This window comes from Sagittula sp. SSi028, from assembly GCF_048553715.1.
Taxonomy (GTDB): domain Bacteria; phylum Pseudomonadota; class Alphaproteobacteria; order Rhodobacterales; family Rhodobacteraceae; genus Sagittula.
In genome coordinates, this window is record NZ_JBLZNC010000004.1 from 281,546 (window position 1) to 335,907 (window position 54,362).

The 54,362-nt window shown below is 62.1% G+C and carries 60 protein-coding genes (2 of these 60 running past the window's edge); 30 read left to right on the forward strand and 30 right to left on the reverse strand.

Features of this window, described 5'->3' with window-relative positions; all coding sequences use genetic code 11:
* The 3 genes in view from rnr to dapE are tightly spaced (at most 43 nt apart) and all read right to left on the reverse strand, a layout consistent with a single transcriptional unit that may run on beyond the window.
* On the reverse strand, positions 1 to 143 hold the 5' portion of the coding sequence (gene rnr / locus ACN5AZ_RS09955; RefSeq protein ID WP_419428720.1) for a ribonuclease R. The gene continues 2,158 nt to the left of window position 1, outside the view; 143 of the gene's 2,301 nt are visible here — the first part of the coding sequence; its start codon is at positions 141 to 143; its stop codon lies off the left edge, out of view.
* 43 nt (positions 144 to 186) lie between these two features.
* Positions 187 to 609 carry a GNAT family N-acetyltransferase gene (locus ACN5AZ_RS09960; RefSeq protein ID WP_419428721.1) on the reverse strand — a complete coding sequence of 141 codons (423 nt, stop codon included), beginning with the start codon at positions 607 to 609 and terminating at the stop codon, positions 187 to 189.
* On the reverse strand, positions 606 to 1,748 hold the full coding sequence (gene dapE / locus ACN5AZ_RS09965) for a succinyl-diaminopimelate desuccinylase (RefSeq protein WP_419428722.1): 1,143 nt from the start codon (positions 1,746 to 1,748) through the stop codon (positions 606 to 608). The genes ACN5AZ_RS09960 and dapE overlap by 4 nt, the downstream gene beginning before the upstream one ends.
* Positions 1,749 to 2,056: 308 nt before the next feature.
* On the opposite strand from dapE, the gene ACN5AZ_RS09970 reads away from it, so the two are divergent.
* Positions 2,057 to 3,589, forward strand: a complete 1,533-nt coding sequence (locus ACN5AZ_RS09970; RefSeq protein ID WP_419428723.1) for a Hint domain-containing protein — start codon at positions 2,057 to 2,059, stop codon at positions 3,587 to 3,589.
* Positions 3,586 to 4,659 carry a Hint domain-containing protein gene (locus ACN5AZ_RS09975; protein WP_419428724.1) on the forward strand — a complete coding sequence of 358 codons (1,074 nt, stop codon included), beginning with the start codon at positions 3,586 to 3,588 and terminating at the stop codon, positions 4,657 to 4,659. The genes ACN5AZ_RS09970 and ACN5AZ_RS09975 overlap by 4 nt, the downstream gene beginning before the upstream one ends.
* Before the next feature lie 3 nt (positions 4,660 to 4,662).
* On the opposite strand, the gene ACN5AZ_RS09980 is transcribed toward ACN5AZ_RS09975, so the two are convergent.
* From ACN5AZ_RS09980 to ACN5AZ_RS09990, 3 genes are all read right to left on the reverse strand, one after another.
* Positions 4,663 to 4,986, reverse strand: coding sequence for a hypothetical protein (locus ACN5AZ_RS09980; protein ID WP_419428725.1), 324 nt, complete (start codon positions 4,984 to 4,986; stop codon positions 4,663 to 4,665).
* A gap of 100 nt (positions 4,987 to 5,086) precedes the next feature.
* The gene (dapD, locus tag ACN5AZ_RS09985) at positions 5,087 to 5,914 is read right to left on the reverse strand and encodes a 2,3,4,5-tetrahydropyridine-2,6-dicarboxylate N-succinyltransferase (RefSeq protein WP_419428726.1); all 828 of its coding nucleotides are present in this window, start codon (positions 5,912 to 5,914) and stop codon (positions 5,087 to 5,089) included.
* Between the two features lie 105 nt (positions 5,915 to 6,019).
* A complete protein-coding gene (locus ACN5AZ_RS09990) occupies positions 6,020 to 6,595 on the reverse strand; it encodes a TetR/AcrR family transcriptional regulator (protein ID WP_419428727.1) in 576 nt (191 codons plus the stop codon).
* A 103-nt stretch (positions 6,596 to 6,698) separates the two neighbouring features.
* Between ACN5AZ_RS09990 and ACN5AZ_RS09995 the strand changes: the two genes are divergently transcribed.
* Both ACN5AZ_RS09995 and ACN5AZ_RS10000 read left to right on the forward strand, forming a co-directional pair.
* The gene (locus ACN5AZ_RS09995; protein WP_419428728.1) at positions 6,699 to 7,901 is read left to right on the forward strand and encodes a multidrug effflux MFS transporter; all 1,203 of its coding nucleotides are present in this window, start codon (positions 6,699 to 6,701) and stop codon (positions 7,899 to 7,901) included.
* A 130-nt stretch (positions 7,902 to 8,031) separates the two neighbouring features.
* Complete coding sequence (locus ACN5AZ_RS10000) at positions 8,032 to 8,874, forward strand: TIGR00730 family Rossman fold protein (RefSeq protein ID WP_419428729.1); 843 nt, start codon at positions 8,032 to 8,034, stop codon at positions 8,872 to 8,874.
* Here the strand turns inward: ACN5AZ_RS10000 and ACN5AZ_RS10005 are convergent.
* On the reverse strand, positions 8,871 to 10,742 hold the full coding sequence (locus ACN5AZ_RS10005; RefSeq protein WP_419428730.1) for a polysaccharide biosynthesis protein: 1,872 nt from the start codon (positions 10,740 to 10,742) through the stop codon (positions 8,871 to 8,873). The two genes, ACN5AZ_RS10000 and ACN5AZ_RS10005, sit on opposite strands and share 4 nt — an antisense overlap.
* 273 nt (positions 10,743 to 11,015) lie before the next feature.
* Here ACN5AZ_RS10005 and ACN5AZ_RS10010 point away from each other — a divergent pair, with 273 nt between their 5' ends.
* Positions 11,016 to 12,035, forward strand: a complete 1,020-nt coding sequence (locus tag ACN5AZ_RS10010; RefSeq protein WP_419428731.1) for an aspartate-semialdehyde dehydrogenase — start codon at positions 11,016 to 11,018, stop codon at positions 12,033 to 12,035.
* A 74-nt stretch (positions 12,036 to 12,109) separates the two neighbouring features.
* Here the strand turns inward: ACN5AZ_RS10010 and ACN5AZ_RS10015 are convergent, their stop codons facing one another.
* Positions 12,110 to 12,748, reverse strand: a complete 639-nt coding sequence (locus ACN5AZ_RS10015) for a carbonic anhydrase (protein ID WP_419428732.1) — start codon at positions 12,746 to 12,748, stop codon at positions 12,110 to 12,112.
* Positions 12,749 to 12,903: 155 nt separating this feature from the next.
* On the opposite strand from ACN5AZ_RS10015, the gene ACN5AZ_RS10020 reads away from it, so the two are divergent.
* The 3 genes from ACN5AZ_RS10020 (at position 12,904) to ACN5AZ_RS10030 (ending at position 15,579) form a co-directional block, all read left to right on the forward strand.
* On the forward strand, positions 12,904 to 13,284 hold the full coding sequence (locus ACN5AZ_RS10020) for a hypothetical protein (RefSeq protein ID WP_419428733.1): 381 nt from the start codon (positions 12,904 to 12,906) through the stop codon (positions 13,282 to 13,284).
* An 82-nt stretch (positions 13,285 to 13,366) separates the two neighbouring features.
* Positions 13,367 to 14,749, forward strand: coding sequence for a leucyl aminopeptidase family protein (locus ACN5AZ_RS10025; protein ID WP_419428734.1), 1,383 nt, complete (start codon positions 13,367 to 13,369; stop codon positions 14,747 to 14,749).
* Positions 14,749 to 15,579: an NlpC/P60 family protein gene (locus ACN5AZ_RS10030; protein ID WP_419428735.1), complete on the forward strand. Its 831-nt coding sequence runs from the start codon at positions 14,749 to 14,751 to the stop codon at positions 15,577 to 15,579. The genes ACN5AZ_RS10025 and ACN5AZ_RS10030 overlap by 1 nt, the downstream gene beginning before the upstream one ends.
* 3 nt (positions 15,580 to 15,582) lie before the next feature.
* Here the strand turns inward: ACN5AZ_RS10030 and ACN5AZ_RS10035 are convergent, their stop codons facing one another.
* Complete coding sequence (locus tag ACN5AZ_RS10035; RefSeq protein ID WP_419428736.1) at positions 15,583 to 15,927, reverse strand: DUF2794 domain-containing protein; 345 nt, start codon at positions 15,925 to 15,927, stop codon at positions 15,583 to 15,585.
* A gap of 154 nt (positions 15,928 to 16,081) precedes the next feature.
* Here ACN5AZ_RS10035 and pcaF point away from each other — a divergent pair, with 154 nt between their 5' ends.
* The 5 genes from pcaF to ACN5AZ_RS10060 all read left to right on the forward strand — a co-directional run bounded on the left by pcaF (position 16,082) and on the right by ACN5AZ_RS10060 (position 21,697).
* Positions 16,082 to 17,266: a 3-oxoadipyl-CoA thiolase gene (gene pcaF / locus ACN5AZ_RS10040; RefSeq protein ID WP_419428737.1), complete on the forward strand. Its 1,185-nt coding sequence runs from the start codon at positions 16,082 to 16,084 to the stop codon at positions 17,264 to 17,266.
* A gap of 1 nt (position 17,267) precedes the next feature.
* Positions 17,268 to 17,837, forward strand: coding sequence for a TetR/AcrR family transcriptional regulator (locus tag ACN5AZ_RS10045; RefSeq protein WP_419428738.1), 570 nt, complete (start codon positions 17,268 to 17,270; stop codon positions 17,835 to 17,837).
* 183 nt (positions 17,838 to 18,020) lie between these two features.
* Positions 18,021 to 19,163, forward strand: coding sequence for a phosphoserine transaminase (locus ACN5AZ_RS10050; RefSeq protein ID WP_419428739.1), 1,143 nt, complete (start codon positions 18,021 to 18,023; stop codon positions 19,161 to 19,163).
* A 102-nt stretch (positions 19,164 to 19,265) separates the two neighbouring features.
* Positions 19,266 to 20,864, forward strand: coding sequence for a phosphoglycerate dehydrogenase (gene serA / locus ACN5AZ_RS10055; RefSeq protein ID WP_419428740.1), 1,599 nt, complete (start codon positions 19,266 to 19,268; stop codon positions 20,862 to 20,864).
* Positions 20,865 to 20,968: 104 nt separating this feature from the next.
* Positions 20,969 to 21,697 (forward strand): metallophosphoesterase family protein, encoded by a 729-nt coding sequence (locus tag ACN5AZ_RS10060; RefSeq protein WP_419428741.1) that lies wholly within the window; start codon positions 20,969 to 20,971, stop codon positions 21,695 to 21,697.
* Here ACN5AZ_RS10060 and ACN5AZ_RS10065 read toward each other — a convergent pair.
* The gene (locus tag ACN5AZ_RS10065) at positions 21,674 to 23,425 is read right to left on the reverse strand and encodes a SulP family inorganic anion transporter (RefSeq protein WP_419428742.1); all 1,752 of its coding nucleotides are present in this window, start codon (positions 23,423 to 23,425) and stop codon (positions 21,674 to 21,676) included. The genes ACN5AZ_RS10060 and ACN5AZ_RS10065 overlap by 24 nt on opposite strands.
* A 260-nt stretch (positions 23,426 to 23,685) precedes the next feature.
* Here ACN5AZ_RS10065 and ACN5AZ_RS10070 point away from each other — a divergent pair, with 260 nt between their 5' ends.
* From ACN5AZ_RS10070 to ACN5AZ_RS10080, 3 genes are all read left to right on the forward strand, one after another.
* Positions 23,686 to 24,120, forward strand: a complete 435-nt coding sequence (locus ACN5AZ_RS10070; RefSeq protein WP_419428743.1) for a universal stress protein — start codon at positions 23,686 to 23,688, stop codon at positions 24,118 to 24,120.
* A gap of 17 nt (positions 24,121 to 24,137) precedes the next feature.
* The gene (locus ACN5AZ_RS10075; protein ID WP_419428744.1) at positions 24,138 to 25,694 is read left to right on the forward strand and encodes an alanine/glycine:cation symporter family protein; all 1,557 of its coding nucleotides are present in this window, start codon (positions 24,138 to 24,140) and stop codon (positions 25,692 to 25,694) included.
* Between the two features lie 245 nt (positions 25,695 to 25,939).
* Positions 25,940 to 27,259, forward strand: coding sequence for a sensor histidine kinase (locus ACN5AZ_RS10080; protein WP_419428745.1), 1,320 nt, complete (start codon positions 25,940 to 25,942; stop codon positions 27,257 to 27,259).
* 55 nt (positions 27,260 to 27,314) lie between these two features.
* On the opposite strand, the gene rpmE is transcribed toward ACN5AZ_RS10080, so the two are convergent.
* The 14 genes from rpmE to ffh all read right to left on the reverse strand — a co-directional run bounded on the left by rpmE (position 27,315) and on the right by ffh (position 36,805).
* Entirely contained in the window at positions 27,315 to 27,536 is a 222-nt protein-coding gene (rpmE, locus tag ACN5AZ_RS10085) for a 50S ribosomal protein L31 (RefSeq protein WP_419428746.1), read from the reverse strand.
* A gap of 12 nt (positions 27,537 to 27,548) precedes the next feature.
* Complete coding sequence (rplS, locus tag ACN5AZ_RS10090; RefSeq protein ID WP_419428747.1) at positions 27,549 to 27,932, reverse strand: 50S ribosomal protein L19; 384 nt, start codon at positions 27,930 to 27,932, stop codon at positions 27,549 to 27,551.
* A 192-nt stretch (positions 27,933 to 28,124) separates the two neighbouring features.
* Positions 28,125 to 29,219, reverse strand: a complete 1,095-nt coding sequence (locus ACN5AZ_RS10095) for a Hint domain-containing protein (RefSeq protein ID WP_419428748.1) — start codon at positions 29,217 to 29,219, stop codon at positions 28,125 to 28,127.
* Between the two features lie 86 nt (positions 29,220 to 29,305).
* Positions 29,306 to 30,100 (reverse strand): tRNA (guanosine(37)-N1)-methyltransferase TrmD, encoded by a 795-nt coding sequence (gene trmD / locus ACN5AZ_RS10100; protein ID WP_419428749.1) that lies wholly within the window; start codon positions 30,098 to 30,100, stop codon positions 29,306 to 29,308.
* 41 nt (positions 30,101 to 30,141) lie between these two features.
* Positions 30,142 to 30,624 (reverse strand): hypothetical protein, encoded by a 483-nt coding sequence (locus ACN5AZ_RS10105; protein ID WP_419428750.1) that lies wholly within the window; start codon positions 30,622 to 30,624, stop codon positions 30,142 to 30,144.
* A gap of 172 nt (positions 30,625 to 30,796) precedes the next feature.
* Positions 30,797 to 31,318, reverse strand: a complete 522-nt coding sequence (gene rimM, locus ACN5AZ_RS10110) for a ribosome maturation factor RimM (RefSeq protein ID WP_419428751.1) — start codon at positions 31,316 to 31,318, stop codon at positions 30,797 to 30,799.
* 302 nt (positions 31,319 to 31,620) lie between these two features.
* Positions 31,621 to 31,995, reverse strand: a complete 375-nt coding sequence (gene rpsP / locus ACN5AZ_RS10115; RefSeq protein WP_419428752.1) for a 30S ribosomal protein S16 — start codon at positions 31,993 to 31,995, stop codon at positions 31,621 to 31,623.
* Positions 31,996 to 32,042: 47 nt separating this feature from the next.
* Positions 32,043 to 32,348 carry a chorismate mutase gene (locus ACN5AZ_RS10120; RefSeq protein ID WP_419428753.1) on the reverse strand — a complete coding sequence of 102 codons (306 nt, stop codon included), beginning with the start codon at positions 32,346 to 32,348 and terminating at the stop codon, positions 32,043 to 32,045.
* On the reverse strand, positions 32,341 to 32,943 hold the full coding sequence (locus ACN5AZ_RS10125) for a GNAT family N-acetyltransferase (RefSeq protein ID WP_419428754.1): 603 nt from the start codon (positions 32,941 to 32,943) through the stop codon (positions 32,341 to 32,343). The genes ACN5AZ_RS10120 and ACN5AZ_RS10125 overlap by 8 nt, the downstream gene beginning before the upstream one ends.
* Entirely contained in the window at positions 32,940 to 33,539 is a 600-nt protein-coding gene (locus ACN5AZ_RS10130; protein ID WP_419428755.1) for a GNAT family N-acetyltransferase, read from the reverse strand. The genes ACN5AZ_RS10125 and ACN5AZ_RS10130 overlap by 4 nt, the downstream gene beginning before the upstream one ends.
* A complete protein-coding gene (locus tag ACN5AZ_RS10135; RefSeq protein WP_419428756.1) occupies positions 33,536 to 34,045 on the reverse strand; it encodes a GNAT family N-acetyltransferase in 510 nt (169 codons plus the stop codon). Before ACN5AZ_RS10135 ends, ACN5AZ_RS10130 begins: the two co-directional genes overlap by 4 nt.
* On the reverse strand, positions 34,042 to 34,572 hold the full coding sequence (locus tag ACN5AZ_RS10140; protein WP_419428757.1) for a GNAT family N-acetyltransferase: 531 nt from the start codon (positions 34,570 to 34,572) through the stop codon (positions 34,042 to 34,044). Before ACN5AZ_RS10140 ends, ACN5AZ_RS10135 begins: the two co-directional genes overlap by 4 nt.
* The gene (locus ACN5AZ_RS10145) at positions 34,569 to 35,102 is read right to left on the reverse strand and encodes a GNAT family N-acetyltransferase (RefSeq protein ID WP_419428758.1); all 534 of its coding nucleotides are present in this window, start codon (positions 35,100 to 35,102) and stop codon (positions 34,569 to 34,571) included. The genes ACN5AZ_RS10140 and ACN5AZ_RS10145 overlap by 4 nt, the downstream gene beginning before the upstream one ends.
* 194 nt (positions 35,103 to 35,296) lie before the next feature.
* Positions 35,297 to 36,805, reverse strand: coding sequence for a signal recognition particle protein (gene ffh / locus ACN5AZ_RS10150; protein WP_419428759.1), 1,509 nt, complete (start codon positions 36,803 to 36,805; stop codon positions 35,297 to 35,299).
* Positions 36,806 to 37,115: 310 nt separating this feature from the next.
* Between ffh and ACN5AZ_RS10155 the strand changes: the two genes are divergently transcribed.
* The gene (locus ACN5AZ_RS10155; RefSeq protein ID WP_419428760.1) at positions 37,116 to 37,559 is read left to right on the forward strand and encodes a hypothetical protein; all 444 of its coding nucleotides are present in this window, start codon (positions 37,116 to 37,118) and stop codon (positions 37,557 to 37,559) included.
* Between the two features lie 9 nt (positions 37,560 to 37,568).
* Here ACN5AZ_RS10155 and ACN5AZ_RS10160 read toward each other — a convergent pair whose 3' ends face one another.
* On the reverse strand, positions 37,569 to 38,153 hold the full coding sequence (locus ACN5AZ_RS10160; RefSeq protein ID WP_419428761.1) for an FMN-dependent NADH-azoreductase: 585 nt from the start codon (positions 38,151 to 38,153) through the stop codon (positions 37,569 to 37,571).
* 117 nt (positions 38,154 to 38,270) lie between these two features.
* Between ACN5AZ_RS10160 and ACN5AZ_RS10165 the strand changes: the two genes are divergently transcribed.
* Both ACN5AZ_RS10165 and ACN5AZ_RS10170 read left to right on the forward strand, forming a co-directional pair.
* Positions 38,271 to 39,152, forward strand: a complete 882-nt coding sequence (locus ACN5AZ_RS10165; RefSeq protein ID WP_419428762.1) for a LysR family transcriptional regulator — start codon at positions 38,271 to 38,273, stop codon at positions 39,150 to 39,152.
* Positions 39,152 to 40,045, forward strand: coding sequence for a DMT family transporter (locus ACN5AZ_RS10170; protein ID WP_419428867.1), 894 nt, complete (start codon positions 39,152 to 39,154; stop codon positions 40,043 to 40,045). The genes ACN5AZ_RS10165 and ACN5AZ_RS10170 overlap by 1 nt, the downstream gene beginning before the upstream one ends.
* Here ACN5AZ_RS10170 and ACN5AZ_RS10175 read toward each other — a convergent pair.
* Entirely contained in the window at positions 40,042 to 40,383 is a 342-nt protein-coding gene (locus tag ACN5AZ_RS10175; RefSeq protein WP_419428763.1) for an ArsR/SmtB family transcription factor, read from the reverse strand. The two genes, ACN5AZ_RS10170 and ACN5AZ_RS10175, sit on opposite strands and share 4 nt — an antisense overlap.
* Before the next feature lie 263 nt (positions 40,384 to 40,646).
* On the opposite strand from ACN5AZ_RS10175, the gene ACN5AZ_RS10180 reads away from it, so the two are divergent.
* From ACN5AZ_RS10180 to ACN5AZ_RS10225, 10 genes are all read left to right on the forward strand, one after another.
* On the forward strand, positions 40,647 to 41,051 hold the full coding sequence (locus ACN5AZ_RS10180) for an AtpZ/AtpI family protein (protein ID WP_419428764.1): 405 nt from the start codon (positions 40,647 to 40,649) through the stop codon (positions 41,049 to 41,051).
* The gene (locus ACN5AZ_RS10185) at positions 41,041 to 41,811 is read left to right on the forward strand and encodes a F0F1 ATP synthase subunit A (RefSeq protein WP_419428765.1); all 771 of its coding nucleotides are present in this window, start codon (positions 41,041 to 41,043) and stop codon (positions 41,809 to 41,811) included. The genes ACN5AZ_RS10180 and ACN5AZ_RS10185 overlap by 11 nt, the downstream gene beginning before the upstream one ends.
* Positions 41,812 to 41,892: 81 nt before the next feature.
* Positions 41,893 to 42,114, forward strand: coding sequence for a F0F1 ATP synthase subunit C (locus tag ACN5AZ_RS10190; RefSeq protein ID WP_419428766.1), 222 nt, complete (start codon positions 41,893 to 41,895; stop codon positions 42,112 to 42,114).
* 83 nt (positions 42,115 to 42,197) lie between these two features.
* Positions 42,198 to 42,749: a F0F1 ATP synthase subunit B' gene (locus ACN5AZ_RS10195; protein WP_419428767.1), complete on the forward strand. Its 552-nt coding sequence runs from the start codon at positions 42,198 to 42,200 to the stop codon at positions 42,747 to 42,749.
* A 3-nt stretch (positions 42,750 to 42,752) separates the two neighbouring features.
* A complete protein-coding gene (locus tag ACN5AZ_RS10200; RefSeq protein WP_419428768.1) occupies positions 42,753 to 43,310 on the forward strand; it encodes a F0F1 ATP synthase subunit B in 558 nt (185 codons plus the stop codon).
* Between the two features lie 183 nt (positions 43,311 to 43,493).
* Positions 43,494 to 44,303 (forward strand): division plane positioning ATPase MipZ, encoded by an 810-nt coding sequence (locus ACN5AZ_RS10205; RefSeq protein WP_419428769.1) that lies wholly within the window; start codon positions 43,494 to 43,496, stop codon positions 44,301 to 44,303.
* A 60-nt stretch (positions 44,304 to 44,363) separates the two neighbouring features.
* A complete protein-coding gene (locus ACN5AZ_RS10210; protein ID WP_419428770.1) occupies positions 44,364 to 44,750 on the forward strand; it encodes a hypothetical protein in 387 nt (128 codons plus the stop codon).
* 132 nt (positions 44,751 to 44,882) lie between these two features.
* Positions 44,883 to 48,338, forward strand: a complete 3,456-nt coding sequence (gene smc / locus ACN5AZ_RS10215; RefSeq protein WP_419428771.1) for a chromosome segregation protein SMC — start codon at positions 44,883 to 44,885, stop codon at positions 48,336 to 48,338.
* Between the two features lie 35 nt (positions 48,339 to 48,373).
* A complete protein-coding gene (locus tag ACN5AZ_RS10220) occupies positions 48,374 to 49,225 on the forward strand; it encodes a DMT family transporter (protein WP_419428772.1) in 852 nt (283 codons plus the stop codon).
* A 75-nt stretch (positions 49,226 to 49,300) separates the two neighbouring features.
* Entirely contained in the window at positions 49,301 to 50,440 is a 1,140-nt protein-coding gene (locus ACN5AZ_RS10225) for an alpha-D-ribose 1-methylphosphonate 5-triphosphate diphosphatase (RefSeq protein ID WP_419428773.1), read from the forward strand.
* Here ACN5AZ_RS10225 and ACN5AZ_RS10230 read toward each other — a convergent pair.
* The 4 genes from ACN5AZ_RS10230 to ACN5AZ_RS10245 all read right to left on the reverse strand — a co-directional run bounded on the left by ACN5AZ_RS10230 (position 50,437) and on the right by ACN5AZ_RS10245 (position 53,963).
* Positions 50,437 to 51,879 (reverse strand): MDR family MFS transporter, encoded by a 1,443-nt coding sequence (locus ACN5AZ_RS10230; RefSeq protein ID WP_419428774.1) that lies wholly within the window; start codon positions 51,877 to 51,879, stop codon positions 50,437 to 50,439. The two genes, ACN5AZ_RS10225 and ACN5AZ_RS10230, sit on opposite strands and share 4 nt — an antisense overlap.
* A 137-nt stretch (positions 51,880 to 52,016) precedes the next feature.
* Entirely contained in the window at positions 52,017 to 53,087 is a 1,071-nt protein-coding gene (locus tag ACN5AZ_RS10235; protein WP_419428775.1) for a 5-(carboxyamino)imidazole ribonucleotide synthase, read from the reverse strand.
* A 64-nt stretch (positions 53,088 to 53,151) separates the two neighbouring features.
* Entirely contained in the window at positions 53,152 to 53,640 is a 489-nt protein-coding gene (gene purE / locus ACN5AZ_RS10240; protein ID WP_419428776.1) for a 5-(carboxyamino)imidazole ribonucleotide mutase, read from the reverse strand.
* Positions 53,641 to 53,738: 98 nt separating this feature from the next.
* On the reverse strand, positions 53,739 to 53,963 hold the full coding sequence (locus ACN5AZ_RS10245; RefSeq protein ID WP_419428777.1) for a YdcH family protein: 225 nt from the start codon (positions 53,961 to 53,963) through the stop codon (positions 53,739 to 53,741).
* 172 nt (positions 53,964 to 54,135) lie between these two features.
* Between ACN5AZ_RS10245 and ACN5AZ_RS10250 the strand changes: the two genes are divergently transcribed.
* Positions 54,136 to 54,362: the 5' portion of an Hsp20 family protein gene (locus ACN5AZ_RS10250; RefSeq protein WP_419428778.1), read on the forward strand. It continues 184 nt past the right edge of the window; only the first 227 of its 411 coding nucleotides appear in the window; its start codon is at positions 54,136 to 54,138; its stop codon lies off the right edge, out of view.

Here is a 54,362-nt window from a genome sequence, read left to right on the forward strand (position 1 = left end):
TCGAGTTCCTTGAGGATACGCTTCAGGTCGATGCGCGCCGCCCCCTTGATACCAAAGGCCTTGGCGATGTCGCGCTTCGCGGTGAGGGTCGGGTTGTCGGAGATCCAGTCGAGGATATCCTGCTTGGTCGGCAATGTGCTCATGCCCCTGACGTAGCACGCTACCATGACAACGTCATGGCCCAATCTACAGTGTCAGCGACATGTCCCGATGTGGCACGCTGCCGTCCAGATAGCTGTCGCCATATGGGGCAAAGCCCAAGGCCTCGTAGAATGGCAGCGCATGTGTTTGCGCGCTCAGATACACGCTGTCGACGCCGGGCGTGGCGCGGAAATGATCAATGCCAAAGGTCACCAGCCGCGCCCCCAGTCCGCGCCCGCGATAGGGGCGCAGCACACAGATGCGGCCGATCTTGCCGGTGTTGCCATCGCGCAGCAATCGGGCAGAGGCGACAGGCGTCGCTCCGTCACGGATCAAAAGCTGCACCGCGTCGTGGTCGAGGTCGTCCCATTCCTCGGCCTCGGTAAAGCCCTGTTCGTCAATGAACACGGCCCGCCGGATATGGTGCGGGCCGGTCAGGTCTTTGGTGATCTCGACCTGCGGGGTCATGCGAAATAATCGCGCAGGATGCGGCTGTAAATGCCCTTGAGCTGGCCGATCTGTTCGACGCTGACGCGTTCGTCCACCGCATGCATCGTCTTGCCCACAAGGCCGAATTCCACCACGGGGCAGTGATCCTTGACAAAGCGCGCATCCGAGGTGCCGCCAGTGGTCGACAGTTCCGGCCGGATGCCGGTTTCCGCCTCCACTGCGCGCCCGATCATGTCGGACAACTCTCCCGGCGGGGTCAGAAAGCTCTCGCCCGAAACTTTGATCTCCACCTCGGTTTGCGTGCCAAACGACTGATCCACCTGAGCGGCCTGCGTGCGCAGCCAGTCGGACAGGGTGTTGCCGCTGTGCAGATCGTTGAAGCGGATATTCACACAGGCGCGGGTCTGGGCGGGGATCACATTGGTGGCGGCATTGCCTGTATCGATGTTGACCACGGCCAGCGTCGAAGGATCGAAATGCTCGGTGCCTGCGTCCAGCGTATGCGACGACAGCCGGTCCATCAGCCGCGCCATGGCGGGCAGGGGGTTCAGCGCGCGGTGCGGATAGGCGGAATGCCCCTGTTTGCCGGTCACCGTGAACCACGCGGACAAGGACCCGCGCCGCCCGATCTTCATCATCTGGCCCATATGGTCGGGGGAGGTCGGCTCTCCCACAAGGCAGACGGCCATGCGTTCCTGTTCATGGGACATCCAGTCCAGCAGCGCGGTGGTGCCGTCGGTGGCATCGCCTTCCTCGTCCCCGGTGATCGCAAGGATCACGGCGCCGTCCGGTGGGGTCTGGGTGACAAAATCCACCGCAGCCGCGGCAAAGGCCGCCACGCCGGATTTCATATCCGTGGTGCCGCGCCCGTACATCATACCGTCCACGATCTGGGCGCCGAAGGGGTCGTGTTCCCAGTCATCGCGGTTGCCGATCGGCACCACATCCGTATGCCCGTTAAAGCCGAAGGTCCTGACGTGGCCCTTCTGCCCCCAGCGGGCAAAAAGGTTCGACGTGCCGTTGCGGTCCACCCGTGTGCAGTCGAACCCCGCCTGTGTCAGCATGTCTTCGAGCAGCACCAGCGCGCCGCCTTCTTCGGGGGTGACAGAGGGGCAGCGCACAAGGCGGGCGGTCAGGTCAACGGGGTCGATGGTCATGGCGGGCGCTCCTGATGGTTTGCCCTTCGCTATCGCGGCAGAGCGGCCTTGGCAAATGTGGCCTGTTTGCATCGCGGGTGTGTCAAAAGGGGCGATTACCCGAAAGGATAGGTTAACCTATCGCAAAATGGCACGGTAAGCTGGTTCAAAAGAAGCATAATAACGCTTCGACAGGCGAGCAGTGTCTTTGATGATGATCCCGGCCAACCGGGGCGCGCATGGGACAGCCGGTCGATGCATGAGGATCGAGGCAGGCTATGGTTGCTCCCAGAGAGTTGCCACTCAATACCAATGCGTCCGGATTACAGATGGCCCAGTCCATCTTTGGCGATGGTGTCGAAGTGGTGTCCGCGACGTATTACGGCGACAATCGCGCATCGGGAATCTATTCCGACGGTTTGGATACAATGGCCGGTGTGGCACCCTCGGACGAGGGGGTGATCCTGTCTACGGGGCGGGCCGCAGACATCACCAACCGCACCAATGCGAACAGCAATAACTCGAACCAATCCACCAACACCGGTACAAACAACCGTGGCTACGATAACGTCGACAGCTTTAACGACGCCGCCGGTGCGCGCACCTATGACATCGCAGCACTGGATGTGACGTTCATCCCGGACGGGGATCAGATGACGATGCAATTCGTCTTTCTGTCCGAAGAATACCCCGAATTCCAAGACAGCCTGTATCAGGATTTCGTCGGCGTCTGGGTGAACGGGGTGCAGGTCGAACTGACTGTGGGCGACGGCGACGTTGATCCGCGCAACCTGAACAACGGCTCGAACGAGAACCTCTACGTCGACAACACCGCCGACCAATACAACACAGAGATGGATGGCTTTACCGTCACCATGACGCTGAGCTTCCCTGTCGTCGCAGGCGAGGAAAACAACATCCGTTTCGGCATCGCGGACGTCAGCGACGCCAATTACGATTCCAACCTGTTGATCGCAGCGGATTCCGTGCAGACCGTTCTGGTGGCAGGCCATGATACCGCCGATGTCTTTGTCGGTGGTCAGACCACGATTGACGTGCTCGACAATGATTATGACGCCACGGGCGGCACGCTGACGATCACCCATGTGAATGGGCAGGCGGTGACCTCGGGCAGCGTGGTGACGCTGAGCACCGGCCAACAGGTGCAGGTGAACGCCGATGGCACGCTGACGGTTCTGGCCGATGGCGACGAGGAGTCGGTGAATTTCACCTACACCATCAGCAATGGAAACGGGAACACGGACACGGGGTTTATCACCGTCAATCAGGTGCCCTGTTTCGTCGCGGGCACCATGATCGAGACGCCGGACGGGGCGCGGCCCGTGCATCTGCTGGAGGCCGGCGATTTGGTGATGACGCGCGACAATGGCCCGCAGCCGGTGCGCTGGGCGGGGCGCCGTGTGGTCGCGGCCAAGGGCAGCCTTGCGCCGATTCGCATTGCCGCCGGGGCGCTGGGCGATCATGACACTGTCATGGTGTCGCCGCAGCACCGTGTTCTGGTGCAGGACATGCTGGCGCATCTGATGTTTGAAGAACCCGAGGTTCTGGCCGCCGCGAAACACCTGATCAACGATGGCTCGATCCGCCGCGTCGAGGGGCGCGAGGTCGAGTATGTGCATATTCTGTTCGACCAGCACGAAATCATCCGTGCCAACGGGCTGCTGTCTGAGAGCTTTCTGCCCGGCGGTGAAGTGGCGAATATCTTTGAACAGGAAACGCTGGACGAGATCTGCGAGATCTTTCCCGAACTCAACGTGGAAACCGGCGAGGGATACGGTCCCCCGGCGCGTCGGATCCTCAAGGCCTATGAGGCCGCTGCCATCAAAGAGTGTGCTGCGTGAGCTGGATCGCCATTTCAGGGCAGGATATCGCATGGGTCAGCCCTGACCGTTTCGGCAAAACGGCGGCCAGCCGGGATGTGCTGATGCCGCGTGGCTCTATCGTGATCGAAACGCGGCTGTCCCCCGAGGGGCGGCCACAAACGCTTTTGTCCTATCAGCGCAACTACCCGTGGAAGGGGTCCGTGTCCGTGCGGGCGGTGCCCGGCGGTGGCATCGTTTTGGTGCTGACGCAGGGCGAGGAGGTGTTCCACACCGTGCTGGAACATTCCTACGACGAGCGTACGGATGTGCTGCGCGTGACCTTTTCGTGGGACAGCGAGGCACGCTGGGGTCGGATCACCGCAGAGCGCCCCGAATCGGATGCGGTTGTTGTGCAGGACACGCCCCCGCCGCCGCCCTTTTTGCTGGAAGACGTTTACACATTGGTGCGCCGCCCGCAGTTGGTCGAAAAGGACGAGGATGTCCTGTTCTTTGCTGTCTCGGACCGGATCGAGCCTGTTGGGCCGATGCCATCGCTTGTTGGACAGGTGCCGGTGCTGACGCCCGAGGGCTACCGGCCCGTGGCATCACTGCGCTGTGGTGATACGGTGCGGACCCGTGATCGGGGCGCGGTGCCCGTGCTGGCACGGGTGTCCCGTCAGGTGCCTGCGCTTGGCAGTTTCCGCCCCGTGCGCCTGCGCGCGCCCTATTTTGGCCTGCGCCGCGATCTGGTGGTGGCCCCCTATCAGCGGCTGGTGATTGGCGGGTCCGAGGTGGAATATATTTTCGGACGCGAAGCCGTGCTGATCCCGGCCTCTGCCTTGGTGAATGGCTTTGCTGCGGTCCACGAAGAAGGGGTGCAGATGATCCGTTATCATCAATTGGTGCTGCCGGGTCACGAGCCGATCATTTCAGCCGAGGCTGAGCTGGAAAGCCTTTACGTCGGCAGGCTGCGGCGCCGTCGCGACAGGATCCGGCACAGTGTTCTGGACGAGGTGCCCGGCAACCTGATCCCCGAACACGCCCGCGCAGGGCTCAAGGTCTTGCGCGCTTTTGAGGCGACCACATTGGCCGAAGCGCGCGCCGCCTAGACCTTAGTCAAAGAACGGATTGACCTGCGCCACGATCACGGCGTTTTCCGCCAGCGCGCGGTCCATCAGCTCGGCTTCGTCGTCTTCGATGTCATGACCCTGCGCCACGCGTTCTTCGCGGGTGCCGTAGCCGGTGACATCCAGCGGGGCCATATCGGCCTGCTTGAGAATGGCCACGGTTTCACGCACCGCTTCGGCCTCGTCGACGCCGGAGGCGTAGCACATCAGCGCCGCACCGGTGGCTTTCTTCGGCAGCCCGTCGCCCGCCTTGCGGCCGACCTCGACCAGCAGGGTGTAGACTTGTTGGATGCGTGTCTTCTTTTCCATGTCTCGCCTTTGTGCCGCAGAGGGCCCGTTGTCAACCCGCGCCCCGATACGAAACAGGGGCGGCCCGCAGACCGCCCCCGCTGTTTTCCCTGAGGCGCGATCAGTCGCGCAGCAATTCGTTGATCCCGGTCTTGGAGCGGGTTTTCTCGTCCACGCGCTTTACGATCACCGCGCAGTACAGGTTGATGCCGTTTTTCGAGGGCATCGAGCCGGAGACGACCACCGAGTAGGGCGGCACTTCGCCGTACATGACTTCACCGGTTTCGCGGTCGACGATCTTGGTCGACTGGCCGATGTAGACACCCATGCCAAGGACCGAGCCCTCGCGGATGATGCAGCCCTCGACCACCTCGGAGCGCGCGCCGATAAAGCAGTTGTCTTCGATGATGGTCGGGCCGGCCTGCATGGGTTCCAGAACGCCGCCGATGCCGACGCCGCCGGACAGGTGCACGTTCTTGCCGATCTGCGCGCAGGAGCCGACAGTGGCCCATGTGTCGACCATGGTGCCTTCGTCAACATAGGCGCCAAGGTTGGTGAACGACGGCATCAGCACCACGCCGGGCGCGATGTAGGCGGATTTGCGCACGATGGCGTTGGGCACCGCGCGAAAGCCTGCGGCGCGCCACTGGTTGTCGCCCCAGCCCTTGAACTTGCTGTCGACCTTGTCCCACCAGCCGGAGCCCTGCGGGCCACCGGACTGCTCTTCCATGTCCTTGATGCGGAAGCCTAGCAGCACGGCCTTCTTGGCCCACTGGTTGACGTGCCAGCTGCCGTCTGCTTGCTTTTCCGCGACGCGCAGCTTGCCGCTGTCCAGCGCGTTGAGCGTGTCTTCGATGGCGTCGCGCTGCTCGCCGGTGGTGGCGGGCGTGATGGTGTCGCGCGCCTCCCAGGCGGCTTCGATGGCGGTCTCGAGCTGTGCATTGGACATGGCGTCTCTCCCCTCGGGCAATTTTGTCGCTGCCGCTATAGCCGCCGCAGGCGCGGGCGTCCATTCGTCTTAGGCTATGGCTGCGTTAAACGAATGCGATTGCCGTCAGGAGGGTGCGGCAAATATCTCTGCCGCGATGGCGCGGGCCTGCTCGGGCTGCAAGGGTTGTCCGTTCAGCAACCGGTACCAAAAGGCACCGTGGATGAAATCTGTCAGGGTCTGCACATCACGCTGCGGGGCAAGCGCGCCTGCGTTCTGCGCCCGACGCAAAAGATCGGTGACCAGCACCTCGCGCGGGGCAACAAAACTTTGCCAAAAGGCATCGCGGAACCCCGGATCGGTCTGCGCGGCGGCAATCATATGGCGCAGCACCTCGCCATCGCGGGCGAGATGCGCGAAAATCGCGGACAAAAAGTCGGCAAGCGCGGTTTCGTAGTTGTCGATGTGATCCGGCATGGGGACCTCGTCGCGCGCCATGTCATAGAAGGCCTCCATGATCAGCGCGGACTTGCCCGCCCAGCGGTTGTACATCGTCTGTCGCGACACCTGTGCCGCGGCGATGATCTCTGCGACGCTGACCTTGGCGTATCCCTTTTCGCGCACCAGTCGCAGCGCGGCCTTTTTCAGCCGTTCGGCGGCGTCGCGGTCCAGCGGGCGACCGGCTTTGCGTATCTGTTCCATTCACGTCCTTGTCAGCTTTGTTGCGCCTTTATGGATTGAATTTAGACTGCAGTCTATTAATTAGACTGCAGTCTATTATTGCCCTCGAATCGGATCACGTCCCATGACCACTCAGCCAATGACCCCGCGCGCCGTTTGGGCGATGACGGGGGTTCTCGCCTTGTTGTCCATCTTTCCTCCGCTCGCGACGGATATGTATCTGTCCGCGATGAGCGATATCGCCGTGGCGCTCGACACCAGCCATTCGTCGATCGAGCTGTCGCTGTCGCTGTTCTTTCTGGGGCTGGGCGTTGGGCAGTTCATCATCGGCCCGCTGCTGGACGGCTACGGGCGCAAACGCCCGCTGATGTTCGGGATCGCGCTGTTTTGCGTGACCTCGGCCGCGCTGTTGATGACCCGGGATGCCACTGTTTTCATCGGTCTACGCTTCTTGCAAGCGGTGGGGGCCTGTACGGGGATGCTGGTTGGGCGTGCCATGGTGAATGACCTGTGGTCCGGTCGCGAGGCTGCTAAACGGCTGACGGTGCTGGTCATGCTGATGACTCTGGGGCCCATCATCGCGCCGTCTGCTGGCGCTGTGCTGCTTGCGGCCTTTGGCTGGCAGTCGATTTTTGTCGTGATGCTGGGAGTGGGCGTTTTGGCCTTTGTTCTGGCACAGATCATCCTGCCCGAAACCCTGCCGCAAGAGGCGAGGGTGCAGCAACCGATGCGCCGCGCCTTGCCGATGATGAAAAGCCTGCTTGTGCGCCCTGAGTTCACGTTTCCGGCGCTGACCGCCGCGTTGGTGCAATCGTCGATGTTCGCCTTTATCACAGGGTCGGCGGGTGTGTTCAAAACGGGCTTTGGCGTCTCTAATCTGCAATATGGATTGCTGTTTGCCTTGATCGCGGGGGCCTTGGCCTTGTCGGGGCCGTTGAATGCGCGCCTGCTGGATCGGTTCGACACCCGCGAGATCGTGAATGTCGCCTTGCCTGTTTTTGCGGGGTTTGCGGCCTTGCTGGTCGCGGCTTCGACCTTGGACATCTTGTGGCTGTACGTGGTGCCACTGTGGGGAACGATGGCATTTGTCGGATTGCTGACCGCGAACCTTATGGCGATCACGATGGGGGCTGCGAAACATGCAGGCGGTGTCGGTTCGGCGTTGCTGGGCGCCATGCAGTTCGGCATCGCGTTCTTATCGTCCTCGGCGGTGGCGCTGGGCCAGTCCGGCGACCCGATGAACATGGCGCGGGGTATCCTTGTGCCCGCCCTGATCGCGCTGGCGCTGTGGCATTTTGTCGGTCGTCGTCGCGTGGCATTTGCCTGATTGCCCCGCAATGACGCGGCAGGGCGTGCTTTCCCCGATGGAAGTGCGCTCTGCCGCTGGCCTCTCAGTGGTCAAAGCCTTAGGTCTTGGCAAAAGACAATGCGCGCAGGCGCAACTTCAGGAGACCCAGATGACCGAGGACCGCCGCAGCCCCCTGCGTGATGCCAGCACCGATGTGGCCACCGCCCAACAGGTGCCGGAGACGCCGCAATCCCTGTCGCCCAGCTATCGTTTGGCTTTCGCCGACGAGGAATTCCTCGCCAAAGAGGAGCTGCGTCCCGTGCGGCTGCAGCTGGAACTGTTGAAATACGAGATGCTCATGGACGAGCACAACATCGACTCGACCGTTGTGCTGTTCGGGGGCGCGCGTATTCCCGCGCCCGAAGATAAGGCCAGCGCGCGGACACAGACGCTGGCCGATCTGTCACATTTCTACGAAGAGGCCCGCATTTTCGCCCGGCTGATGACAGAGAAATCCATCGCCACAGGGAACCGCGATTGGGTCGTGGCAACCGGGGGCGGCCCCGGTGTGATGGAAGCCGGCAACAAGGGCGCGGATGAGGCCGGTGGTGTGTCCATCGGTTTGAACATCGTTCTGCCGTTTGAACAGGCGCCGAACCTGTATGTGACGCCCGATTTGGCGTTCAACTTCCATTATTTTGCGATCCGTAAAATGCATTTCCTGATGCGCGCGCGGGCAATCACGGTGTTCCCCGGCGGCTTTGGCACATTGGACGAGCTGTTCGAGGCACTGACCCTGATCCAGACCGGGCGGATGCGTCCGGTGCCATTCTTGCTGTTCGGCACCGCGTTCTGGAAAAAGATCATCAACTGGGATGCCTTGGCCGATGCGGGCACCATCAGCGCCGAGGATCTGGACTTGTTCAAGTTTGTAGACAGCGCGCAGGAGGCCATCGATATCATCGACAACTGGGAGCCTCAGCCGCGTCGGGGCGAAATCCCGGGTCGCTAAGAGGCGTTCATGGCCTCATCGGTCTGGGTGGGATGCTCGACCCAGCGGGCAATCACGGCGCGGGCGGCGATTTCATCGCCCGTGTCAATGGCCTGACGCAGCTCGCGCAGGGCTGTCGCGGTTTCGAATTCTGTCAAACAGGCCTCTTGGGCGCGGAAGATCTTTGGATGATGTGTGGTCATCATATCTGCTGAAATCAGCAATTCTTCATGGAGTTTTTCGCCCGGTCGCAGGCCGGTCACCTGAATTTCGATATCGCCATCAGGGCGGGTGTCGTCCCTGACGGTCAGGCCCGCGCCCTCGATCATTTGCTGGGCGAGCGTTTTGATCGACATGGGCTCCCCCATGTCCAAGACAAAAACGTCGCCGCCGCGGGCAAAGCTGCCTGCCATCAGGACCAAGCGGGCAGCTTCCGGGATGGTCATAAAATAGCGTGTGACCTGTGGATCTGTCAGCGTGATCGGGCCCCCCCGTGCGATCTGTTCCTCGAACAACGGGATCACCGACCCGCTGGAACCAAGGACATTGCCAAAGCGCACCATTGAAAACCGCGTGTCGGTTTGACGGTTGGCAAGATCCTGCACCAGTAATTCAGCCAAGCGTTTCGAAGCACCCATGACATTGGTGGGGCGCACGGCCTTATCGCTCGACACCAGAATGAAGCGATCCACGCCGAAGGAACGGGCCGCATCTGCCATCGTCTTGGTGCCAAGGACATTGTTTTTCAGACCCGTCAGCGGATTGGATTCCACAAGTGGGAGGTGTTTGTAGGCTGCGGCGTGCAGGACCACGTCAACAGGATGCGCGTGTAAGGTGTCGTGGATGAGCTGTTCATTGAGCACGGACCCAAGCACCGGCGTTATCGGCAGCTGCGGGAACTGTAGCCTCAGTTCCTTATCAACGCCGTATAGTGCGAGCTCCGAGTGATCGAGCAGGATCAAATGTGCAGGTTCAAAGGTGGCAACCTGTCGGCACAATTCGGACCCGATAGACCCGCCCGCGCCTGTGACCAGAACAGTGCGCCCCTGATAGGCGTTGCGCAAACCGGGACTGTCCTGCGCTATCTGGCCACGACCCAATAGATGATCAATCGTAGCGGCCTGTGGGGGGCGGGCTTCGCTGCCGTCGCCTAACAGCGCAGCCAGCGACGGCAGTTGGTGAATTTCGCAGCCGACATCCCGCAGCCTATGCCGAACCCGCATAAGATCGGCAGGCGTCTGTGATGGCATGGCCAAGACAATCCGGTCCACATGCCTATCGGCAACGAGGCGAGGAATAGTGGAGGGCGCATAGACCCGCAGACCGGCAATGATCTGGGACTGGAGGGTAGGGTTGTCATCGATCAGCGCGATGGCGTCGATGCTGTCGTGATGGCGCAGCGCCGTCGCGAATTGTTGGCCAGTCGATCCCGCTCCGTATATCAGAATACGCGTCGTATCACCGCCCCGCATGTAAATGCGGCGTGTGATGTGCCGCAGGGCCGCCCGCCATGCGGCTGACATAACCAGCACCAAGAGCGCCATGGTAAATACCACGCCCAAGGGCACGTGCAGGTCGAGATAGGGAGACAGAAGAACCGTCGCCCCACCGAGCGAGAACGCGTATAATGCGGTACGTGCCGTGGCGCGTAGCTCGTATCCCTCCAGCTTAATCCGGGTCAGACCCATCGCCCAACCCAGACCGGCGGCAATGCCACCCAGTGCGACGCAGAGCGATACCAACTGCGATGGGGGCACGTCCGATTGGATAAACGGCCAGAATAATGTGAGCGATACCGCGACCGACAGCCAGACCACCAGCACGTCGAGCGCCGCGAACAGCATGTGTTTTTGCCAAAGGCGTAGCCCTGTGACCAGCGCGAACAGCATATGCAGCCTTTTTCCATACCGGCACGCCGTCTCGCGCCCTTGGACAAATCCGTCGCATATCAGCGGTTAAGGCCGCTTTAAGCCAGCCCGCCCCAAAACCGCCGATCCGCACCAAAATTGCTGCAAATGCACGAATATGCGCCGACCTTTCCGCGTCACGCCACGCATACGTTATATTCAGCCCCTTTTTTCTTGGGCATAGCTGGGATATGCAGCGCGCCAGTCGGGCCGCCAAAGGCGTGTCCGCTGCCGATACCTGTATAGGAGGGTCAAATGGGCTACCGGATCGTCGTCGCAGGCGCCACAGGCAATGTGGGCCGCGAAATGCTGAACATCCTCGCCGAACGGGGTTTCCCCGTGGACGAGATCGCCGTGCTGGCTTCGCGCCGCTCGCTGGGCACAGAGGTCAGCTTTGGCGACAAGACACTGAAAACCCAGGACCTCGAGACATTCGACTTCACCGGATGGGATATCGCGCTGTTCGCTGTGGGCTCTGGCCCGACCAAGGAATTTGCCCCGAAGGCGGCAAAGGCGGGCTGCGTGGTCATCGATAACTCGTCGCTGTACCGCTACGATCCCGATGTTCCGCTGATCGTGCCAGAGGTGAACGCCGAAGCCATCCACGACATCAAAAAGAACATCATCGCGAACCCGAACTGTTCGACCGCGCAGATGGTTGTGGCACTGAAGCCGCTGCATGATCGCGCCAAGATCAAGCGCGTTGTCGTGTCCACCTACCAGTCGGTGTCCGGCTCCGGTAAAGAAGCCATTGACGAGCTGTGGGATCAGACCAAGGCGCATTACAATCCGACCGATGATTACCAGCGCAAGGTCTACCCCAAAGACATCGCTTTCAACGTGATCCCGCACATTGATGTGTTCCTCGACGATGGCTCCACCAAGGAAGAGTGGAAGATGGTCGCGGAGACCAAAAAGATCATCGACCCGTCGATCAAGCTGACCGCGACCTGTGTGCGCGTGCCGGTCTTTGTCGGCCACTCCGAGGCGATCAACGTCGAATTCGAGGATTTCCTCGACGAGGACGAAGCGCGCGACATCCTGCGCGAAGCGCCCGGCATCATGGTGATCGACAAGCGTGAGGACGGCGGCTACGTCACGCCCAAGGAATGCGTTGGCGATTTCGCCACGTTCATCAGCCGGATCCGTCAGGACAGCACTGTCGAAAACGGTCTGAACCTGTGGTGCGTCTCCGACAACCTGCGCAAAGGCGCGGCGCTGAACGCGGTTCAGATCGCCGAAGTTCTTGGCCGTGAGGTTCTGAAAAAAGGCTGATCCTTTTTCCAGATGATATAAAAAAGGCCCTCGCAGGAATTGCGGGGGCCTTTTCGTTTGCGCCTGCGCGCCGATCAGATTTCTACAAAGCTGCCCTTGGAATCCATGTTCAGCAGGGTGCCTTCGCCGATGTCGGTCCATAGGCCGTGCAGCGACAGGGAACCGTCTTCGACAGCCTCGCGCACAAAGGGGAAGGTCATCAGGTTGCGCAGCGATACACGGACCGCTTCGTGTTCCAAAGCACGCGGCATGTCGGGGTCGTCCTTGACGGCCTCATACCCGGGTTTGAGGATGTCCATCCAACGCCCCACAAAAGATGACGTCTCTTCCAGCTCGGGCGCACGGCCTTCGCACATGTCGTAGCAGCCTTTGACGCCGCCACAGCTGGAGTGGCCGATAATGATGACATGGGCGACCTTCAACGCGGTCACGGCGTATTCGATTGCCGCCGAGGTGCCGTGCTGCTGGCCGTCGGGTTCATAGGGGGGCACCAGATTGGCGATATTGCGGTGGATGAAGAACTCGCCCTGATCAGCGCCGAAAATGGACGTCACATGCACGCGCGAGTCGCAGCAGGAGATGACCATGGCGCGCGGGCGCTGTCCCTCATCTGCAAGGCGTCTGTACCATGCGTGGTTTTCCGCGTGGGTGGTGGCCTTCCATCCGTGGTAGCGCGTCACAAGATAAGCTGGCAGCGGCTTGGTAAATGGCATTGCAGTCTCCGTCTGTCGCAAGCGGCGGGTTGCAAAGGGAATTACGCGTAATTGTCCTAGAATGCGAGTGATTTCGGAGATTTGTAATAACCTTTTGGGAAGGGACTACATGCATTTTGACCGTTGGCTGTGGGGGCCAAGGAATGGGGTGAGATGTGTTAAAGGTGACGTATCTGTCGCCGGTGGAGTGTCCGGATATGGACACGGCCCAGATCAAGACGCTGTATTCGGATCTGGGTCCGAATGCCGCTGAAGACGTGATCTGCCGCGCTATGGAGGAGCTGGCCCAACGGCTTTGCCAAGTGCAGGATATGGCGCTTTCCGGAGCTCGCCGCGACATGCAGAAAACATTGCGGTCGCTGGCGGCGATCGCGCAGCAAATCGGATTGGAGACATTGAGCAAGGTGGCCCATGATGTGATCGACTGCATTGAACTGGGCGATATCGTGGCCGAGGCCGCGACGCTGGCGCGTTTGGCCCGCACGGGTGAGCGGTCATTGACGCAGCTTTGGGATATCAACGAGTTCACCCTGTAGCCTGCATGCGGGCCGATTCGGGCTTGCAGCGGTCTGCGCCGGGATTAGGCTGAGCCCGCAAACACAGCCGAGGTTCCTCTTTATGCCCCCCCGTTTCCAATCCGACGCCGCAAACGCCCTGCCATTGCATGTCCTGACCCCTGATGCATTGGACGGCTGGCTGACTGAGCAGTCGGAGTTTGTACGCGCATGGGTGGCCGCACAGGGTTTTGCGGGACATATCGGCACCGCGCTGATGATCCCCGGAGAGGCCGGGGCCCCCGTCGCGGCGCTTGCCGGATATGGCACGGCGGACCAGCGGGCACGCCAGCGGTTTGTTCTGGCGGCGGCCATACCGGCCTTGTCGCCGGGGGCGTACCAAATCGCCTCGGGTGATCTGGACAATCCTGCGACAGAGGCGCTGGGATGGCTTTTGTCGATGTATCGTTTCACGCGCTACAAATCCGCAGCCGAAGCGGATCGCCATCTGGTGGCGCCTGCGGGTGTAGACGCCGCACGGCTGGAGGTGTTGGCGGAGGCAGAATGGCTGACGCGGGATCTGGTGAACACGCCGGCCCAGGACATGGGGCCGGTGGCGCTGGAACAGGCCGCCCGCGATCTGGCCGACAGATTTGACGCAACGATTGAAGTCACGACCGGAGAGGACCTGCTGGCGCAGAATTTTCCCATGATCCACGTGGTCGGCCGGGCCGCGTCCGAGGCGCCTCGCCTGATTGATCTGCGCTGGGGCAGCGCTGGGCCGAAGCTGACGCTTGTCGGCAAAGGCGTGTGCTTTGACACCGGCGGGCTGAACCTGAAGCCGGGCGGATCTATGGGCCTGATGAAGAAGGACATGGGCGGCGCGGCAAACACCATCGGGCTGGCTCAGATGATCATGGCGCTGGGGCTGAATGTGCAACTGCGTTTGCTGATCCCCGCTGTCGAAAACAGCGTATCCGCCCCCAGTTTCCGCCCCGGCGATGTGCTGACCTCGCGTTTGGGCAAGACGGTAGAGGTCAACAATACGGACGCCGAAGGACGGTTGGTGCTGGCGGATGCGCTGGCCTACGGGGCCGAGGAGGCGCCCGATTTGATGCTGTCGATGGCAACGCTGACGGGGGCGGCCCGCGTGGCCGTTGGTCCGGACCTCGCGCCGTTCTACTGCGATGACGAGCGGTTTGTTCAGGCGCTGACGGCCTCTGCGCAGGAACAGGCCGATCCGGTATGGCGGATGCCATTCCACATTCCTTACGAGACGATGATTGAACCGGATATCGCCGATCTGGACAATGCGCCCTCAGGCGGTTTTGCCGGATCGATCACAGCGGCCCTGTTCTTGCGCCGCTTTACCGAAGGCGCTGCCCGCTATGCGCATTTTGACATCTACAGTTGGCAGCCCTCGGCACAACCGGGGCGCAGCAAGGGCGGGCTGGGGCAGGGGCCACGCGCGATCCTTGGCGCGTTGCCGCAGGTTTTGGGTCTGTGATGGACCGGCGACTGCGTCCCGCAACAGATCGCGTTGTCGCGCGGGATCACGCGCAGGATTTCCCCGATCTGCGACCTGTTGATCCCGAACCGATGTTCGTGTCTTTGCCGGTGACGGATCTGTGCCGCTCTCCCGATGGGGCGCGGGACCGTCAGTTGATGTACGGCACGCCGTGCGAGGTGCTGGACCGCGTTGACGGATGGGCCTTCGTCCGCGTGCCGACTATGTCGGGCTATGTCGGATGGTTGCACGATGCGGCATTGCGCCCGTCAGACGATCGGCCGCCGGCGGTGCTCAGGGTTTGCGTGCAACAAACCCACGCCTACAGCCAGCCGGATTTCAAACAGCCTGAAACGCTGGCCCTGTCAGAGGGCAGCCGCCTGTTTGGCGGCGCGGTCGAGGGCCGCTTTATCCGCACCGAGGCAGGGTGGGTTCCGCAGTCGCACCTGTCGGAAACCTCTGAGCGTGACCCCGTCGCCGTGGCAGAGCGTTACCTTGGCACCCCCTATTTGTGGGGCGGAAACAGCGTTTGGGGGGTCGATTGTTCCGGTCTCGTCTGGGCGGGGCTTGCGGCCTGCGGCTATGACTGCCCCGGAGACAGCGACATGCAGGAGGCGCGACTGGGCCAAACCTTGCCCGCGGGCACTGCGCCGCAGCGGGGGGATTTGATGTTCTGGAAAGGACATGTGGCATGGGTCGCGGACGGCGACCGTCTGTTGCATGCCAATGCCCATCATATGGCGGTGCGCTATGAGCCCATCGCCGAGGCGATTGCCCGTATCGAGGCGCAAGGCGATGGCCCCGTCACGCGTCATGCGCGGCTGAAATAGGGGTCACTCCACCGAACGGATCAGCTTGCGTTCCAACACACGCAACACCGTGCGCAGGTCATGCCCACGTTTGAGCACTTGGCCATCCGTGCCGATCACAGCGTATTCCCCCTGACGGTTGCGCAGTTTCGGGCGTTTTTCGATCCTGTACAGCGGGTTTTCCGCTGTCCGTTTGAACACCGAAAACACCGCCACATCCCGCAGGGACGAAATCCCGTAATCGCGCCACTCGCCAGCGGCAACCATACGGCCGTAAAGCGATAGGATCACGCTCAGCTCTGTTCGGTGAAAGGCGGTCACCTGCTGTGGCGCGGGCCCCTGATTTGGAAAAGGCGTAAGACTGTTCATACCTACAGATTTGCGTCCTGCGACGGCCAAATCAAGAACCAAGTCCAAGATGTGGCAGCCTTTTGCCGTATACTTGACCGCACGGTCGGTTTTGTGCAGAGTCCCGTGACACGGGAGGGGCTGGCGCTTTGCCAGCGCAATGGGGAGCTTTGGCATGCGAGACGCGTGGTTGTGCGAAGGAACAAGAACACCAATCGGGCGATACGGCGGGGCGCTGTCGTCGGTGCGCCCGGATGATCTGTTGGCACATGTGATCCGCGCCATTGTGCCCGAAGGCCTGCCTGTCGACGAGGTGATCGCGGGCTGCGCCAATCAGGCAGGCGAGGACAATCGCAACGTCGCCCGCATGTCTGCGCTTTTGGCGGGTCTGGGTGAGGGCGTGCCGGGAACGACGGTGAACCGTCTGTGCGGTTCCGGTCTTGATGCCGTGGCGATTGCTGCGCGCCAAGTGAAATGCGGTGAGGCTGAAATCGTTGTGGCCGGCGGTGTCGAAAGCATGTCGCGCGCGCCTTTTGTCATGCCCAAGGCGAGCAGCGCTTTTTCCCGCGCTAATGAGATTTACGACACCACCATCGGTTGGCGATTCGTCAATCCGGCGATGCAGGCGCGCTATGGCACTGACTCCATGCCGGAAACCGCTGAAAACGTCGCCGAGGAATTTGCCATCTCGCGTGAGGATCAGGACAAGTTCGCCCTGCGATCACAAGAGCGCGCAGCAGCGGCGATTGCGTCGGGGCGGTTGGCGCGGGAAATCACGCCGGTTTCCATTCCGCAGCGCAAGGGCGATCCGGTGCGTGTCGACACGGACGAACATCCACGGACGACCACTCTGGACAAGCTGGCTGCGCTAAAGACGCCGTTTCGCGACGGGGGCAGTGTGACGGCGGGCAATGCGTCGGGCGTGAATGACGGCGCGTGCGCATTGATCGTAGCCTCGCCAGAGGCGGCGCAAAAGCACGGGTTGCGTCCTGTGGCGCGCATTCTGGGCGCGGCGACAGCCGGGGTTGCCCCGCGCCTGATGGGCTTTGGTCCAGCGCCTGCGACGGACAAGCTGATGGCGCGCCTGAACCTGAAAATCAGCGATTTCGACGTGATCGAGTTGAACGAGGCCTTCGCCGCGCAGGCGCTTGCGGTCACACGGCATCTGGGCCTGCCGGACGATGCAGCGCATGTGAACCCGCATGGCGGTGCGATTGCACTGGGGCACCCGTTGGGAATGTCCGGGGCGCGTCTGGCGCTCACTGCAGGCCAATCGCTGACGGATGGCGGTAAATACGCTTTGTGTACAATGTGTATTGGCGTTGGGCAGGGCATCGCACTGGCGCTAGAGGCACTGTGACATGGCCCGTGGCTTGGGGCGCGATCACGCGGAAAAACGTCAGGCGTTGCGCAAAGGGGCGGCGGCCTACTTTGCGCAGCATGGGTTTGATCGCGCATCGATGACGGGGGCGGCCAAGGCCTGCGGTGTGTCCAAGGCGCTGATATACCACTATTATCCCAGCAAGGAGGCGCTGTTGGCGGACATCCTGCAGGCGCATTTCGATGCGATGGTATTGCGGGCAAAGGCTGCCGCGCCGGGCGGTCTGGACGCCTTGGTGCGCGCCCTTCTGGACGCCTTTGAACACGCAGGCCCCGAGCATCGCCTGCAAGTCGATTCGTCTAAATGGCTGGCCGAGGACATGCGCGCCCCCATTCTGGAACGCCAGCGCGATCTGGTGGCGCTGATGTCGCAATGCCTGTCGACGCTGCGCCCCGAACTGGACCAAGACCGCCTGCGCGCTGCGACGATGACCGTTTTCGGCATTCTGAACTGGGTCAGTCGCTGGCATGATCCGGCCAAAGGGATGAGCCGGGCGGCCTATACCGACATGGCGCTGCAGTTCATTGAGGGCGGTTTGGCGCGAATCTGATCGCGCGCCGGCGGGCGTGCTGTTTCCGATTGGCGACGAAGCCGATCAGAAAAATTCAAAAGCGACACGTATTCACTCAGGCGCGACATTTTGTTGCTTGCTGGCCTGTCACCCCTTCTGTAAACGCGGCTGTGGGACACCTCTCCCCAACGAGAGGCATCTATCTGGAAGGTTAGCTCAGCTATGGCACCCCAAGCACCGGCATCGCGGCCGGTAAACCCGCGTTTTTCTTCTGGCCCCTGCGCCAAGATCCCCACTTTCACGCTCGACAAATTGTCTGACGCCGCTCTGGGCCGGTCGCACCGCGCCGCCGTCGGCAAGGACAAGCTCAAGGCTGCCATCGAAGGCACGCGTGAGATCCTCGGCATCCCGGCAGATTACAAGATCGGCATCGTGCCGGCGTCCGATACCGGCGCGGTCGAAATGGCCATGTGGTCGATGCTGGGTGCGCGTAAGGCCACCATGGTGGCTTGGGAATCTTTCGGCGCGGGCTGGGTGTCCGACGTCGTAAAGCAGCTCAAGATCGACGCCGACGTGCGCGAAGCGGGCTACGGCGAGATCGTCGATATGGCGGCGATCGATTACAACACCGATGTTGTGTTCACTTGGAACGGCACCACCTCCGGCGTGCGTGTGGCGAACGGTGACGTGATCCCCGCTGATCGCGAAGGGCTGACCATCTGCGATGCGACCTCTGCCGCGTTTGCGCAGGACCTGCCGTGGGACAAGCTGGATGTGACCACCTTCTCTTGGCAAAAAGTCATGGGAGGCGAGGCTGCGCATGGTATGCTGGTGCTGTCGCCCCGGGCTGTCGAACGGTTGGAAACCTACACCCCCGCATGGCCGCTGCCCAAGATCTTCCGCCTGACCAAGGGCGGCAAGCTGATCGACGGCATCTTTAGCGGAGCTACGATCAACACGCCGTCCATGCTGGCGGTCGAGGATTATCTGGTGGCGCTGGATTGGGCGCGCGAGATTGGCGGGCTGAACGCGCTGATGGCGCGGGCTGATGCAAACGCCAAGGTGATCTGGGACTTCTGCGAGGCCAACGACTGGATTGCCAACCTCGCGGTTGATCCCGCGACACGGTCGAACACCTCCGTCTGCCTGAAGTTCACCGATGACCGCATCAAGGATGGTGCAAGCTTTGCCAAAGCGGTCGCCAAACGGCTGGAGGCCGAGGGTGTCGCACTGGACATCGGTGCCTACCGCGACGCGCCTGCGGGTCTTCGGATCTGGTGTGGCGCCACGGTGGAAACCTCTGACGTCGAAGCGCTGATGCCTTGGCTGGCCTACGCGTTCGAGGCGGAAATCGCCGCGCAGTAAGCGACGGATGGTGGGTGAACAGCCCACCTCCTCAACCATTCCGACAGATCGTAGGGCGGGTTGTTAACCCGCCGCCCCCCTATTTGTATAAGGACCACACCCATGGCCCCCAAAGTTCTCGTATCCGACAAGCTCTCCGAAACCGCCGTCCAGATCTTCCGTGATCGCGGCATTGACGTGGATTTCATGCCCGAACTGGGCAAGGACAAGGAAAAGCTCGCCGAGGTGATCGGCAAGTATGACGGCCTCGCGATTCGCTCCGCCACCAAGGTCACGCCGTCGCTGCTGGAGCACGCCACCAACCTCAAGGTTGTGGGCCGCGCAGGCATCGGCACCGACAACGTCGACAAGGAAGCGGCGTCCAAGGCCGGTGTGATCGTCATGAACACGCCGTTCGGCAACATGATCACCACGGCTGAACACGCCATCGCCATGATGTTCGCCGTGGCGCGTCAAATCCCCGAGGCATCGGCCTCGACCCACGCGGGCAAGTGGGAAAAGTCCAAGTTCATGGGCGTCGAGCTGACCGGCAAAACGCTGGGCGTGATCGGCGCGGGCAACATCGGTGGCATCGTGTGCGACCGCGCCCGTGGTCTGAAGATGAAGGTTGTCGCCTTCGACCCCTTCCTGTCCGAAGAAAAGGCCGAGAAGATGCAGGTCGAAAAGGTCGAGTTGGACGAGCTGCTGGCCCGTGCCGATTTCATCACCCTCCACGTGCCGCTGACCGACGGCACCCGCAACATCCTGTCGCGTGAAAACCTCGAAAAGACCAAGAGAGGCGTGCGCATCATCAACTGTGCCCGTGGTGGTCTGGTCGACGAAGAGGCGCTGGCCGATCTGCTGAAATCCGGCCATGTGGCTGGCGCGGCCTTTGACGTTTTCGCGCAGGAACCGGCGACCGAGAACCCGCTATTCAACCTGCCCAACGTGGTCTGCACGCCGCACCTTGGTGCCTCGACCACCGAAGCGCAGGAAAACGTGGCCCTGCAGGTTGCCGAGCAGATGTCGAACTACCTGCTGACCGGTGCCGTCGAAAACGCGCTGAACATGCCATCTGTCACCGCTGAAGAAGCCAAGGTCATGGGCCCGTGGATCGATCTGTCCGGCCATCTGGGCAACTTTGCCGGTCAGATGTCCAAGGACGAGCCGATCAAGGCGATCAACATCCTGTACGACGGTGAAGCCGCGACCATGAACCTCGAGGCGCTGAACTGCGCGCTGATCGCGGGTATCATGAAGCAGGCGAACCCGGACGTGAACATGGTCTCGGCGCCGATGATCGCCAAAGAGCGCGGCATCAAGATCTCGACCACCAATCAGGCGCAATCCGGTGCGTTCGAGGGCTATGTCAAAGTCACCGTCGTCACCGAAGAGCGTGAGCGGTCGGTCGCGGGCACCGTGTTCTCGGATGGCAAGCCGCGCTTCATCCAGATCAAGGGCATCAACATCGACGCCGAAGTGGGCCAGCACATGGTCTACACCACCAACGAGGATGTGCCCGGCATCATCGGGACGCTTGGCACCACGCTTGGCAACAACGGTGTGAACATTGCGAACTTTACTCTGGGCCGCGCGGCGGCCAAGGGCGAGGCCATCGCATTGCTCTACATCGATGACGCCCTGCCGCAAAAGGCCATCGACGACCTGAAGGCCACCGGCCTGTTCCGTCAGGTCAAGCCGCTGTCCTTTGATGTGAACTAACCTCGGCTTTTGTCGACGATGGCGGGCGGTCCCTCGGGGCCGCCCGTTTGTCATTTCCCGCGCGTCACGCTAGGTCCTTTTCAACCACGGGAGGAGACCACAGCGTGAGCCAAAACATTTACGCCATCGGAGACATTCACGGGCAGCGCGAGATGCTGACCGATGCATTGGCGCAGATTGAAAATGACGGCGGGCGGGATGCGCGCATCGTATTTCTGGGGGATTACGTCGACCGCGGGCCGGATTCGCGCGGTGTCATCGACATTTTGGCACAAGGTCTGGCGGAGGGGCGCAACTGGACCTGCATCAAGGGCAATCATGACCGTCTGTTCGAATGGTTCATTGAGCCACCCATGCCACGCAATGACCCGCACCTGATCATCGGATACGACTGGACGCACAAGAACATCGGCGGGCGCGAAACGATGGCCTCCTACGGGATCGAAGTGCCAGACCGCATCCGTTCTGGCGAATTGGCAGAGCAGGTCCGCGCGGTTGTCCCCGACGAACATCTGGCGTTCCTGCGCGACCTGACGCTGCAGCAGCGGATCGGCGACCGGCTGTTTGTCCATGCGGGTATCCGGCCCGCAGTGGCGCTGGAAGAACAGGCTGAGGATGATCTGCTGTGGATCAGGGACCCGTTTCTGGAGGACACCAGTGATCACGGCGTGCTGGTGGTGCATGGCCATACGATGGTCGACGCGCCGGATCTGCGGGTGAACCGGCTGAACCTCGATACCGGGGCGGGCAAGGGCAAGCCGCTGACCATCGCGGTCTTTGACGGGCCGGAAATTTTCCGGCTGGGTGCCTCAGGACGCGGTCCTTTGGCCTGATGGGGCGGGCGTGGCCAGTGCTTGCCACGCCTGAAACTGGGACAGAAAGACCTGACCGCTGAGATCCTCAAGCAGATGGGCGCGCCGCAGCTTGTCCATCACCGGCCCTTTGATCTGGCTCAGGTGCAATGTGATGCCCATGTCGGCCAGACGGCGGTTCAGCTCTTCGAGCGTCTCCAGCGCGGACATATCGATGTCATTCACCGCAGGACAGTTCAACACCACATGGCGGATCGGCTGGTCACAGGTCACGCGGGTCAGCACATAGTCTTCGAGAAAGCGGGCATTGGCGAAATACAGGCTCTCATCCACCCGCAGTGTAATCAGATGCGGCTGCGTTTCGACCTCGTGGCGAAGGATGTTGCGGAAATGCTGCGTGCCGGGGACAAGGCCAATTTCGGCCACATGCGGGCGGGACGTTTTGTACAGATGTAAGCCGATGGAGATAAGCACTCCCGCTGACACGCCGACCTCGACCCCCAGTGTCAGGGTCAGCAGGATGGTCGCCGCGACGGCTGCAAAATCCACCGCGCTGTAGCCCCAGGCCCGTTTCAGGATCGACAGATCCACCAGCGACAGGACCGCCACGATGATCGTCGCCGCGAGCGTTGCGATCGGCAGAAAGTACAACACAGGCGTCAAAAACAAGGCGGCCAGCAGAATGCCCACAGCGGTATAGGCTCCGGCGGCGGGGGTTTCGGCACCGGCATCGAAGTTCACCACAGACCGCGCAAAGCCGCCCGTGACGGGATAACCGCCTGTCAGTGCCGCGCCAATGTTGGACGCGCCCAGCCCGATCAGCTCCTGATCCGGGACGATACGCTGCCGCCGCTTGGCCGCGAGGGTCTGCGCCACCGATACGGATTCAACGAAACCGATAACGGAAATCAGAACCGCAGGCAGCGCCAGCTGCTGCCACAGCGCGCCATCGAGAACCGGCAGGGTCAAAGGCGGCAGGCCAGTGGGGACCTCGCCCACGATTTTCACCCCGTAGCTGTGCAAATCAAAGGCCCAGGTCGCAGCGATGGTCACGCCGACGGCGAACACCGGACCGGCCTTTGTCAGAATATCTGCCAGCTGTGGTGGGGTGCCATTGGCCACCAGAAGCGGCTTCATCCCCCTGCGCACCCAGAACAGAAAGCCGGTCACACTCGCCCCGATCGCCAGTGTGACCGCGTTGGTATTGTCGAGGTGGGTGACCAGATCCGCGACGGTCTCGATCAACGTGTGACCGCCCGCATCCACCCCGAGGATATGCTTGAGCTGCGAGGTGGCAATCAGCAGGCCCGAGGCGGTGATGAAACCCGCGATCACCGGATGTGACAGGAAATTTGCAATAAACCCCAGCCGCAGCGCGCCCATCAGCAGCAAAAACGCTCCGGACATAAAGGCCAAGGTGCCCGCGGCCAGTGCGACGTCGACGGGGTTGGTAAGCCCCAATTCCCCGATGGCGGCGGCGGTCATCAGCGACACCACTGCCACAGGACCAACGGCCAGTGTCCGCGATGTGCCGAAAACCGCATAGGCCACCAGCGGCAAGATCGACGCATAAAGCCCCATCTCCGCCGGCAGTCCTGCCAAAAGCGCATAGGCCAGCGATTGAGGAATCAACATGATCGTCACGATAGCTGCGGCCAACAGGTCAGATGTCGCCTCGGTGCGCCCATAGCTTTGTCCCCATTGAAGGATCGGAAAAAAGCGGCGCAGGCGTGAGGGGTGAAGAGACATGTCAGTATCCAAAGGGGGGAGCTTCTTCCCACTTATATTCAATAAACAGAATTTAAAAGGTTTCGTGGAGAGTTTCTCCCTATGTGCAGCCAGCACAGCAGAATTTTGGCCGCAAACGAGTGGTTGATCAGACAATCTTCCCGAAAATCTGACTAAAATCGATCAAATTTCCCATCAGCTGTCATTTTTCCGGCGCATGACAGGGGCGAACTGCGGTAGATTGTCACAATTACATGACGCCATCAGCAGGGAGTGGGCACATGGCAGAAAAATTCGTCGTCGGATTCGACGGCAGCGACGCAGCGAAGCGGGCGCTGGATTTTGCGATCCAGCGGGCGCAGGTCACCGGTGGGGCGCTGGTTTTGGCGCATGTTCTGGAATGGTCCCCTTATTCGTTCCTGACCCCGACAGAGATCGAGGAACGCCATGCCCGCCGCAAGGAAGAGATGGCCCGCGCCGAGCGCGCCATCCTGACGCCCGCGCGCGAACAAGTGACCGCCGCCGGTGTTCCCGTCGAGGCCGTGATCAAATACGGCCATGTCGCCGAAACCCTGGTCAAACTGGTCAAAGCGGAAAGCGCGGTTCAGATCATCCTCGGCCGGGACGGGAACTCCTCCTTTGGCAGTCGGGTGTTCGGTTCCGTGGCCGGGTCCTTGGTCCAAATTTCGCCGGTGCCCTGCACCATCGTGCCATAATGTCGGGGAGACAGATCATGACATCGACTTTTACGCGCCCAGGGCTTGGCGCGTTGATGCTGGCGTGGCTGGCAAACGCCGCCGCCGCACAAGACAGCGCCGGCATCGACGAGACCATCAACGCGGCCTTTGCGGGGGCAACCGGCTGGTTTGTATCCGCGATCTTCAGCCCGTTTCCGGGCACCGATTTCCCGTGGATCGTGGGCTGGCTTGTGCTCGCCGCGACCGTGTTTACCGTCTATTTCGGGTTTATCCAGTTTCGCGCCTTTGGCCACAGCATCGCGCTGGTCAAGGGTGACTACTCTGACCCCGATGACGCTGGTGAAGTCAGCCACTTTCAGGCGCTTGCCACGGCGCTGTCCGGAACCGTCGGTCTGGGCAACATCGCGGGGGTTGCGGTGGCTGTCGGCATCGGCGGGCCGGGGGCGACCTTCTGGATGATCCTCGCAGGCCTGCTGGGCATGGCGTCGAAGTTCACGGAATGTACGCTCGCCGTGAAATACCGTAATGAATACGAGGACGGCACCGTCTCGGGTGGGCCAATGTATTACATGGTCAAAGGCTTCGCCGAACGCGCCTTGCCGGGGGGCAAAGTGCTGGCTGTGCTGTTTTCGATTTTCTGTATCCTGGGCGCGCTGGGCGGCGGGAACATGTTTCAAGCCAATCAGGCACATCAGGCCCTGACCGGCGTTTTGGGAGAATACCCCGGCGCGATCACGGGTGTGGTCTTTGCGGTTATCGTGTTTATGGTGATTGCTGGCGGTCTAAAATCCATCGCATCAGTAACCGAAAAGGTCGTGCCTTTGATGGCGGTGATCTACGTCGGCACCGCTTTGGTGATCCTGATCATGAACGCCAATATGATCGGCTGGGCCTTTGGCCAGATCTTTGCTGGCGCCTTCACCGGTTTGGGCATTGCGGGCGGCATGGTCGGCGCGTTGATCCAAGGGTTCAAGCGCGCGGCCTTCTCGAACGAGGCCGGTGTCGGGTCCGCAGCGATTGCGCATTCGGCGGTCCGCACCAAGGAGCCGATCACCGAAGGTTTTGTTTCTCTGCTCGAGCCGTTCATCGACACTGTTGTGATCTGTACCATGACGGCGCTGGTGATCATCATCACCCAGCAGTTGCTGATTGATGAGACCACCGGGCTTTACATGCTGAACGAGGCGGGCACCGCCATCGCGACCGTCGACGGCAACACGGGTGTCAGCCTGACCGCCGCCGCATTTGGCAGCGCGTTCTCGTGGTTTCCGACGGTGCTGGCCGTGGCCGTGATCCTGTTCGCCTTCTCCACGATGATCTCGTGGTCCTACTACGGGTTGAAGGCGTGGACCTTCCTGTTCGGCGAGGGCAAGGCCAAGGAGCTGACGTTCAAGGTCATCTTCTGCCTGTTCGTGATCGTAGGCGCCTCTGCCAATCTTGGGCCGGTCATCGACTTCTCGGATGCGGCAATCTTTGCCATGGCCGTGGTGAACATCATTGGCCTGTATCTGTTGATGCCCGTGGTGAAACGCGAATTGCACAGCTACCTAACGCGGATCAAATCCGGCGAGATCCGCAAATTCACCGATTGATGCTAAATTGATCTAGTGTGACGCAGGGCTGCCCATCGGGTGGCCCTGTTTTGCTTTTGGAGTGTGCCAGAAATTATGCTCAATTATTCAACAAGTATTATCTATTAAACAATTCCGGCGTGATTGATTTATGAGCTTTCACGCAAAGGTGGTTAATATGACCGCTTTTCAACAACTTGTGTTGGAGCGGATTACCCCGCTCGGGTACGCTGAGGGCAGTTTTAATCGGTACTCTTGTTCTGACCATGATCCAATCCGGTATACTCGGGGCAAAGCCTGTTCGTATGACGCAAAGCAGACAGGATATCCAATTGCTCTACGATGTAGAGTACGGCGACCGTAAGGAGACGGTTGGTCGCCTGCTGTCCGTGTTTTTGGGCACTGGGTTAATGTACGCCTACGAGCCGGGAATTTTGCCATTGCTGTGGGGGGCGGGGTATTTTCTGGCGCATGCGCTGCATTGGGGGTTGCTGAAGCATTTCCTGACCTTGCCCCGGGACGCTTTGGGGGCACACCGCCGCAATATTGCCGCCGCCAGCTATATGGTTGTTGTCATCGCCTTCTTATGGATGCCTGTCTATTGGACGACCTTTCATAGCGAAATACAGATTTATGTCGGCGGGGTCTTGATTGCGGCGACTGTGGTTTACCAGATCCGCCGTGCCGACCGAATTCTCTGGCTGGTCTGGGCGCAGGTGGTGACACTTGCCGCAGCGGTGCTGGTTATTTTGGCAGGCCATCTGGATCACTTCGACACACCGGTGGAATGGACCGGTGCTGTGGCGGTGACCCTGATTGGCTATGTCTATGTGGCGCGCTCCATGCTGTATGCCCGTGGCGCCCGGATCAGGATGGAACTGGCGGCGCAACGCTCGGCACAGGATCAAAAGATGTCTGCGATCGGGCGATTGGCAGGTGGGGTCGCCCATGATTTCAACAACATGCTGACTGTCATCAAGGGCAACCTCGAACTCTATCATTTGATGCAAAGCAGCGCGGAACAGCGCGCCGTGGTGGATGAAGCCTATACCGCCGCCGAACGCGGGGAGCAGGTTGTGCACCACCTGCTAGTCTACGCGCGAAAGGCCCCGACCCATCCGCGCGTGGTCGAAGTTAACTCCGCTGTGGCGGATGTGCTGACCCTCGCGCGGCCTTTGATCCGTGACACGATACGGGTCACAACCAAGTTAAGCGAGACCCCGCTTTTCGTAGAGGTCGACGAAAGCCAGCTGACCACAGCGCTGTTGAACGTGATCAAAAACGCCACCGATGCCATGCCCAACGGTGGTGCTTTGCACGTTGCTGTCACGGCTGTCGCGGGCAGACGCAGAGACGCCGTGGAAATTACGGTCGAAGACACAGGCGGCGGGATCTTGGCAGAAAACCTGACCCGCGTGGCCGAGCCATTTTTCACCACCAAGCCGGTGGGCCAAGGGGTCGGACTGGGCCTGTCGATGGTCGCCGGTTTTGCGCAGGCAGCGGCGGGTGAATTGCGGATCACCAACGCAGGGCAGGGGGCGCATATCCAGCTGTGTTTGCCCGCCAGCCCGCCGCCTGCGCCGTAAACAAAAACGCCGCCCCCGTAGGAGCGGCGCAACATTTGCCCAAAGGGGCGAATGATCAGAAGCCGAGACCTTCGTACTTCTTTTTGAACTTGGAGACGCGGCCGCCTTGGTCGAGCATACGGCCCGTGCCGCCGGTCCATGCCGGGTGCGCGGTCGGGTCGATGTCGAGCACGAGGGTGTCACCCTCTTTGCCCCAAGTGGTGCGGGTCTGGAACTCGGTCCCGTCGGTCATTTTGACGGTGACGAGGTGGTATTCGGGGTGCAGATCCTTTTTCATCTCGTCTGTTCCTTACGCGTTTGCGCCCTTGGGGGCTTTGTAGTTGGTGTCTTCCGCGATACGGGCCGACTTGCCGCGGCGCGAGCGCAGGTAGTACATTTTGGCGCGGCGGACGCGACCACGACGTACAACTTCGATGGAATCGATGTTGGTCGAGTACAGCGGGAACACACGTTCCACGCCTTCACCAAAGGAAATCTTGCGGACGGTGAACGTGCCAGCGATGCCCTTGCCGTTTTTGCGGCTGATGCAGACGCCTTCGTACATCTGCACGCGGGTGCGGGTGCCTTCGGTCACCTTGTAGCCGACGCGGATGGTGTCGCCGGATTTAAAGTCGGGGATCTCTTTCCCCAGCGCAGCAATCTGCTCCGCTTCGAGCTGTGCGATCAGATCCATCTGACCTTCTCCTTTTTTACACGCGGTTTGCCCGCGGAAATGTCTGGTTGTGCCTTGATTCCACAGGGGAATTTCCACAGCCAGCTTTTGCTTTGTTGTCAGGAAGGCATGTCTGCCCGCCACATCCCAAGGGGCCGGACGATTCGACCAGCCACATGGGATGCGCCCTGCTACACACAAACCCCCTTTGTTTCAAGGCTGATCTGTGGAGCCGTCCTGTGTTTCGGGGGGCTGCGCCAAGTTGACCAGCTGCCGCGCATGCCGCAGCAACGCGTCTTGCCGCCGCAACCAGACCCGCCCCTGTTTGGTCGTCAGCAGTGGGCGCGCGGGCGGGCCATTCCACGGGTCGCCTATGCGAAGCGGGTATAGGAAGCGGCCCCGGATCTCTGCCATCTGCCGTAGGTTAAGTCCGGATATAATCTGCGGCCCCAGCAACAGGGTCTCGGTGCATGCGCCGTTTGAGACCACCACACTATGACGGTCCAGCGCAAAGTGGCACCAATCGGCGTGCTGCCTGCCGGGCATTTTGCGGATGCCGTTCCAGCCGATCAGCGATTTGCAAGGCACCAGCACCCCGGCCGCCTCTTCCTCAAGACCGATCACCGGAAACTGACCGGCCTCTCCCAGCAGGACACGATGGTTGGCGGACAGGATCAGATCGCGTGAGGGGCGGTTGCGCCCGAGGCTTCCCTTGGGCAAGAGCACTGGCGCCTTGTGCCTGTCGTCAGGATCGATCGCACGGCGAGAGCGGTGGACCCAGCGCACCGGCTGCGCGCCATAATCACGCGTCATCACCAGATCACCCTCACGGATCCGCTCGGCCCGGATGGGTCCATCTGCGGTCTCGATCAGCGTCGCGGCATCAAAACAGGCCAAGGTGGCGAAGCTGCTGTAAGCTGCAGGAGACGCATCGCCCTGTTCGCTGGCGCTGACCGTGTAGGCCTGTCCGGGCGTCATCTTTCCGCTGGCGAAATATCCGACCAACCGTCCGCCAATTTCCACACGCTCCAACCAGATGGTCGTGACGCCGTCGAACACGGCATAAAATGCCTCGTCATAGATTTGGCCACTGTCGAGAGCGGTGCCGCCCGCGTCCCTAACGATACCCGTTTGATCCGGATCGCTGCCCACCTCGTCGTTGCTGCCGTCTCCGTCAAAATTGGGGTCATCATCGGTGATATCGATGTAGCGCAAATGCAGTGCCGGATCGAAATCCGCGCGCAAGGTCCAGGAGTTCGACGGCGCATCAAACGTCAACGCATCAGGCGCATAAGCTTCGATAATCACAACACACCCCAATCACGACGAACGGACGCAATGGGGTGTGCCAGCCGAAGGCCAAGTTGAGGTTAATTCCGCAGGCCAGGGCCCGATTAAGTATCGCGGTTTTTAAACGCTTCCCACAGATCGGGGCGGCGTTCCTGTGTCAGCGCCTCGGCCTGCTGGCGGCGCCATTTCGCGATTTCGCCGTGGTTGCCGGACAGCAATACGTCCGGCACCTTGCGCCCGTGCCAGTCGCTGGGGCGGGTGTATTGAGGATGTTCCAAAAGCCCGTCGGAAAAGCTCTCTTCCTCGGTGGATTCCGCATTGCCCAGCACACCTGGCAGCAGACGTACTGTCGCATCCAGCATGACCTGCGCGGGCAGCTCGCCCCCCGTCAGCACATAGTCCCCCATCGACACTTCTGTGATGTTGAACTGTTCGATAACCCGCTGGTCCAGCCCTTCGAACCGGCCACAGATCAGCGTGGCCCCGGGGCGTTGTGCCAGATCCCGCGCCATGCCTTGGGTAAAGGGGCGACCACGGGGACTGAGATAAATCAGCGGAGCCGCGCGATGCTGGGTCGCGCGGGCGGTTTCAATCGCGGCGGCCATCACGTCGGGCCGCAATACCATGCCAGCGCCGCCACCCGTCGGGGTGTCGTCGACATTACGGTGTTTGCCCTCTCCGAATTCGCGCAAGGGGACGGTCTGCAATTGCCAGCGCCCTTCCTTCAGTGCCTTGCCCGTCAGCGACAGGCCGAGGATGCCGGGAAAGGCCTCGGGGAACAGGGTGATGACCTGCGCGCGCCACGCGCGGGCAAGCTCGGGCGCCTGTTCCATCAGATCGCGGGGTTTCAGCGTCGGGCGGATGGTCTTGCGACCGTGGGATTTCGGAGTGTTCGACATGGGGCCTGCCTTAGCCCGAGCTGGCCGCAGGGGGCAAGCGGCTATGACGCGCTCAGATGCAAGTGATCCCGCAGCGCCAATACGGCATCGGGCCTGCGGAAACACTGGGCGAGGCGGCTGGCCTCTGATGCGGGCAGCTCCAGCACGCGGCGCAGCGTGTACAGCGTCGCCAGCTGGTGCAGGTCCATGGCATCACTGGTGGGCATATGCAGCGCGTCATAACAGCGGCGGATCACACCATCGACACTGTAGACCAAATAGGGGGCATCAGTTGAGGGCTGTGCGCTGTGCCAAAGGCTGCGTTCAACGGTTTGTCGCAGGATGTATTCAGACGGCAGATCCGCTGGCAGGCGGCGCAACGCGGTCACGCGGCGCAGACGTTGGCCAGCCCACGCGCCACGACGGCCCGAAACACCGGCACGCAACGCGGTAAGCCCACCGGCAAAGGCAAGGTAGATCACGCCATGGCCCGCGCCAAACAGCCCCACAGCCGCAGCAGGGGCGAGAGCGATGCTGCAATACATCGTGCGGCGAACTCTGTGATCCAAACCCATTACCCAACAAAACGGAATCGCTTTGACGTAGGGTGACGCGGGAAGATGGCGCATTAAAGGCCCTGTTTGCCCTGTCTCGCCGAAATCCGGCGAGGCGTGGAAACAGTGAGCTGCCATGCGCCGTTTTGGCGCGATATAGGGGTTAGTCCAGCAAGCCCTCTGGCGGATCGGCGACAATCCGACCCGCAGCCAGATCGACAGTCGGCACACAGGCGAGTGTGAACGGCAGCAGAACAGTGCGCGACTGGCCGGGGCGCAAAAGCTCCAGCAGGTCAGCGGCCCCGTGGTTGTGCACGGCTTTGACCCGTCCCAGCGCCGCGCCGCCGGTGTCAAAGACCTCCAGCCCGATCAGGTCCGCGTGGTAGTATTCGTCATCAGGCAGCGAGGGCAGGCGATCGCGCGGCGCAAACAGCCGCACACCTTTGAGCGTGTCTGCCTGTTCCTTGGTCGCGATACCGGACATGCGCGCGGCAAACCCCTGTTTGACCTCGCGGGTGATGGTCAGATCATACTGGGCACCGTTGTCGCCGGTTAGCGGTGTGTAGTCCGCAATTGCCAAGGGATCGGTGGTAAAGCTCTTCAGCCGGACCTCACCTTGCACGCCAAAGGCACCGGCAATCGCGCCAACGCAGATCTGGTCCTCTGGGTCGTTCCCGTCGTGCATCCGCTTATCCTTATCTTACCTGACACAGGCCAGCGCCTGCCCATGTGCCATTGGCCGCTGCGCACAGCGTCTTTTGCTGACTTCGTTCGTAAAATACGCCGGATATGAAGGCGGCGACAAGGACAACAACAAGGCGGATCAATCGAAACATGGACGTGGGTGTGCCATGTGGCGCGATGTTGCGCCAGATCCCAATTGCACCAAAGAAAGCGCCCCGACCTCCGCAAGGGGATGTCGGGGCGCCAAAGCCTGCCCCTGGTGGGCAAAGACAGGCGGCACAGCCTCGCTACGCGAGGATGATCTTATTCAGCGGACTCTTCTGCTGCGGCTTCGGCGGCTTCTGCTGCCTTGGCTGCTTTCTCTTCAGCGCGGTCCTGAGCTTTCTTGCCCGGCTTTGCTTTCTGCGGGTTGTTGCGCTCTTTCTTTTCGACGACGCCAGCGGCTTCGAGGAAACGGGACACGCGGTCGGTGGGCTGTGCGCCCTCACCCAGCCAGTACTGAACGCGCTCCATGTCCATTTTCACGCGCTCTTCGCTGTCTTTGGGCAGCAGCGGGTTGTAGGTGCCCAGCTTCTCGATGAAGCGGCCATCGCGCGGCATGCGCGAGTCAGCCGCAACGATGCGGTAGAAGGGGCGCTTTTTGGAGCCACCACGGGCAAGACGGATTTTAACGGCCATTGTATTTCTCCTTGATCTGAATGGCGTGTCCGGACGATCGGTCCGGGTTAGGCTTGGTGTTCCTTATGGTGTCGGATCACCTCCTGAATGATGAAATTCAGGAATTTCTTGGCGAAGGCGGGGTCGAGGTCGGCCCGTTTCGCAAGGTCTTCGAGCCGCGCGATCTGCGTTTCTTCACGCGCGGGGTCGGAGGGCGGGAGGTCATGGGCGGCTTTCAGCGCGCCCACGGCCTGCGTATGTTTGAACCGCTCGCCCAGCGTATAGACGAGGATCGCATCTAGCCGGTCGATGGATTCGCGGTGCTCCTTCAGGATCTGGGCCGCGCGGGTAACGTCATTGGGTGCGTCAGTCAATTGCAAAGCCTTTCGGTTTGAACAGCGGGTCCTGATAGTGCGCGATTTCCATATCCACGCCATGGCCGGTCTGGCCGCGCAGTTGCTCCAGCGTGGGATGGCGATAGACCGCATCACTGCCATCGATGGACGGGGCATTGTGGTCTTTGACACAGCCCAGACGTTCCGCCAGCCGGATGGAATCGAGATTCTTCGGATCGATGTAGGACACGGCGGTCTCCCAGCCCATGTCCTGATAGAGATGCCGGCGCACGCGGTCGGTCGCCTCCAAGGCGTAGCCCTTTCCGGCGCGGTCGGGCCAGATGATCCACGCGATTTCCCGTTCGGGCCATTTCGCCGGAAACCAGCCCCCGGCCATGCCGACGGTTTCATCCGTGCCCTTGAGGTGGATCATCCACATGCCAAAGCCGCGAATGTCCCAATGGCCGATTTCCGCCGCATACAGCATCCACGCCTCATAGGCGTTCAACGGCCCGCCCATGAAACGCGAGCGGTAGGATGCGAAGGTGGCCTTGAAATCGGGGTAATCCTGCGGCTGCGGGGCGCGCAACTGCAGACGTTTGGTGTCCAGAACGGGGATATCGACAAGGCTCATGCGGCATCCCCCTTGGCGTGGCGCCAGACAAACAGCGCATCGTCGTCCAAAGCGGCCTCGGCTGTGGCATCACGGCGCGCGCCTGCGCGTTTCATCAGCCGGTTGCCCCGATCATTGTCAGAGGCCACGTAGCTGACAACGCTGTCCCATTTCAGCGCCTCAAACGCATGGTCGCGCGCAGCTTCAAGCGCTTCGAGCGCGTAACCATGGCCTTCAGCGCTTTCGCCGATGAATATGCCCAGCTCGGGTTCCGGATCGTCCCAGTCATAGCCCAGCAGAACAAAGCCCGCCGTCGGCGTTGTGGCGGCGTCTATGGTCCACAGGCCATGGCCGTGCAGCATCCAGCAGGCGACGTAGTTGGTGAAATCGCCCCAGGCTTCCTTGCGGGTGTAGGGGCCATCCATAAAGATCGCCCGGTCCGAGGTCATGATCTCGGCGTAGGCCTTGAAGTCATAGACACGCGGGCCGCGCAGTTGCAGGCGGCGCGTGTCGATCACGGGCACCTTGCCCCCCATGCGCGCAGCCACGCGGGCGGCTGGACCGGGGCGGTGCGTCTCGCAGGGGGCTTTGGACGTATGGCGGTCGGCTCCGGTCACGGGCGGGCCTCCGGATGACGCCACAGGTGGACAGGTTTGCCCAAAAGGGTGGTTTCACGTTCGGGCTGGGCGCCCAGTTTCAGCGCAACGCCCTGTGCCGCGCCGTTGTCGGGGTGGATAAAGGAGGCCAGCCGGTTCAGCCCGTGCGCTTCCCACGCCCAAAGACGGGCGGCGCGCATGGCTTCGGTCCCCAAACCCTGACTTTCAAGCTTGGCATCAAAGATATGGCAGGTCAGTTCGGGCTCTTCCCACATCACATGGTTCAAAAGGCCGGTGCGGCCGATGACACGGCCTGCCTGCGTGATGGTGAACATGCCGTAGCCGCGCAGACCCCAATGGCCGAATTGGCCCAGAAACCCGCGCCACATGTCGAAACGATCCTCGCGCGGACCTCCGACAAAGCGCGCCCGGTCGGAGGACATGAACGCGGCCACGGCGTCAAAGTCCTCTTCCTCGGGGGTGCGCAGGACCAGCCGGTCCGTGGTGATCGAGATATGCGCCTTCACAGGACCGCCTCCGGTCCGGGGTGACGCCAGAGTTCGTCCTCGCCCATTGCGACGTTGACATATGTGCGTTCGTACACCGCGCCCAGCCGCGCGGCGAGCCGTTTGGACCGCTCGTTCGACGGCACGATATTCGACGTCAACGTGGCGAGTTTCAGATCCTCATAGGCATAGCGGCGCACCCGTTGGGCGGCCTCGAAGGCGACGCCGCGCCCCTCGAAGCCGTCAAACACAACCCAGCCGATTTCCGGCTCGGGCCAGCCTTCGGGGTTCCAGATGCCGCAGATGCCACAGGGCTGCCCGCTGGCCCGATCCACCACGGTGAAATAGCCGTAACCGTGCCAATGCCAGTGTCCGACGTTCAGTGTGAACCAGCGCCACGCATCGCCACGGTTGTCTTCGCCGCCGAAACCGGCGCTGCGGATCGGGTCCATGAGAAAGCGGATCACATGGTCGGCGTCGCCTTTCTCCGGCGCGCGGATGATCAGGTTTTCGGTTTCCAGGACGGGCGCGAAGGGGACGAGTGTCATGCGTAGGCCTCCGGGCTGCCGTCGGTGTCCAGCGCATGGCGGTAAACGACGGTGTCAGAGGCGGTCTCGCCCGCAGGCAGCGCCGCCTGTGGATCGTGGATCGCGCCAAGGCGTTCGGCCAGCGCGATGGAGCGGCTGTTGGCGGGATCAATGTAGGACACGACTGTCGTGTGACCCTGTTCCGCCGCCCAGTTGCGCGCGGCCAAGGCGGCCTCAAAGGCGTAGCCCTGACCTTCGGCTTGCGCCAGCAGGGTCCAGCCCAGCTCAAGCTCCGGGAAGTGCGGGGGTTTGAACAGGCCGATCTGGCCGAGGAATTGGCCGTCGCGGTCTTCGATCCCCCATGGGCCGTGGCCCAGAAGATCCCACATGGCGACCTCGGAGGCGATCCAGCGCCACGCGTCCTTGCGTGACACCGGCCCGCCCATGAACCGCGCACGATCTGTCGCGAACAGGTCACAGAGCGCGTCGAGATCGTCCATCGTGTGGGCGCGCAGCGTCAGGCGCGGGGTGGTTAATGTCGGTGCGGGCATCAGGCCGTTCCTTCGGGCCGCATGAGGCGCACGGCTGCCGCGCACGCGAGGGGCGTCGCGGCGGGCCGTGTGCAAGGCGGTGTGTGAGGGAAGGGATGCAGCATGACAGTCCGGGCGCGGTGCTTTGGGGTTGGTCGGATGCCTCCGGCGGAGGTATTTGAACCAAGAAAAAGCCTCGGGCGCGTTAACCTTTCTTACTTTTTCTTGCCAAAGCCGGAGAGGCCGGGTGGTAGGCCGCCACCGCCGAGACCGGGCAGGCCACCGGGCATCTTGGCGCCCATCTGTTTGGCCGCCGCTTCGAGCTGTTTCGGGTCCATCTGGGAGGGGTCCATGCCCGCAGGCATGCCGCCCTTGCCGAACATGCCTTTCATGGCCTGTTTGAGCATGCCGCCTTTGCCCATCTTGCCCATTTTCTTCATCATGTCGGACATCTGGCGCTGCATTTTCAGCAGCTTGTTGAGGTCGGAGACCTCCATGCCGGCACCGGCGGCGATGCGTTTCTTGCGGGAGGCTTGCAGCAGGGCGGGGTTGGCGCGCTCTTTCTTGGTCATGGAGTTGATCAGCGCGATCTGGCGTTTGATCACCTTGTCATCCATGTCAGCGCTGTCGACCTGTTTGGCGAGTTTGCCCATGCCGGGCATCATCTCCATCATGCCGGCCATGCCGCCCATCTTGATCATCTGGTCAAGCTGCATCTTCAGGTCGTTCATGTTGAACTGACCCTTCTGGAAGCGCTTCATCATGCGCTCGGCCTGTTCGACCTCCAGCGTTTCCTGCGCCTTTTCGACGAGGGCCACGATGTCGCCCATGCCAAGGATGCGGCCTGCGACGCGGTCGGGTTCGAAGGTCTCCAACGCGTCCATCTTTTCGCCAAGACCTACGAATTTGATTGGCTTGCCGGTAATGGCGCGCATCGACAGGGCCGCACCGCCGCGTCCGTCACCGTCCATCCTAGTCAGAACGACGCCGGTGATGCCGACGCGATTGTCGAAGTTTTCAGCGGTGTGCACCGCGTCCTGACCTGTCAGCCCGTCGACCACGAGGATGGTTTCACGAGGGTTGGCCACGTCGCGGACGGCTTCGACCTGGGCCATCAGCTCTTCGTCGATGGACAGGCGGCCTGCGGTGTCGAGCAGATAGACGTCATAGCCGCCAAGGCCCGCCTGCGTCTTAGCGCGCTTGGCAATCGCCACCGGGTCTTCGCCCTTGACGATGGGCAGGGTGTCGACACCGATCTGGGTGCCGAGGATCGCCAGCTGTTCCATCGCGGCGGGGCGGTTGACGTCCAGCGAGGCCATCAGGACCTTTTTGTTGTCACGCTCTTTCAGGCGCTTCGCCAACTTGGCGGTCGTTGTGGTTTTACCGCCGCCCTGCAGGCCGACCATCAAAATGGGGGCGGGCGGGTTGTCGATCTTGAGCTTGCCGGGGTCTTCGCTGTCGCCCTTGAGAACGGCGATCAGCTCGTCATGGACGATTTTGACGACCTGCTGACCGGGGGTGACGGATTTCGTCACGGCCGCGCCGGTGGCTTTCTTTTCGACCGCCTTGATGAACTGGCGCGCCACGGGGAGGGATACGTCCGCTTCGAGCAGGGCGACGCGCACCTCGCGCAGGGCGGTTTTGACGTCGTCCTCGGACAGGGCGCCTGCCTTGGTCAGCCGGTCGAAGACGCCGCCAAGGCGTTCGGAGAGATTTTCGAACATGGGCAGTTACGCCTTTCTATCAAGTCTCGTGGTCACACCGAGATAGGGCAGCGGGACCGGCATCGCAAAGGGGCAAAGCGGAAATGCCCCCGTGGGCGCAACGCGCTGACGGAGGGCGATCCCGGGCATTGCCCATGGGACCGGAAGACTCAGACGCTTCCGGATGTTGGGGCCTGTTACGAAAAATCGGGGGATATGTCAATTGATCGCCTGTCCCATCGTCGCTTGATGGGTCTGCGGCTTTGGTCGCGGTGTCATGAGGCGGGCGTGCTGGCTAGGGTGCGGATGAGCGCGCAACCAAAGAGACCCCATGCCAGCCAGCTATACTGTTATGCCCGAACTGAACACTGTGTTGGTGACGTTTACAGGGGACATCACCGTCGACCAGAACGTTGCATGTTTGCTGGCCTATCGGGATGATCCCGATTTCGACGGGGCGCAGCATATCCTGCTGGATGTGCAAAGCTGCCGGTTTCCGGAGCGGTTTTTCGAGGAAACCCAGCGAATTGCCGATCGGCTGGCGCCGTTCCACGTGGCGCGGGATCCGCGGGCGCGCACATCGATTTATGCGCCGGGGAAGGTGAATTACGGCATCTGCAAGCTGTACCGCGATGCAGTTCTGGCGCGCATGCCCTATCCGCTGGAAGTGTCGCGCGATCCGCAAGAGGCGCTGGCATATGCCGAACTGGACCCGGAGCGCAGCGATCTGCGCGCTCTGCTGCACGTCCCGCCGGTGGGACGCACAGCATTTTAGGCGCATCGCTCAGGCGGCGAGACCGTTCAGGTCTGCGGCTGCGCGGGCCTTGGATGCCTCGGGGTCGAGGCTCTGCAAATCCGACCGCACGATCTGAACATCGGTGATGCCGACAAAGCCAAGGACATGACGCAGGTATGGGGTGGCGTAATCAATGCCGCTGTCGACCTCGGTGCCACCTGACGCGATGACCAGCACGGCGCGCTTGCCGGTCAGCAGGCCTTCGGGGCCGTTTTCGGTGTAGCGAAAGGTCACACCGGCGCGGGCAATCATGTCGATCCATGCCTTCAGGCTGGCGGGGATGCCGAAATTGTAGATCGGGGTCGAGATCAGCAGGGTGTCGGCCTGCCGCAGCTCTTCGATCAGGGTCTCGGACAGGGCAAGCCGCGCGCGCTGGTCGTCACTGCGCTGGTCGTCCCCGGTAAAGGCCGCGTGCAGCCAGCCTGCGTCGAGTTGCGGGATGGCCTGTGCGGAGAGGTCGCGTGTCAGCGTGGTGTCAGGCGCAAGGCGATCCACCACCGCATCGGCCAGAGCGCGGCTGGTGGAGTCCTCGTGGCGGGCGGAGGCGTCGATGCGAAGCAGGGTATTCGTCACACATATGTCCTTTCGATTTCGATAAATCGTGATGTCGTAGCGTAACTTGTGACTTGTGCTGGCGAACGCAATCTGAGCAAAAGGACGGGTAATGTTGAAATTTGCACAGGTGCAGTCATGGACAATTGGGACGAAGTTCGCACGGCGTTTCAGGTGGCCCGCATGGGCACGGTCAGCGGCGCCGCCGAGGTGCTGGGCGTGCACCATGCCACGGTGATCCGGCATATCGATTCATTGGAAGGGCGGTTGGGCGTCAAGCTGTTCCAGCGCCATGCGCGCGGCTACACCGCCACCGAGGCGGGAACGGATCTGCTGCGTGTGGCGCAGACAACCGATGAGCAGTTCCAGCAGCTCGAAGGTCGGATCAAAGGGCGCGGGGCGGATGTGTCGGGCGAATTGCTGGTCACCTCGCTGATTTCGCACGCGCCCTTGATGGTGCCGGTTCTGATGTCCTTCCGCGAGGCGCACCCTGATGTGGTGGTGCGCTACCTGACCGATGACCGTGTGTTCCGTCTGGAGTATGGCGAGGCGCATGTGGCCGTGCGGGCCGGTGCCGCCCCGCAAGAACCCGATAACGTGGTGCGCCCTTTCTCTCAGCAAGCGATCACGCTGTACGGTCACAAGGACTACATCGCGCGCAAGGGGCTGCCCGAAAGCGAGGCGGACTTGGTCAATCATGATTTCGTCTGCCACGACGATGTGGACCACCGCGCGCCGTTCTGGCGTTGGCTGCGCGGTCTTGTTCCCAAAGAACGGATGGTCTTTTGCAGCGTGGATATGCGCGTGCAAGAGGCCGCGATTGCCGCCGGTGCGGGTCTGGGCTTTCTCGGTGTGCGCGAGGCCGAGCAATACGAGGGGATGGTTCAAATTCTGCCGCCGCGCGACGATTGGACCATCCCGCTTTGGTTGGTCACCCATGTGGATCTGCATCGCACGGCCAAAGTGCAGGCGTTCCTTGCGCATCTGAAAAAGCACGCAGCCGAAGTTCTGGGCGCGTGATCCGCAACCTCGGGCCTGCGGCACGCGGGCATCTGGCCATGTTGGGCTTTGCGATGATGGTCGCGGGCTCTTTCCCTTTGGGGGCCATGACAACCGCGCATATCGATCCGGTTGTGCTGAACGCTGTACGCTTTGCTGTGGCGGCTTTGGCCATGTGGGGGCTTGTGGCCATCAGCGGCACAGGGCTGCGCGGGGTGTCTGTCGCGCCGTGGCGCTACTTTGTGCTGGCGGCTCTGTTTGCCTTTTATTTCGTCACCATGTTCGCCGGTTTGCAGACCGCCGATCCGGTCAGTCTGGCGGCGGTGTTTACGTTGAACCCCGCGCTGACGGCGGTGTTTGGCTGGTTTGTTGTCCAGCAGGTCACGACGCGGCGCATGGCGGCGGCCATTGCCATCGGGGGTGTCGGGGCGCTTTGGGTGGTGTTTCGCGGCGATCCCCGACTGGCATGGCGGTTCGAGATCGGCCCGGGGGAGGCGATCTACTTCTGGGGCTGTGTGGCCCATGCGCTGTATACGCCGCTGCTGCGCAAGCTCAGCCGCGGCGAGCCCGCGCTGGCCTTTGTTGCGATGGTACTGACGGCGGGGGCAATTATCCTGTGGATCTATGCCTGGCAGGATATCCTTGCGACGGATTGGGCTACGATGCCGGTGATCGTCTACAAGGTCATTGCCTACACCGCGCTGGTGGCCACGGGGCTGACGTTTTTGATCCTGCGCTATGCGGCGCTGCGGCTGCCGTCGGCCAAGGTGATGGCCTACACTTATATCGTACCCAGTTGCGTCATCGTGTGGCAGTTCGCTTTAGGGCAGGGCGGTCCGGCCGCGATCCTGTTGCCCGGCGTGGGGCTGACGGCTTTTGCGCTGCTGTTGCTGCTCAAGGATGAAGGGCACTAGCTGTCCGCGCCGGTGCCCTCGGACAATTCCCCCTCAAGGAAGCGTTCAAAGGCGTCGAGATTGACCGGCTCGAACAGGCCGAAGCTTTGCATCCAGACGGTGGCCTCGCGCAGGGCGTCCGGTTCCAGCTTGCACCATTTGACGCGCCCGCGTTTGTCCTGACTGATCAGCCCCGCATTGGTCAAAACGTTCAGGTGCTTGGATATTGCCGCAAGCGACATGTCAAAAGGCTCTGCCACATCGGTGACGGCCATATCGTCTTCGAGCAGCATCGACAGGATGCGGCGGCGGGTCGGGTCGGCCAGAGCGGCGAAAGTGGCATCCAAGCGGGCGGTCATAGGTATCGCGATACCGGCTTTGGCCGCGTTTGCACAGAGGCAGAAAGGCCCATGCGCTGAAACTCAACCAAAGTGTTGAATAACGGATTTCACAAATTTGGCGGGCTGCGGGCGGTGATCGCCGTCGGCGGCGAATCGCGTCAGGTGCAATTATTATTTTAATTCAACGCCTTGCGGAGGTGTCGCAGACGGTTAACCCGTCATTGACTCGGGGGGGATCACCGCCTATTCCCTGCTGCGAACTCTGATGGAGCCAACCGCTCATGAGCGCGCCTGACCACAAGCGACAGATGCAGGACCTTGAGGACCGCATCAGCGCCTACAAGACAGCGCGCGGCGGCAAAAAGGCCCATCAGGAAGAACACTACAGCCAGGCCAACGTGGCGTGGCGCATGGTGACGGAGATGGTGGCCGGGCTCGGGATCGGGTTTGGCATCGGCTACGGGTTGGATGTGGTGCTGGGCACCGGACCCTTCCTGATGGTGGTCTTCGCGCTGCTGGGCATTGCCGCCGGCATCAATGTGATGCTGCGCACGGCAAAAGAGGTGCAGGCGAAGCAGGATTTGAACGGGGCGGACGCGCCCAACGACGACAAAGGCACCCGCACGGGGGCCACAGACAAGGGCGCCGCATCTGGCGCGAACGAGGGGAACAAGGATGGCGACTGACACGCACGGTGCAGAACACGCGACCGAAGGCACGGGCCTGGTCTTTCACCCGATGGACCAATTCATCGTCAAGCCGCTGTTCGGCAACGGCGATGTGGGCATGTTCACCATCACCAACGTGACGCTGTGGCTGTTCCTGGCCGTTGTGTCGGTTGTTCTTTTGATGGTGGTTGGCACCTCGCGTCGCGCCATCGTCCCCAGCCGCTCGCAGTCGATCGCTGAACTGGCCTACGGCTTCGTTCACAAGATGGTCGAAGACGTCGCCGGCAAGGACGGTCTGAAGTACTTCCCCTACATCATGACCCTGTTCATGTTCATCGTGTTCGCCAACTTCCTTGGCCTGATCCCGATGTCCTTTACCACGACGTCGCACTTTGCCGTGACCGTGCCGCTGGCGCTGGCTGTGTTCATCGGTGTGACCGTTCTGGGTTTTGTCAAAAACGGTGCCGGTTTCCTCGGCCTGTTCTGGGTGTCCTCGGCGCCGTTGCCGCTGCGGCCCGTGCTGGCGATCATCGAAGTGATTTCCTACTTCGTTCGCCCGATGAGCCACTCCATCCGTCTTGCGGGTAACGTTATGGCGGGCCACGCCGTGATCAAGGTCTTCGCAGGCTTTGCCGCTCTGGCCGCTGTGTCCCCGATCTCGATCCTCGCGATCACGGCGATGTACGGTCTCGAAGTGCTGGTGGCCTTCATTCAGGCCTACGTCTTCACGATCCTGACCTGCGTGTACCTCAAGGACGCGCTGCACCCCTCTCACTAATCACGGCGGCGGGCCGATGGTGGCCCGCTCCGCGACCCGAAATACACGACTATCTAACTTCCAATCGTAAGGAGATACACCATGGAAGGCATTCAGTACCTCGGCGCAGGCATCGCAGGTCTCGGCACGGGCATCGCAGCCCTGGGTGTGGGCAACGTTGCTGCCAACTTCCTGGCCGGCGCTCTGCGCAACCCCTCCGCAGCAGGCTCGCAGACCGCGACCCTGTTCATCGGCATCGCATTTGCAGAAGCTCTGGGCATCTTCTCGTTCCTGATCGCTCTGCTGCTGATGTTCGCCGTCTAATCCACGGAACCTGACGATCCTTACGCGCGGGCGGCCTGACATAGGCCGCCCGATGTAGAGACCAAGTTCCGACGGAGGACGACATGGCGGTTGAACCGTATCAGGAAGATCTGGCTGGCACCTGCGTTGACGCAGGCGGTTCTGCCATCGGTATGCCGCAGCTCTGCGGTGACTGGATCGGCAACCAGGTTTTCTGGCTTATCATCACCCTGGTGGTGATCTACTTTATTCTGGCGCGTGTCGCCCTGCCGCGGATCGCGTCCGTCCTGGCTGAACGCCAGGGCAGCATCACGAACGACATCGCCGCTGCCGAAGACCTGAAGGCCAAGGCACAGGAAGCCGAAGCCGCCTACGACAAGGCGCTTGCGGATGCACGCACCGAAGCGCAGGCCATCGCGCAGCAGACCCGTGACGAGATCAAGGCCGATCTCGATGCGGAAATGGCGAAAGCCGATGCAGAAATCTCTGCCAAGGCTGCTGAATCGGAAAAGGCGATTGCCGAAATCCGCGCCGGCGCCATGCAGAACGTCGAAGTCGTCGCCAAAGACACCGCCGCAGCCATCGTGGCCGCGCTGGGCGTCACCGCCGACGAAGCCAAGATCAACGCGGCTGTCGACAGCCAGCTCAAGGGGTAAATCATGACACGTTTCATTCTCCCCCTCGCTGTTCTGGCAGCTGCTCCGGCCCACGCGGCCAGCGGTCCGTTCTTTAGCCTGCGCAACACCGATTTCATCGTGCTGTTGGGCTTTATCCTGTTCCTTGCCGTGCTGGTGTACTTCAAGGTGCCGGGTATGCTGGGCAAGCTGTTGGATCAGCGCGCCGAGGGCATCCAGAACGATCTCGACGAAGCCCGCCGCATCCGCGAAGAGGCACAGGCCCTGCTGGCGTCTTACGAACGTAAGTCCCGCGAAGTGCAGGATCAGGCCGACCGCATCGTGGCCCACGCCAAGCAGGAAGCCGAAGCTGCCGCAGAGGCCGCCAAGGCCGACATGACCGCGTCGATTGCGCGCCGTCTTGCCGCTGCTGAAAGCCAGATCGAGTCCGCGCAGGCATCTGCCGTCAAGGACGTGCGCGATCAGGCCGCTGCCGTGGCCGTGGCTGCCGCACGCAAGGTTGTCGCCGAACAGATGGACGCTGCTAAAGCGGGCCAGATGATCGACGCATCCATCGCGGAAGTCGGTGCCAAGCTGCACTGAGCCAAGTTGCCAGATCATGAACGAACCCGGCCAATTGGTCGGGTTTTTTCGTTCGACCACTAGGTAACGCCCAAAGGCGGCAAGGTTTTGTCGCCCCGCGCCTTTTCTTGTCCGTGGCCGCGCGGTAGAACGAACTTCAAACCAACCACGGTCAAACGTGGTGCTGTCTGAGGGATGTCGCGCGTGGCACACATCATTGTTGTCGGGAACGAAAAGGGCGGTGCGGGGAAATCCACCGTCTCCATGCATATTGCCACGGCTTTGGCGCGGCTGGGTCACCGCGTCCAGACGCTGGATCTGGATTTGCGGCAGCGCAGCTTGGGGCGTTATCTCGACAACCGTAAGGCGCATCTGGCCGAAATCGGGCTGGAGCTGCCGTCGCCGCTGCACACCGAACTGCCCAACATCGACAAAGAGACGCTGAACCCGAACGAGAACGCGAATGATCGGCGCCTCAGCGAGGCGGTGGCGCGTCTCGAAGACAACTGCGACTTCATTCTGATCGACTGCCCCGGCTCGCACACGCGTCTGGCGCAGGTGGCGCATTCCTTGGCGGATACGCTGGTGACGCCGCTGAACGACAGTTTCATCGACTTTGACCTGCTGGGGCGGATCGATGCGGATGGGGACAAGGTGCTTGGCCCCTCTGTGTACTCGGAAATGGTTTGGTCGGCGCGCCAGATCCGCGCCCAAGCGGGTTTGAAACCCATCGATTGGGTGGTGCTGCGCAACCGTCTGGGCGCACAGCAGATGGTCAACAAAATGAAGATCGAGCGCGCCTTGGACAAGCTGTCCAAGCGGATCGGCTTCCGCGTCGCCCCCGGCTTTTCCGAGCGTGTGGTGTTCCGCGAGTTGTTCCCGCGTGGTCTGACCCTGCTGGATCTTCGCGATGTGGGCGTCAAACAGCTCAATATCTCGAACGTTGCCGCGCGACAGGAGCTGCGCGATCTGCTCAAGGCGCTGAAACTGCCCAACGTCGAGGTGACATTCTAACGGCGGATTGGGCGGTGGAGTTAACCGTTTCGTAACCCTGATGAGGGCAGCGTAGCGGGTATGAGACTTCCCCTCGTTCTCCTTTGTTTCGGTCTCGCCGCATGTGATGTGGCGGGGCCGGGCTTTTTGAATGCGCCGGTGGTGCGCGTGACCGAGGACGGGTCCAAATTCACGCTGCGCCGCCGTGGCGCTTATGTTGAAGCCATCCGGACCAGCCCCGAGTTTCTGCCGCGCTTTCATGACGTGGCACGCCGCGGCGGTTTGGCGACCCAGCGCGAGACCGGATGCCGCGCCGATTGGATCATGGGCGACCCTGCGTTGATGTACATCGGGCTGGACTGCGGGGCGGAGCCTGCGCCTCCGATGCCACGCAAACGGCATATGTTTTTCTGCGATGTGATCGGCGCGGGGCGCGGCGATCTGGATCTGGAATGTCGTAAAGGCTGAATCGTCCACACGAGTAGGTTTCTCCGCAATATCTTGGGGACAAGTGGCATGGTTTCGCTAAATCCGGCGGCTGTGGATTGACTCGCCCAGCCGGAAACCGCCAAATTGCGAGTCCTGAAAGGAATCGCTCGCGTGCAGTTTTCCCGCCTTCGCCTGACCGGCTTCAAAAGCTTTGTCGACCCGACGGATCTGATGATCTCGACGGGGCTGACCGGCGTTGTTGGGCCGAACGGATGCGGAAAATCCAACCTGCTCGAGGCGCTGCGCTGGGTGATGGGGGAAACCCGCGCCAAGGCGATGCGCGGAGGCGGGATGGAGGATGTGATCTTTGCCGGTGCGGCCTCGCGCCCCGCGCGCAACTTCGCCGAGGTCACCCTTGTCATCGACAATCAGGACCGGCTCGCCCCCGCCGGATTCAACGACAATGACCAGTTGGAGGTGGTGCGCCGCATCACCCGCGACGTCGGCTCCGCCTACAAGGTCAACGGTAAGGACACCCGCGCCCGCGACGTGCAGATGCTGTTTGCCGATGCAGCGACGGGCGCGACCTCTCCGGCTTTGGTGCGGCAGGGCCAGATTGCCGAGCTCATCAACGCCAAGCCCAAGAACCGCCGTAAGGTCCTTGAGGATGCGGCGGGCATTGGCGGTCTGTACCAGCGCCGCCACGAGGCGGAGCTGAAGCTGAAAAGCACAGAGGCCAATCTGCTGCGCGTCGATGATGTGGTCGAACAGTTGGCCGGTCAGCTTGGACAGCTTGCGCGGCAGGCCAAACAGGCCGCGCGCTATCGCGCCATTGGCGAGGATCTGCGGCAGGCCGAGGGCAAACTGCTGTACAGCCGCTGGCAAGAGGCCGACGCCGCGCGCATCGCGGCAGAGGCGGCGTTGCGCGAACTGGTCAATGCGGCCTCTGCCGCAGAACGTGCAGCGCGCGAGGCGGCTGCCGTGCGTGCCCAAGCCGAGGACGCCTTGCCCGCCTTGCGTGAGGAAGACGCCATTGCCGCCGCCATTCTGCAGCGGTTAATGGTCCAGCGGGATGCACTGTCCGATCAGGAAAAGCAGGCGGCGCAGCGGATCGAAACCCTGCGCAAGCGGATCGCCCAGCTCGATCAGGACATGAGCCGCGAGGAAACGCTCAACCGCGATGCGGGCGAAACCATCGACCGTCTGGAATGGGAAGCGCGCGAACTGGCAAAGGCCAGCGAGGGCCATGAGGATAAGCTGGCCGAGGCGCAGGATGCCGCCCATGAGGCCAGCGATGTGCTGCAGGCCCGCGAGGCCGATCTGACGCAGATGACCGAAGATGTGGCGCGGCTTGCGGCGCGCCACCAATCGGCGCAGCGCTATCTGTCGGACTGTCAGCGCACCGTGGCCCGTGCCGAGGCCGAGGCGGAGAAAGCCCGCGCCACCGTGGCGGAGGCGCGCGACCGTTTGGCCACCGCCCGTGACGCGGCCGAGGATGCCCGTGGCCAGCAGATGGACGCAGAGGCGATGGCCGAGCGGGCGGAGACACTTCTGGTGGATGCCGAAAGCGCCCGCGCCGAATGCCAGACACGCGAGGCCGAGGCCCGTGGCGAGCGGTCAGAGGCAGAGGGCGTGATGAACGCGCTGCGTGCCGAGGTAACGGCGCTGGCACGGCTGTTGGATCGCGACACCGCCGAAGGGGGGCAAATCCTTGACCGGTTGCAGGTGGAACAGGGCTTTGAGAAGGCGCTTGGCGCGGCTTTAGCCGATGATCTGCGCGCGCCCGAGGTCGAGGGCGATGGCCCGACCGGCTGGCTGGTTCTGCCGTCTTATGATGCCACGCAGGCTTTGCCGCAGGGCGTGACGTCGCTTGCACAGCATGTGTCGGTCCCAGAGGTTCTGGAACGCCGCCTTGCGCAGATCGGACTGGTGGAGGCCGAAGACGGCCCGCGCCTGCAACACGCCCTGAAACCCGGTCAGCGGCTGGTGTCGCTGGAGGGGGACTTGTGGCGCTGGGACGGCTACCGCGCCTGGGCGGAGGATCAGCCGTCGGCCGCGGCACTGCGTCTGGAACAGCTCAACCGGCTCGAAGCGCTGAAACAGGAAACGGCAGAGGCGACCGCCGTGCTGGATGGCACCCGTGCGGCGCATGACGCGTTGGTGGCCCGCTTGGCCGAGCTGACCCGCGCGGACAAAGACGCCCGCGAGGCGCGTCGCATGGCGGATGCCCGCGTGACCGAGGCCGCCCGTGCCCTGTCCCGCGCCGAGGCCGATCACGATATGGCTTTGGGAAAGCTCGACAGCGCAGGACTTGCGGTCAAACGTTACGAGGACGAGGCGAGCACGGCGCGCGCGCAGCTGCGCGAGGCGGAGCATGCCTTGGACGGGCTCGATGATCTCGACGAAGTGCGTGGCCGCGCGGAAGACGTCAAAATGACGGTCGAGGCGGCGCGGATGACCATGATGGCGCGCCGTTCTGCGGCAGATGAGTTGCGCCGCGAAGGTGAGGCCCGCAAGGCACGGTTCCAGCAGGTCACCAAAGATCTGTCCGGCTGGCGTTTGCGTCTGGAAAATGCTACCGCGCGCGCCACCGAGCTGGCCGACCGCAAGGCGGAGGCAGAGGACGAACTGTCTGATGCCTATGAGGTGCCCGAGGATCTGGCCACCCAACGCGAAGAGCTGTCCGACGGGATCGAGACCGCGCAGGACCGCAAAGCCAACGCATCGGACAAGCTGATCACAGCGGAAACCGTGCTGCGCGACGCGGTCACATCCGAGCGCGATGCAGAGCGGATGGCCGGCGAAGCGCGCGAGGCCCGCGCCCGTGCCGAAGCCCGCACCGAGGCTGCCCGCGAAGCCGTGCAAACCGCCGCGCATCGCATCGATGAGGCGTTGGAGACCACGCCGGAGGCGCTGTTAGTCAGCCTCGGGATCACGCTGGATGACCTTGGCGATCCAGAGCAGATCGAGATCGAGGTTGCCCGGCTTAAACGTGCGCGTGACGCGCTGGGGGCGGTGAACCTGCGTGCCGAGGAAGACGCCCGCGAGGTACAGGACGAACACGACCAGCTGGTGTCCGAGAAGAACGATCTTGAAGAGGCGGTCAAGGCATTGCGCAGCGGCATCGCCAGTCTGAACCGCGAAGGGCGCGAACGGCTGCTGACCGCCTTCGAGCAGGTGAACGCAAACTTCACCATGCTGTTCACCCATCTGTTCGGCGGTGGCGAGGCAAACCTTGTGATGGTGGAGTCTGATGATCCGCTGGAGGCGGGCCTGGAAATCATGTGTCAGCCGCCGGGCAAGAAGCTGTCGACCCTGTCGCTGATGTCGGGTGGAGAGCAAACGCTGACCTGTCTGGCGCTGATCTTTGCGGTGTTCATGGCGAACCCCTCGCCGATCTGCGTGCTGGACGAGGTGGACGCCCCGCTCGATGACGCCAACGTGACTCGCTTCTGCGATATGCTTGATGAAATGTGCCGCCGCACCGACACGCGCTTTTTGATCATCACGCACCATGCGGTGACGATGGCGCGCATGGACCGTTTGTTTGGCGTGACCATGCAGGAACAGGGCGTGTCGCAACTGGTTTCGGTCGATCTGAAACGCGCGGAAAAGCTGGTCGCCTGACCGGCACGGGGCCTCGGCCAAAGGAAAAATAACTCATGAAGCTCTTTGGTCTGGTCGTTGTGATCATGGTGGCCTTTGCCGCCAATTCCGTTCTCAACCGTGCAGGCGTCGGCGGGGGGCAGATCTCTCCGGTCGCTTTCGGTGTGATCCGTCTGTTGGCGGGCGCGGTGACGCTGGCAGTGCTGTGCGGGGTGCTGCGTGGCGGCCTGAGGTTCGGCGGCGCGGGGCGGCTGGCCGGTGTGGCAGGCCTGCTGATCTATATCTTTGGATTTTCTTTTGCCTATGTGGGTCTGGAATCGGGTCTGGGGGCGCTGATCCTGTTCGGCATGGTGCAGGTCACCATGTTTGCGGGCAGTGTGATGGGCGGCGAACGCCCCGCCCCGTTGCGCTGGATCGGCGCGGCTGTGGCCTTTTGTGGCCTTGCATGGCTGGTCTGGCCGCAAGACGGTGTGTCTGCCGGGCTGTTGCCAAGCATGTTTATGCTCGCGGCGGGCTTTGGCTGGGGCGTCTATTCGCTGGCGGGCAAGCTGTCTTCGGATGCGCTGCAGGCGACGGCGGCGAATTTCGTTCTGGCAACCCCCATTGCTGTGGTGGTCCTGCTTGGCAACGGGTTGGGCCCCATGACCTTTGAAGGTGTCGCACTGGCGATTGTGTCCGGCGCGGTCACCTCTGGTCTGGGCTATGCCCTGTGGTATGCGGTGTTGCCGCGTCTGGATGGATCGGTGGCCGCCGTGGCGCAATTGACGGTGCCGGTGATCGCTATGGCCGGCGGGATGCTGTTCCTGACAGAGCCATTGACGATGGATTTTGTCATCGCCAGCGCGCTGGTGCTGGGCGGTGTGGCGCTGTCGGTTCTGGGACCGCGGTTTTTTGGCGGGCCGCGCTAAGGCACCGGGGCTTTTGCCGCGCCGCGTCTCGGGGTATTGCGGCGCGGAAGTGATCGCAGCCTTGGAGCACGGGACATGATCAACAGACGGTTGGTGGGCGCGCGGGTGATGCGCCCTGACGGGTGGTCCGACGCGCCGGTGACAGTGGTGGGCGACATTCTTTGCGATGACCCGGCCCCCGAGGTGGATCTGACCGGCTACGACATTCTGCCGGGGATCATCGATGCCCATGGTGACGGGTTCGAGCGTCACATGGCCCCGCGCCGAGGCGCCTTGCGCGAGCGGGACGCAGGCATGCTGGCCGTTGCGGCAGAGCTGGGGTCTTGTGGCATCACCACCGCTGTTGTTGCGCAGTTCTGGAGCTGGGAAGGCGGGCTGCGCGGGCCGGAATTCGCGCGCGAAGTGTTCGAGTCCGTGGCCATCATGCGCGACAGTGTTGCGGTGGATATGCGCCTGCAAATGCGGCTGGAGACGCATTACATTGATGAATTTGCGGCTGCCGAAGACGCCATAGACCAGTACGGCATCGATTATGTCGTGTTCAACGATCACCTGCCGCATGATCGTCTGTCACAGGGGCGCAAACCGCCGCGCTTGACGGGGCAGGCGTTGAAAAGCCGTCGCAATCCCGAGGATTACTTTCGCCTGCTGTTGGATCTGCACAGCCGCGGCGCGGAGGTCGGGCCAGCTGTGGATGCGCTGTGCGCCCGTTTGCGGGCCAAAGGCGTGACGCTGGGCAGCCATGATGACCACACCGCAGAGGACCGCGCGTTGTGGCGCGGGCGCGGCGCGGCGGTGTCCGAATTCCCCGAGACGTTAGAGGCCGCGCAGGCCGCCCGAGATGCCGGTGAGTTCACCGTTTTGGGCGCGCCGAATGTGGTGCGCGGGGCGTCGCATGCGGGGAATGCCTCGGCGCAGGATCTGATTGCGGCGGGGCTGTGTGATGCTCTGGCGTCGGATTACCACTACCCCTCGCCTGCGCGGGCGGCATGGCGCTGTGTCGAGCTTGGCCTGCTGGATGAACCTGAGGCTTGGGCCTTGGTGTCGTCAGGGCCTGCGCGGCTTTTGGGCCTTGCGGATCGCGGGCGGATCAAGGCAGGCCTGCGTGCCGATCTGGTCATCGTCGAACGCGACAGCCGCCGCATCGCCGCCACGCTGTCGGGCGGGCAAGTGGCGTGGATGAGCGGCGAGGTGGCGCAGCGCTTTATCGCTTAATCCGGGCGCATGTCCGGCGGGCGGCGGACAAAGAAGCCAGCTGCAATCAGCAGGAAGGAAATCACGCCGCCGGTCATGAAACCGGCACGGACACCTGCGGCGGTCGCTTCGACAAGGGGCGCACCCTCAGCCGTTTGCGCATGGGACACCAGCGACATGACAGAGACAAACAGGGCAATCCCTGCCGCGCCCGCCACCTGCTGCATCGTGCCCATCACCGCCGAGCCATGGGAATACATAGGCTTGGGCAACGCTCCCAGTGCGGATGTAAACAGCGGGGTGAACAGCAAGGCCAGACCAATCGACAACACCATATGCGCCGCCAGCACGTGCCAGATGCCCGAGTTCAGGCCCAGCATCGCCATCAGCCACAGTCCGAGGCTGACACAGACTGCGCCGGGGATCACCAGCTTGCGCGCGCCGATCCGGTCATACTGTCGTCCGATGGGCGGGGCGAGCAGACCCATGGTCAGACCACCGGGCAGCAGGGCAAGCCCCGCAGCCAAAGGCGCCATCCCGATGACATTCTGCATGTAGATCGGCAACAGGATGATCATGCCGAACAGCGCCATCATGCAAAAGCCCATCATTACCACTGATACGGTGAACACGCGGTTGCCAAAGGTGCGCAGGTCCAACAGGGCGCGCCCCTGTGGCCCAAGACGCAACTGCCTGCGGGCAAAGACGGCAATCGTCACCAGCCCCACCAGCACCGGCAGCCAAACAGGGATCGATGCGTCCGCATGGCTTTCCCCGATGGTGGACAGGCCATAGACCAACGCACCAAAGCCCAAGGCCGACAGCGGGACAGAGACCACGTCGAGCGGGGGCTTTTGCGGATCATTGACGTTCACCAACCGCGCATAGCCCAACGCCAAGGCGGACAAGCCGATGGGCAGCACCAACCAGAACATCCAGCGCCAGTCCAACAGGTTCAGAATAATTCCCGAGATGGTGGGGCCGATGGCGGGCGCGACGGAGATCACGATGGAGATATTGCCCATCGTTTTGCCTCGGCTTTCCGGCGGGACGAGGCTCATGACTGTGGTCATCAGCAGGGGCATCATCATCGCGGTGCCGCCTGCCTGCACAACGCGGCCAAGGATCAGCTGGCCAAGACCCGGCGAGGTCGCGCAGACCAGTGTGCCCGCAGAAAACAGCCCCATGGCCATCAGGAAAACGGCGCGTGTGGTCGCCCGTTGCAACAGCCAGCCGGTGATCGGGATCACCACGGCCATGGTCAGCAAAAAGGCCGTCGTCAGCCACTGGCCCGCAGCGGCGGTGATCCCGAGGTCGTCCATCAGGCGCGGCAGGGCCACGCCCATGATCGTCTCGTTCAGGATGACGGTGAAGGCCGACACGAGCAAAAGCAGGATCACCTGACGGTCGCGCGCCGAAGTGTCAGAAGAGGTGTCGGGGGTGATGGTCGTATCGGTCATGGCAGGCTTTCGGGTGGGCGGTTGCCCGCATATCGGGCGACCCACGAGCCGTAATGCACCCGCTGGTGCGGATGCAAGATTTATGTGCTGCAATCACGCAATTGAAATGCGCGCCCACCACTCAAGCTTTGCGCGTATCAGCCCTTGGTGATCCGGTTGACGTGCCCCATCTTGCGGCCTGCCTTGACCTCGGACTTGCCATACAAATGCAGGGCGCAGGCCCCGTCGCGCGCCAGTTCGGGCACGCGGTCCATGTCGTCACCAATCAGGTTTTCCATCACAACGTCGCTGTGGCGTTCGCCATTGCCCAAAGGCCAGCCCGCCACCGCGCGGATATGCTGTTCAAACTGGTCAACGGTGCAGCCGTTCTGCGTCCAATGGCCAGAGTTGTGTACGCGCGGGGCGATCTCGTTCACGATAACCTTGCCCGGCGTGACAAACAGCTCGACCCCCATCACACCAACGTAGTCCAGCGCATTCAGGATACGGCCTGCCAGCAGAACCGCATCTGTCTGCAGGCGTGCAGGGATGCGCGCCGGAACGGTTGTGGTGCGCAGGATGCCGGCCTCGTGGACGTTTTCGCCGGGATCAAAGGCAGAGACCTGTCCATCCTGACTGCGCGCCGCAATCACCGAGATTTCGAGCGAGAAGTCGACAAAACCTTCGAGAATGGCGGGCGCACCGTTCATATCGGCCAGTGCCTGTTCCGCATCGTCTGCGCTGTGCAGCCGGGCCTGTCCCTTGCCATCGTAGCCAAACCGGCGGGTTTTCAAAATCGCCGGAGCGCCGATGTGGTCCAGCGCGGCATCCAGCGCGGCGCGGTCAGGAATGTCGGCGAATGGCGCGACCTCCAGCCCCAGATCGGTCAGAAAGGTCTTTTCCACCAGCCGATCCTGCGAGACGCGCAACGCTTCTCGGTTGGGGTGGATGGGGGTGATCCCCTCGAGAATGTCGAGCGCCTCTGTCGGGATGTTCTCGAATTCATAGGTGATGACATCCACCGACTGCGCGAATTTGCGCAGCGCATCGGCATCATCATATTCGGCCTGCAGATGGTAATTCGCCACATGAGAGGCCGGGCAATCGCCACCGGGCTCAAAGATCACAGTCTTGAACCCCAGACGGGAGGCCGCGACCGACAACATGCGGCCCAGTTGGCCGCCTCCGAGGATACCGATGGTTGCGCCGGTGGGAAGGGGAGTGGTCATGTCGTGCCTCCTGTGCTGGCTGCGCTTTTGGCCAAAGTGTCGTCCAAGGGCAAGGCCCGCCGGATCAGTCGCGGACCGGCTCGTCCGCAATCGATGCCGACAGGGCCGCGCGCCAGTCGTCCAGACGTTGCGCCAGTGCTGGATCGCCATTGGCAAGGATCGCCGCCGCCATCAGCCCCGCATTCTTGGCACCGGCGGCACCGATTGCCATGGTCGCAACCGGAAAGCCGCGCGGCATCTGGAGGATGGAATACAGGCTGTCGACGCCGGACAGCGCCTTTGTCTGCACGGGCACGCCGATCACGGGCACACGCGTTTTCGACGCCATCATACCGGGAAGATGCGCGGCACCGCCCGCACCTGCGATGATCGCCTTCAGGCCACGGTCCACGGCGGTCTTGCCGTAGTCCCACAGGCGGTCAGGGGTGCGATGGGCCGAGACGATCTTGCATTCGTAGGGCACGCCCAGTTCATCAAGGATATCGGCGGCCTCTTTCATGGTGGGCCAATCGGACTGACTGCCCATGATAATGCCGATTTCGATCTGTGCCATGTCTGCCCCTTAACGCCGCGGTTGATGCGGGCGCGATACTAGCGAAGACGCGGTGCAGGGCAATCACTTAGGCACGCTTCCACGTCCCTTTGCGGACTTCAGGCAATGATATCGGGCAAAAGCCGATCCTCGATCATGGCGATCTTGTCCTTCAGCAGCAGCTTTTTCTTTTTCAGCCGTTGCAGGGTGATCTGATCTGCGGTGCCGGTGTCCTGCAGGGCGCGGATGGCCTCGTCGAGATCGCGGTGCTCGCGGCGGAAGACCTCCAGCTCGACCCGCAGCACGTCATCGCTTTTCATCGACAGATCCGAGGGCGCATTCATGACGGGGCTCCTGACAAAGCGGTGCAGTCTTGGACGCTTAGAATAGCGGCTCGGGCGTCATTCGCAAAGCCCCTTGCAGCCGTGCGGCTGGCTTCCCATATTTGACAGGTGCCGGTTGCCAGACGGGACGGGCGCGCAACGGTCGCTTGCTGCAAGGACTGAAAGGGACGAGATGAGCAAACTCACACTGGGGTCTTACCCGCATATGCTGGGGTTCGAGCAACTGGAACGCTTGCTGGAACGGACGGCAAAATCCTCCGAAGGGTATCCGCCCTTCAACATCGAACAGACATCAGACAGATCGTACCGAATCACATTGGCCGTCGCGGGTTTCCGCGAAGAGGACCTGTCGATCACCGTAGAGGATCGGCAGTTGGTGATCCGGGGACGGTCGCGCGA

Excerpts from the sequence above, each read along its gene's own strand:
- ACN5AZ_RS09960 (WP_419428721.1), bottom strand. The coding sequence starts at position 609 with ATGACCCCGCAGGTCGAGATCACCAAAGACCTGACCGGCCCGCACCAT.
- dapE (WP_419428722.1), bottom strand. The coding sequence starts at position 1,748 with ATGACCATCGACCCCGTTGACCTGACCGCCCGCCTTGTGCGCTGCCCC.
- ACN5AZ_RS09970 (WP_419428723.1), top strand. The coding sequence starts at position 2,057 with ATGGCCCAGTCCATCTTTGGCGATGGTGTCGAAGTGGTGTCCGCGACG.
- ACN5AZ_RS09980 (WP_419428725.1), bottom strand. The coding sequence starts at position 4,986 with ATGGAAAAGAAGACACGCATCCAACAAGTCTACACCCTGCTGGTCGAG.
- dapD (WP_419428726.1), bottom strand. The coding sequence starts at position 5,914 with ATGTCCAATGCACAGCTCGAGACCGCCATCGAAGCCGCCTGGGAGGCG.
- ACN5AZ_RS09990 (WP_419428727.1), bottom strand. The coding sequence starts at position 6,595 with ATGGAACAGATACGCAAAGCCGGTCGCCCGCTGGACCGCGACGCCGCC.
- ACN5AZ_RS09995 (WP_419428728.1), top strand. The coding sequence starts at position 6,699 with ATGACCACTCAGCCAATGACCCCGCGCGCCGTTTGGGCGATGACGGGG.
- ACN5AZ_RS10000 (WP_419428729.1), top strand. The coding sequence starts at position 8,032 with ATGACCGAGGACCGCCGCAGCCCCCTGCGTGATGCCAGCACCGATGTG.
- ACN5AZ_RS10005 (WP_419428730.1), bottom strand. The coding sequence starts at position 10,742 with ATGCTGTTCGCGCTGGTCACAGGGCTACGCCTTTGGCAAAAACACATG.
- ACN5AZ_RS10010 (WP_419428731.1), top strand. The coding sequence starts at position 11,016 with ATGGGCTACCGGATCGTCGTCGCAGGCGCCACAGGCAATGTGGGCCGC.
- ACN5AZ_RS10015 (WP_419428732.1), bottom strand. The coding sequence starts at position 12,748 with ATGCCATTTACCAAGCCGCTGCCAGCTTATCTTGTGACGCGCTACCAC.
- ACN5AZ_RS10025 (WP_419428734.1), top strand. The coding sequence starts at position 13,367 with ATGCCCCCCCGTTTCCAATCCGACGCCGCAAACGCCCTGCCATTGCAT.
- ACN5AZ_RS10030 (WP_419428735.1), top strand. The coding sequence starts at position 14,749 with ATGGACCGGCGACTGCGTCCCGCAACAGATCGCGTTGTCGCGCGGGAT.
- ACN5AZ_RS10035 (WP_419428736.1), bottom strand. The coding sequence starts at position 15,927 with ATGAACAGTCTTACGCCTTTTCCAAATCAGGGGCCCGCGCCACAGCAG.
- pcaF (WP_419428737.1), top strand. The coding sequence starts at position 16,082 with ATGCGAGACGCGTGGTTGTGCGAAGGAACAAGAACACCAATCGGGCGA.
- ACN5AZ_RS10045 (WP_419428738.1), top strand. The coding sequence starts at position 17,268 with ATGGCCCGTGGCTTGGGGCGCGATCACGCGGAAAAACGTCAGGCGTTG.
- ACN5AZ_RS10050 (WP_419428739.1), top strand. The coding sequence starts at position 18,021 with ATGGCACCCCAAGCACCGGCATCGCGGCCGGTAAACCCGCGTTTTTCT.
- serA (WP_419428740.1), top strand. The coding sequence starts at position 19,266 with ATGGCCCCCAAAGTTCTCGTATCCGACAAGCTCTCCGAAACCGCCGTC.
- ACN5AZ_RS10065 (WP_419428742.1), bottom strand. The coding sequence starts at position 23,425 with ATGTCTCTTCACCCCTCACGCCTGCGCCGCTTTTTTCCGATCCTTCAA.
- ACN5AZ_RS10070 (WP_419428743.1), top strand. The coding sequence starts at position 23,686 with ATGGCAGAAAAATTCGTCGTCGGATTCGACGGCAGCGACGCAGCGAAG.
- ACN5AZ_RS10075 (WP_419428744.1), top strand. The coding sequence starts at position 24,138 with ATGACATCGACTTTTACGCGCCCAGGGCTTGGCGCGTTGATGCTGGCG.
- ACN5AZ_RS10080 (WP_419428745.1), top strand. The coding sequence starts at position 25,940 with ATGATCCAATCCGGTATACTCGGGGCAAAGCCTGTTCGTATGACGCAA.
- rpmE (WP_419428746.1), bottom strand. The coding sequence starts at position 27,536 with ATGAAAAAGGATCTGCACCCCGAATACCACCTCGTCACCGTCAAAATG.
- rplS (WP_419428747.1), bottom strand. The coding sequence starts at position 27,932 with ATGGATCTGATCGCACAGCTCGAAGCGGAGCAGATTGCTGCGCTGGGG.
- trmD (WP_419428749.1), bottom strand. The coding sequence starts at position 30,100 with ATGTCGAACACTCCGAAATCCCACGGTCGCAAGACCATCCGCCCGACG.
- ACN5AZ_RS10105 (WP_419428750.1), bottom strand. The coding sequence starts at position 30,624 with ATGTATTGCAGCATCGCTCTCGCCCCTGCTGCGGCTGTGGGGCTGTTT.
- rimM (WP_419428751.1), bottom strand. The coding sequence starts at position 31,318 with ATGCACGACGGGAACGACCCAGAGGACCAGATCTGCGTTGGCGCGATT.
- rpsP (WP_419428752.1), bottom strand. The coding sequence starts at position 31,995 with ATGGCCGTTAAAATCCGTCTTGCCCGTGGTGGCTCCAAAAAGCGCCCC.
- ACN5AZ_RS10125 (WP_419428754.1), bottom strand. The coding sequence starts at position 32,943 with ATGAGCCTTGTCGATATCCCCGTTCTGGACACCAAACGTCTGCAGTTG.
- ACN5AZ_RS10140 (WP_419428757.1), bottom strand. The coding sequence starts at position 34,572 with ATGACACTCGTCCCCTTCGCGCCCGTCCTGGAAACCGAAAACCTGATC.
- ACN5AZ_RS10145 (WP_419428758.1), bottom strand. The coding sequence starts at position 35,102 with ATGCCCGCACCGACATTAACCACCCCGCGCCTGACGCTGCGCGCCCAC.
- ffh (WP_419428759.1), bottom strand. The coding sequence starts at position 36,805 with ATGTTCGAAAATCTCTCCGAACGCCTTGGCGGCGTCTTCGACCGGCTG.
- ACN5AZ_RS10155 (WP_419428760.1), top strand. The coding sequence starts at position 37,116 with ATGCCAGCCAGCTATACTGTTATGCCCGAACTGAACACTGTGTTGGTG.
- ACN5AZ_RS10165 (WP_419428762.1), top strand. The coding sequence starts at position 38,271 with ATGGACAATTGGGACGAAGTTCGCACGGCGTTTCAGGTGGCCCGCATG.
- ACN5AZ_RS10175 (WP_419428763.1), bottom strand. The coding sequence starts at position 40,383 with ATGACCGCCCGCTTGGATGCCACTTTCGCCGCTCTGGCCGACCCGACC.
- ACN5AZ_RS10180 (WP_419428764.1), top strand. The coding sequence starts at position 40,647 with ATGAGCGCGCCTGACCACAAGCGACAGATGCAGGACCTTGAGGACCGC.
- ACN5AZ_RS10185 (WP_419428765.1), top strand. The coding sequence starts at position 41,041 with ATGGCGACTGACACGCACGGTGCAGAACACGCGACCGAAGGCACGGGC.
- ACN5AZ_RS10190 (WP_419428766.1), top strand. The coding sequence starts at position 41,893 with ATGGAAGGCATTCAGTACCTCGGCGCAGGCATCGCAGGTCTCGGCACG.
- ACN5AZ_RS10195 (WP_419428767.1), top strand. The coding sequence starts at position 42,198 with ATGGCGGTTGAACCGTATCAGGAAGATCTGGCTGGCACCTGCGTTGAC.
- ACN5AZ_RS10200 (WP_419428768.1), top strand. The coding sequence starts at position 42,753 with ATGACACGTTTCATTCTCCCCCTCGCTGTTCTGGCAGCTGCTCCGGCC.
- ACN5AZ_RS10210 (WP_419428770.1), top strand. The coding sequence starts at position 44,364 with ATGAGACTTCCCCTCGTTCTCCTTTGTTTCGGTCTCGCCGCATGTGAT.
- ACN5AZ_RS10220 (WP_419428772.1), top strand. The coding sequence starts at position 48,374 with ATGAAGCTCTTTGGTCTGGTCGTTGTGATCATGGTGGCCTTTGCCGCC.
- ACN5AZ_RS10225 (WP_419428773.1), top strand. The coding sequence starts at position 49,301 with ATGATCAACAGACGGTTGGTGGGCGCGCGGGTGATGCGCCCTGACGGG.
- ACN5AZ_RS10230 (WP_419428774.1), bottom strand. The coding sequence starts at position 51,879 with ATGACCGATACGACCATCACCCCCGACACCTCTTCTGACACTTCGGCG.
- ACN5AZ_RS10235 (WP_419428775.1), bottom strand. The coding sequence starts at position 53,087 with ATGACCACTCCCCTTCCCACCGGCGCAACCATCGGTATCCTCGGAGGC.
- purE (WP_419428776.1), bottom strand. The coding sequence starts at position 53,640 with ATGGCACAGATCGAAATCGGCATTATCATGGGCAGTCAGTCCGATTGG.
- ACN5AZ_RS10245 (WP_419428777.1), bottom strand. The coding sequence starts at position 53,963 with ATGAATGCGCCCTCGGATCTGTCGATGAAAAGCGATGACGTGCTGCGG.